General features: G+C 69.7%; 44 protein-coding genes. 21 read left to right on the top strand and 23 right to left on the bottom strand.

Annotated elements, in window-relative coordinates; translation table 11 throughout:
* Positions 1–270: 270 nt before the first annotated feature.
* The 3 genes from rsmD (at position 271) to ABD927_RS22750 (ending at position 1967) form a co-directional block, all read left to right on the top strand.
* The gene (rsmD, locus tag ABD927_RS22740; protein ID WP_345252175.1) at positions 271–867 is read left to right on the top strand and encodes a 16S rRNA (guanine(966)-N(2))-methyltransferase RsmD; all 597 of its coding nucleotides are present in this window, start codon (positions 271–273) and stop codon (positions 865–867) included.
* A 160-nt stretch (positions 868–1027) separates the two neighbouring features.
* On the top strand, positions 1028–1525 hold the full coding sequence (coaD, locus tag ABD927_RS22745; protein ID WP_345252176.1) for a pantetheine-phosphate adenylyltransferase: 498 nt from the start codon (positions 1028–1030) through the stop codon (positions 1523–1525).
* A gap of 175 nt (positions 1526–1700) precedes the next feature.
* Positions 1701–1967, top strand: a complete 267-nt coding sequence (locus ABD927_RS22750) for a YfhL family 4Fe-4S dicluster ferredoxin (protein ID WP_345252177.1) — start codon at positions 1701–1703, stop codon at positions 1965–1967.
* Between the two features lie 20 nt (positions 1968–1987).
* Here ABD927_RS22750 and ABD927_RS22755 read toward each other — a convergent pair whose 3' ends face one another.
* Together ABD927_RS22755 and ABD927_RS22760 are read right to left on the bottom strand one after the other, a co-directional pair.
* A complete protein-coding gene (locus ABD927_RS22755; protein ID WP_345252178.1) occupies positions 1988–2866 on the bottom strand; it encodes an MOSC domain-containing protein in 879 nt (292 codons plus the stop codon).
* A 70-nt stretch (positions 2867–2936) separates the two neighbouring features.
* Positions 2937–5360: an AsmA family protein gene (locus ABD927_RS22760; protein ID WP_345252179.1), complete on the bottom strand. Its 2424-nt coding sequence runs from the start codon at positions 5358–5360 to the stop codon at positions 2937–2939.
* A gap of 109 nt (positions 5361–5469) precedes the next feature.
* On the opposite strand from ABD927_RS22760, the gene ABD927_RS22765 reads away from it, so the two are divergent.
* From ABD927_RS22765 to ABD927_RS22780, 4 genes are all read left to right on the top strand, one after another.
* Positions 5470–6357, top strand: a complete 888-nt coding sequence (locus ABD927_RS22765) for a pirin family protein (protein ID WP_345252180.1) — start codon at positions 5470–5472, stop codon at positions 6355–6357.
* Positions 6358–6568: 211 nt separating this feature from the next.
* Positions 6569–7771: an ammonium transporter gene (locus ABD927_RS22770; RefSeq protein WP_345252181.1), complete on the top strand. Its 1203-nt coding sequence runs from the start codon at positions 6569–6571 to the stop codon at positions 7769–7771.
* A gap of 120 nt (positions 7772–7891) precedes the next feature.
* Positions 7892–9061, top strand: a complete 1170-nt coding sequence (locus ABD927_RS22775) for a zinc-dependent alcohol dehydrogenase (protein ID WP_345252182.1) — start codon at positions 7892–7894, stop codon at positions 9059–9061.
* Between the two features lie 145 nt (positions 9062–9206).
* Positions 9207–10217 carry a zinc-binding alcohol dehydrogenase family protein gene (locus ABD927_RS22780; protein WP_345252183.1) on the top strand — a complete coding sequence of 337 codons (1011 nt, stop codon included), beginning with the start codon at positions 9207–9209 and terminating at the stop codon, positions 10215–10217.
* Here the strand turns inward: ABD927_RS22780 and ABD927_RS22785 are convergent.
* The 4 genes from ABD927_RS22785 to ABD927_RS22800 form a co-directional block, all read right to left on the bottom strand.
* A complete protein-coding gene (locus ABD927_RS22785) occupies positions 10214–11173 on the bottom strand; it encodes a LysR family transcriptional regulator (protein ID WP_345252217.1) in 960 nt (319 codons plus the stop codon). The genes ABD927_RS22780 and ABD927_RS22785 overlap by 4 nt on opposite strands.
* Positions 11174–11178: 5 nt before the next feature.
* Positions 11179–12102, bottom strand: coding sequence for a sigma-70 family RNA polymerase sigma factor (locus ABD927_RS22790; RefSeq protein WP_345252184.1), 924 nt, complete (start codon positions 12100–12102; stop codon positions 11179–11181).
* Positions 12103–12110: 8 nt separating this feature from the next.
* The gene (locus ABD927_RS22795) at positions 12111–12554 is read right to left on the bottom strand and encodes a carboxymuconolactone decarboxylase family protein (protein ID WP_345252185.1); all 444 of its coding nucleotides are present in this window, start codon (positions 12552–12554) and stop codon (positions 12111–12113) included.
* A 117-nt stretch (positions 12555–12671) separates the two neighbouring features.
* Positions 12672–13676 carry a 5'-nucleotidase gene (locus tag ABD927_RS22800; RefSeq protein WP_345252186.1) on the bottom strand — a complete coding sequence of 335 codons (1005 nt, stop codon included), beginning with the start codon at positions 13674–13676 and terminating at the stop codon, positions 12672–12674.
* A gap of 101 nt (positions 13677–13777) precedes the next feature.
* Between ABD927_RS22800 and ABD927_RS22805 the strand changes: the two genes are divergently transcribed.
* The gene (locus tag ABD927_RS22805; protein ID WP_345252187.1) at positions 13778–14788 is read left to right on the top strand and encodes a Bug family tripartite tricarboxylate transporter substrate binding protein; all 1011 of its coding nucleotides are present in this window, start codon (positions 13778–13780) and stop codon (positions 14786–14788) included.
* Between the two features lie 49 nt (positions 14789–14837).
* Here ABD927_RS22805 and ABD927_RS22810 read toward each other — a convergent pair whose 3' ends face one another.
* The 3 genes from ABD927_RS22810 to ABD927_RS22820 all read right to left on the bottom strand — a co-directional run bounded on the left by ABD927_RS22810 (position 14838) and on the right by ABD927_RS22820 (position 17334).
* The gene (locus ABD927_RS22810; protein ID WP_345252188.1) at positions 14838–15251 is read right to left on the bottom strand and encodes an RcnB family protein; all 414 of its coding nucleotides are present in this window, start codon (positions 15249–15251) and stop codon (positions 14838–14840) included.
* 219 nt (positions 15252–15470) lie between these two features.
* On the bottom strand, positions 15471–16940 hold the full coding sequence (locus ABD927_RS22815) for an MDR family MFS transporter (RefSeq protein WP_345252189.1): 1470 nt from the start codon (positions 16938–16940) through the stop codon (positions 15471–15473).
* A gap of 73 nt (positions 16941–17013) precedes the next feature.
* A complete protein-coding gene (locus tag ABD927_RS22820; RefSeq protein WP_345252190.1) occupies positions 17014–17334 on the bottom strand; it encodes an antibiotic biosynthesis monooxygenase in 321 nt (106 codons plus the stop codon).
* 321 nt (positions 17335–17655) lie between these two features.
* Here ABD927_RS22820 and ABD927_RS22825 point away from each other — a divergent pair, with 321 nt between their 5' ends.
* From ABD927_RS22825 to ABD927_RS22865, 9 genes are all read left to right on the top strand, one after another.
* Positions 17656–19299: a thiamine pyrophosphate-binding protein gene (locus ABD927_RS22825; protein ID WP_345252191.1), complete on the top strand. Its 1644-nt coding sequence runs from the start codon at positions 17656–17658 to the stop codon at positions 19297–19299.
* A gap of 14 nt (positions 19300–19313) precedes the next feature.
* Positions 19314–20150 carry an SDR family NAD(P)-dependent oxidoreductase gene (locus ABD927_RS22830; protein ID WP_345252192.1) on the top strand — a complete coding sequence of 279 codons (837 nt, stop codon included), beginning with the start codon at positions 19314–19316 and terminating at the stop codon, positions 20148–20150.
* Positions 20151–20275: 125 nt separating this feature from the next.
* Positions 20276–21883: an MDR family MFS transporter gene (locus tag ABD927_RS22835; protein ID WP_345252193.1), complete on the top strand. Its 1608-nt coding sequence runs from the start codon at positions 20276–20278 to the stop codon at positions 21881–21883.
* Positions 21884–21887: 4 nt separating this feature from the next.
* Positions 21888–22391 (top strand): MarR family winged helix-turn-helix transcriptional regulator, encoded by a 504-nt coding sequence (locus tag ABD927_RS22840; RefSeq protein WP_345252194.1) that lies wholly within the window; start codon positions 21888–21890, stop codon positions 22389–22391.
* A gap of 160 nt (positions 22392–22551) precedes the next feature.
* Complete coding sequence (locus ABD927_RS22845; RefSeq protein ID WP_345252195.1) at positions 22552–23028, top strand: MarR family winged helix-turn-helix transcriptional regulator; 477 nt, start codon at positions 22552–22554, stop codon at positions 23026–23028.
* Positions 23025–25073, top strand: a complete 2049-nt coding sequence (locus ABD927_RS22850) for an FUSC family protein (protein WP_345252196.1) — start codon at positions 23025–23027, stop codon at positions 25071–25073. The genes ABD927_RS22845 and ABD927_RS22850 overlap by 4 nt, the downstream gene beginning before the upstream one ends.
* On the top strand, positions 25070–25276 hold the full coding sequence (locus tag ABD927_RS22855) for a DUF1656 domain-containing protein (protein WP_345252197.1): 207 nt from the start codon (positions 25070–25072) through the stop codon (positions 25274–25276). The genes ABD927_RS22850 and ABD927_RS22855 overlap by 4 nt, the downstream gene beginning before the upstream one ends.
* Positions 25277–25291: 15 nt before the next feature.
* A complete protein-coding gene (locus ABD927_RS22860; RefSeq protein ID WP_345252198.1) occupies positions 25292–26389 on the top strand; it encodes an HlyD family secretion protein in 1098 nt (365 codons plus the stop codon).
* Positions 26386–27819 (top strand): efflux transporter outer membrane subunit, encoded by a 1434-nt coding sequence (locus ABD927_RS22865; protein WP_345252199.1) that lies wholly within the window; start codon positions 26386–26388, stop codon positions 27817–27819. Before ABD927_RS22860 ends, ABD927_RS22865 begins: the two co-directional genes overlap by 4 nt.
* Positions 27820–27948: 129 nt before the next feature.
* Here the strand turns inward: ABD927_RS22865 and ABD927_RS22870 are convergent, their stop codons facing one another.
* The 3 genes from ABD927_RS22870 to ABD927_RS22880 are packed head-to-tail and all read right to left on the bottom strand — an operon-like array spanning position 27949 to position 30792.
* Positions 27949–28926: a Bug family tripartite tricarboxylate transporter substrate binding protein gene (locus ABD927_RS22870; protein ID WP_345252200.1), complete on the bottom strand. Its 978-nt coding sequence runs from the start codon at positions 28924–28926 to the stop codon at positions 27949–27951.
* Positions 28927–28944: 18 nt separating this feature from the next.
* A complete protein-coding gene (locus ABD927_RS22875) occupies positions 28945–29970 on the bottom strand; it encodes a D-2-hydroxyacid dehydrogenase (RefSeq protein WP_345252201.1) in 1026 nt (341 codons plus the stop codon).
* A gap of 9 nt (positions 29971–29979) precedes the next feature.
* Complete coding sequence (locus ABD927_RS22880; RefSeq protein WP_345252202.1) at positions 29980–30792, bottom strand: class II aldolase/adducin family protein; 813 nt, start codon at positions 30790–30792, stop codon at positions 29980–29982.
* 216 nt (positions 30793–31008) lie between these two features.
* Here ABD927_RS22880 and ABD927_RS22885 point away from each other — a divergent pair, with 216 nt between their 5' ends.
* The gene (locus ABD927_RS22885; protein ID WP_345252203.1) at positions 31009–31899 is read left to right on the top strand and encodes an NAD(P)-dependent oxidoreductase; all 891 of its coding nucleotides are present in this window, start codon (positions 31009–31011) and stop codon (positions 31897–31899) included.
* Positions 31900–31936: 37 nt separating this feature from the next.
* Here ABD927_RS22885 and ABD927_RS22890 read toward each other — a convergent pair whose 3' ends face one another.
* Genes ABD927_RS22890 through ABD927_RS22905 form a run of 4 tightly spaced genes read right to left on the bottom strand, consistent with a single transcriptional unit; the run spans position 31937 to position 35571 of the window.
* Positions 31937–32854: an SMP-30/gluconolactonase/LRE family protein gene (locus tag ABD927_RS22890; protein ID WP_345252204.1), complete on the bottom strand. Its 918-nt coding sequence runs from the start codon at positions 32852–32854 to the stop codon at positions 31937–31939.
* A 2-nt stretch (positions 32855–32856) separates the two neighbouring features.
* Positions 32857–33834 carry a Bug family tripartite tricarboxylate transporter substrate binding protein gene (locus tag ABD927_RS22895; RefSeq protein WP_345252205.1) on the bottom strand — a complete coding sequence of 326 codons (978 nt, stop codon included), beginning with the start codon at positions 33832–33834 and terminating at the stop codon, positions 32857–32859.
* A gap of 40 nt (positions 33835–33874) precedes the next feature.
* The gene (locus ABD927_RS22900) at positions 33875–35272 is read right to left on the bottom strand and encodes an acyclic terpene utilization AtuA family protein (protein ID WP_345252206.1); all 1398 of its coding nucleotides are present in this window, start codon (positions 35270–35272) and stop codon (positions 33875–33877) included.
* Positions 35269–35571, bottom strand: coding sequence for a DUF4387 family protein (locus tag ABD927_RS22905; protein WP_345252207.1), 303 nt, complete (start codon positions 35569–35571; stop codon positions 35269–35271). The genes ABD927_RS22900 and ABD927_RS22905 overlap by 4 nt, the downstream gene beginning before the upstream one ends.
* A 123-nt stretch (positions 35572–35694) precedes the next feature.
* Here ABD927_RS22905 and ABD927_RS22910 point away from each other — a divergent pair, with 123 nt between their 5' ends.
* Positions 35695–36669: a LysR family transcriptional regulator gene (locus ABD927_RS22910; protein WP_345252208.1), complete on the top strand. Its 975-nt coding sequence runs from the start codon at positions 35695–35697 to the stop codon at positions 36667–36669.
* Here the strand turns inward: ABD927_RS22910 and ABD927_RS22915 are convergent.
* From ABD927_RS22915 to acnA, 5 genes are read right to left on the bottom strand one after another with little or no spacing between them, the layout of a single operon-like run.
* Positions 36638–38047 carry an MmgE/PrpD family protein gene (locus tag ABD927_RS22915; RefSeq protein WP_345252209.1) on the bottom strand — a complete coding sequence of 470 codons (1410 nt, stop codon included), beginning with the start codon at positions 38045–38047 and terminating at the stop codon, positions 36638–36640. The genes ABD927_RS22910 and ABD927_RS22915 overlap by 32 nt on opposite strands.
* Before the next feature lies 1 nt (position 38048).
* A complete protein-coding gene (locus tag ABD927_RS22920) occupies positions 38049–39461 on the bottom strand; it encodes an MmgE/PrpD family protein (protein ID WP_345252210.1) in 1413 nt (470 codons plus the stop codon).
* Positions 39462–39505: 44 nt separating this feature from the next.
* A complete protein-coding gene (locus ABD927_RS22925; RefSeq protein WP_345252211.1) occupies positions 39506–40564 on the bottom strand; it encodes a CapA family protein in 1059 nt (352 codons plus the stop codon).
* Positions 40565–40594: 30 nt separating this feature from the next.
* Entirely contained in the window at positions 40595–41638 is a 1044-nt protein-coding gene (locus ABD927_RS22930) for a tripartite tricarboxylate transporter substrate binding protein (protein WP_345252212.1), read from the bottom strand.
* A gap of 25 nt (positions 41639–41663) precedes the next feature.
* A complete protein-coding gene (gene acnA / locus ABD927_RS22935; RefSeq protein WP_345252213.1) occupies positions 41664–44354 on the bottom strand; it encodes an aconitate hydratase AcnA in 2691 nt (896 codons plus the stop codon).
* A gap of 256 nt (positions 44355–44610) precedes the next feature.
* On the opposite strand from acnA, the gene ABD927_RS22940 reads away from it, so the two are divergent.
* Both ABD927_RS22940 and ABD927_RS22945 read left to right on the top strand, forming a co-directional pair.
* Positions 44611–45252: a GntR family transcriptional regulator gene (locus ABD927_RS22940; protein ID WP_425570350.1), complete on the top strand. Its 642-nt coding sequence runs from the start codon at positions 44611–44613 to the stop codon at positions 45250–45252.
* A 28-nt stretch (positions 45253–45280) separates the two neighbouring features.
* Entirely contained in the window at positions 45281–46174 is an 894-nt protein-coding gene (locus tag ABD927_RS22945) for an isocitrate lyase/PEP mutase family protein (RefSeq protein WP_345252215.1), read from the top strand.
* A gap of 84 nt (positions 46175–46258) precedes the next feature.
* Here ABD927_RS22945 and ABD927_RS22950 read toward each other — a convergent pair whose 3' ends face one another.
* Positions 46259–46606: a DUF977 family protein gene (locus tag ABD927_RS22950; protein WP_345252216.1), complete on the bottom strand. Its 348-nt coding sequence runs from the start codon at positions 46604–46606 to the stop codon at positions 46259–46261.
* Positions 46607–46757: 151 nt separating this feature from the next.
* On the bottom strand, positions 46758–47198 hold a 441-nt coding region (locus ABD927_RS22955; RefSeq protein WP_486357923.1), incomplete at its 5' end, for a Fic family protein.

Consider the following 47198-nt stretch of genomic DNA (forward strand, 5'->3'; position numbering starts at 1 on the left):
CTGCGCCAGGGAGGCGGCGGCCTCGGCGTCGCGCGCCGCCTCCGGACCCGCGCGGCCCGGCGCCGCGCCGGCCGCGGCGGCCGGCGCGGCCGGTTCGGGTTGCGCCTCGGGCTGGGATTTTTTCCGGAAGAAACTGAACATGGGCGAATCTCGCAAAATGCAGCGGCCGCCGCGCCGGCGCCGGGGCCGCTGCGGCGCCCCCGGCCGCGGGCGTCCATGCAGGATCGGCGCGCGCGACATAGAATCCCTCGATTCTACCGGTGCCAAACGATGTCTTTATCGCGCAAGCCCGCCGCGCGGCCCCCGGCCGCGCCGCCGCACAAAATCCGCATCATCGGCGGCCGCTTCAAGCGCACGCCGATACCGGTGCTCGACCTGCCCGGACTGCGTCCCACGCCCGACCGCGTGCGCGAGACCCTGTTCAACTGGCTGAACCACTTCTGGGACGGCGATTTCGCCGGCCGCCGCGTGCTGGACGCCTTCGCCGGCAGCGGCGCGCTGGGGCTGGAGGCGGCTTCGCGCGGCGCCGGCGAAGTGGTGATGATCGAGCACGACCGCCGCGCGGCGGCCGCGCTGCAGGCGCTTTGCGACCGCCTGGGGGCGTCCGGCGTGCGGATCGTGGCCGGCGACGCGCTGCGGGCGGTGCCCGCGCTGGGCGGCCGCTTCGACCTGGCGCTGCTCGATCCCCCGTTCGGCCACGACTGGCTGGCCAGGATCCTGCCGGCATTGCAGCCGGCACTCGCGGCCGATGCGCTGGTCTATATCGAGGCCGAGCATGCCGTCGAACCGCCGCCATGGCTGACGCTGCTGCGGCAGGAACGGGCCGGGGCGGTGTACGCTCACTTATTCCGATCGGCCGCGATCTGACCGGGCCTGGCCCCGGGAACGATTCGCGCCGGGGCCCTCGCCGGCGCCCGGTTTGCTGCGCCGCGCAAATGGCGAAATAATCTCGTAAAAACCGCCACACCGCCGAGGAGACGCCGGCGGCCGCAACAAGAGGCGTATGCCCAACCCTACGGAGCCCCGCATGATTATTGCTGTTTACCCTGGCACTTTCGATCCCATGACGCGCGGGCACGAGGACCTGGTCCGCCGGGCGGCGAGCCTGTTCGACCGCGTGGTGGTCGGCGTGGCGGTCAGCCGCAACAAGAAGCCCTTCTTCACCGTGAGCGAACGGGTAGAGATCGCCCGCGAGATCCTCGGCCACTATCCCAACGTCACGGTGGCCAGCTTCGCCGGGCTGCTTAAGGATTTCGTGCGCGAGCAGAATGCCCGCGTGATCGTGCGCGGGCTGCGCGCCGTGTCCGACTTCGAATACGAATTCCAGATGGCGGGCATGAACCGTTACCTGCTGCCCGATGTCGAAACCATGTTCCTGACGCCGTCGGACCAGTACCAGTTCATTTCGGGTACGATCGTGCGCGAAATCGCCCAGCTGGGCGGCGACGTCAGCAAATTCGTGTTCCCGTCGGTCGAACGCTGGCTGCAGGCCAAGGTGACACAGCTGGGCGGCGACCGGGGTTGAAAGCCCACCCCTACGCGCTTCGCGCGCCCTGTAGAGGGCTCCCCCCTCGCGCTTCGCGCGCCCCTCAAGGGGCGACGCTGGCGGACCGGCGGAGCCGGATCCGCGGCGTCCGGGATAGGCACGGAAGTGCGCAGTACCATAGATATAAGCCCACCACCAGAAAGAAGCCGCTTCGATGGCCCTGCTGATCACCGACGAATGCATCAATTGCGATGTTTGCGAGCCTGAATGCCCGAATGGCGCCATCGCCATGGGCGAGTCGATCTACGAGATCGACCCGGCGCGCTGCACCGAATGCGTCGGCCATCACGACGAGCCGCAGTGCAAGGTCGTCTGTCCGGTGGAGTGCATCGAGTTCAACCCGGCCTGGCGCGAAGACCAGGACCAGCTGATGGACAAATACCGCCTGCTCACGGGGCTGTTGTCGAAGTCGGCGGCCTGAGGCCCGGCGCCGGGTCGTTCCTACTCCTGGAAATCCAGCCTCACCTCCGCCCGGTCGCCCACTTTCACCACCGCGCCGGGCGGGGCCTGCACGATGGCGTTCATGCCGAAGGTCACGCCGCCGCCCGGCTGGCTGCGGAACCCGGCCAGCGTGGCCATCGGCTCCACGCCGCGCGCGCCGGTGCGCTGGTCGGTGTTGGGAATCTCGCAGCGCACGCAGGGCTTGACCAGCGCCAGCCGCACCGCGCCGATCGCGATCTCCACCGTGTAGTCCTCGTCGAAGGCGCCGAACTCGTCCAGCACCACGTTGGGCCGGAACCGCTCCATGCCCACCGGCGCCGCGCCGGCGGCGGCCAGCCTTTCGTTCAGCTCGCGCAGCGAAGCCTCGTTGGCCACCAGCACCGGATAGCCGTCGGCGAACGCGGTCACGTGCTCGGCGGCGAATCCGCGCACGTCCGGATGGCTGGCCAGCCAGGCCGCCACCCGCGCGGGCCCGACGGCGCGCCGCGCCTGCGGATGGACCCGCACCAGCCGGCACGGCGCGCCGACCACCTGGGCGAACCACTGCGCCGCCAGCTCGCCTTCGTCGATCGCGTCGACCACGTCGCCCCAGACGCGCACGCTGCATCGCACGCTGTCGTCGTCTTCGATCACGTCGATGGGAATGTCCAGCCGCGGCAGGCCCGGCGCCAGCGCGACCAGGTAGCCGTCGTGCAGCGCCGTGGCCACGCGCGCCAGGGCCGGATGGCTGCGCTGGGTGATGAAATCGCCGTCCGGAGACACCACCATCCAGCGCCGGTCGTTGTACAGCCCGGCCGCGCCGATGCCGGACTCGGCCAGCGCGATGCCGGCGCACGATTTGATGGGATAGACGTAAAGGCCTGAAATGCCGATGGACATGGCTGGGGTTCCCTAAAACACGGGCCCGTGGAGGCCGCCGGAAGGCGCCGGCCGCGCGCGGGCGACGGCATCAACGTTCGAACAGTTTCTTCAGCCGGTCGCGCACCGCATCCAGGGGCTTGTCGGCCGGCTTGCCGGGGGTGCCGGGCTGTTTGCCGATTCCTTTCCTGATCGCGTTTTCCAGCAGGCTGGCGCCCACCCGGCTCCACAGCACCTCGTAGCGCGGCGCGTCGAACGGCCCGCTCAGGCGCACGGGAATGGTGGCGCCGTGCAATTGGGCCAGTTCCTTGCCGTCCTGGCCGGTGGAGGTATTGACCACCGTGACGTTGGCCACCAGGTCGAGCCGCGACGCCGCCACGTCGATCCGGGCCGGATCGCCGCCCGCGATGCGCAGCAGCGGCGCCTTGACGTTCAGGCTGCGCACGGTGCCGACGCCGTTGGCGAACACCAGTTGCGCCTGCATTTCGGAAAAATCGGTCTGCCGGGCGCCGTCGGCATCGGCGGCGGCGTCCTTGCCGAGCGCCAGCATCGACTTGAACTCGCGCAGCGAACGCGCCAGGTCGATCCCCTTGATCGCGCCGTCGCGCAGCGACAGCTGCCCGGTGCCGTTGAGCGAGGCGCGCAGCGCCTGCGCCGTCTGCCCGGTGGCCGTCAGGTTCAGCGCGACGTTGCCGCGGCCCGACAGCACGTCCTTGCCCGCCGCGTCGGCCAGCAGGGGCTGCAGCAAGACGTTGCTCAGCGACGGCGCCAGCCCCAGCCGGTGGGTATTGGCGTCGGCGAACAGGCTGCCGGACAGGCTGCCGCCGTACAGCGAGGCCTTCAGGCCGGAAACGTCGGCCCGCCCGTTGGCCACGCGCACCGTGGCGGCCGCGTCGTCGGCATGCACGCCGCGCGCCACCAGCTGGCCGATGCGGACGGTGCCGTGCGCGGTGAAGCCCTGCAGCGGCGACAGGTCGATGGCCGCATCGGGCGCCGGGCCGCCGCCCGCCGCGCCATCGGCGCCGCCGGCCGGCGGGCGCGGCGGGAACAGGCGGTCGAGGTCGAGCTTCTCGGCATTGAGCGAGAAATTCACCCGCGGGGTATCGAACTGCGCCAGGTCGGCGTTGGCCGCCAGCCGGCCGCCGTCGATCGTCGCGCCCAGCCGCAGCGCCAGCGCTTCTTTGGCGAAATCGGCGCGCACGCTGCCGCTGGCCGGAATCGCCATGTTGCCGCCCGGCAGGCCTGGATCGTCGATCCGCAGCTGGGCGTCGATGCGCGACAGCGACAGCGTGCGCTGCCGCACGCTGGCTTCCAGCGGCGAGGCGCCGGTCAGCATCACCGTCCGCGCGCCCCGCCTGAGCGTGGCCGACACGTCCAAGCGCGCCGCCGCCAGCTTGTCGGCGCTGCCCGATACGCCCGACAGCGTGAAGCGCGCATCGGCGGCCGCCTCGCCCGACAGGCGCAGGCGGCCGGTCAGGTCGTCGCCCTCGGCGCTGCGGTCGGTCACCTGCAGGCGCGGCGCGGCCAGGTTCAGCTCGAACGGATCGGCGCCGGCGCGCCCCTGCGCCGACAGCGAAAGCTTGTCGACGCGGATGCGGCCTTCGTCGATCCCGATGCCGAAGGCGGGGACATCGGCGCGGGCGTCGATGCCGGTCAGCGGCGTATCGCCGGCGACGTCGCCCTGGAAGGTCACCGACACGCCGGAGGCGTCGAGCGCGCGCTTCTGGCCGTCGAACTCGACGCTGCCGCGGGCGGCGAAAGCGTTGGCGCGCACCGAGGGCAGTACGCCGCTGGCCTTGAACTCGACGTCGCGCGCCGCGAAGCGCCGCAGCGCCGGGTCGAACTCGATGCGCCCGCTGCCCTGCACGCTGGCATCGACCCGCGGCGCCTGGCCCAGCACGCGGGCCGATACGTCGAAGGCGAACGGCTGGCGGGCGACGATGCGGCCGGCGCTGGCCGACAGCCGCTCCAGGCGCAGCGCGCGGCCGGAGGCCTGGTCGCGCAGGGCCAGCTCGCCGTTGGTGAACTCGATGCCGGCCACGTCGAACTGCAGCGGCGCGCCGCCGCCGGACGGCGCCCCGGCGGCCGGTCCGGCCGGCGCCGCGCCGCGCGCCTGGCCGCCTTCCAGCAAGTCGTCGAAATTGAAGCGGCCGCGCGCGTCGCGCACCACGTTGGCCTTCAGGCCGTCGACCCGCAGATGGTCGATCACCACCCGCCTCGACAACAGCGGCCAGACGGCCACCGCCACGCGCGCCGAATCCACCGCGGCGAAGATCTGGGCCGAGCGCGGCTCCGACAGCGAGGCCCGGCCCATTTCCAGCCCCAGCCGCGGGAAAAACGCCAGCTTCAGGCCGCCGTCGATGCGCAGCGTGCGGCCGTAGCGCTGGCTGACGGCGCCGGCGATCTGTGTCTTGTACTGGGCGGGGTCCACCAGCAATGCCAGCGCGCCGACGCAAACGACGGCGACCGCGACGAGCGCGGCCAGGCCGATTGCGATGCGCTTGAACCAACGCATGGAGGTCTCCGAAAATTCATGGCGCCACGGGCGGCGGTGGCGGCAAAAAGCCTGGCGCTATCATACCGACCTGGATTGCCGCGTTGCGACCCGTCTCCGGAGGTACCGCATGCCTACGCCCACGCCCGCTCCCGTCGAACGCATCGCGGCCCGCCGCGCCGAGATCGGCGGCGAAGTCGCCGTCGACCGCGTGCTGCCCGTGCGCCACCGGCGCACCATCGGCGCCTGGTGCTTCCTCGACCACGCCGGCCCGGCCCGCTTCGAACCGGGCCGCGGCATGCACGTGGGCGCCCATCCCCACATCGGGCTGCAAACCTTTACCTGGATGATCGAAGGCGAGGTGCTGCACCGGGACAGCCTGGGCAACGTCCAGCCCATCCGCCCCGGCGAGGTCAATCTGATGACGGCCGGCAACGGCATCAGCCATACGGAAGACTCGCAGCCCGACCAGCGGGTGCTGCACGCCGCCCAGCTGTGGATCGCGCTGCCGCCGGGCCACGATACCATCGCGCCGGCCTTCGATCATTATCCGGAGCTGCCGCGCTGGCGCGACGGCGGCGTCGATTTCACGCTGCTGGCCGGTTCGCTGGCGGGGCGCAAGGCGCCCTGCCGGGTGTACTCGCCGCTGGTCGGCGTCGACCTCTCCTGTGGCGGCGCCGCGCGGCCGTCGATTCCGCTCGACCCCGCCTTCGAACACGGATTGCTGGTGCTGGAAGGCGGCGCCACGGTGGAAGGCGGGCACTTCGATGCCAACGAACTGGCCTACCTGCCGCCCGGGCGCCACGCGCTGGAGCCGGCGCTGGCCGCCGGCTCGCGGGCGCTGCTGATCGGCGGCGTCCCGATCGACCATCCGATCGTGATCTGGTGGAATTTCGTGGCCACCGACAAGACGCGCATCACGCAGGCCCAGCGCGACTGGGAGGCGGGGCATGCGCGCTTCGGCACGGTGGCGGGGCGCGAGGACAGCCGGCTGGCCGCGCCGCCGCTGCCCTGGTAACGCGGCCGGAATATCCCGATCGTGGTGCCATCGGCACCATGATATGGCGGAAATATTCCTATTTTGGTGCAACCGGACACGGCGTGCGCCGCACCGGAACCTGCCGGGCACGGATATGGCGCCTTCCCCGCCCGCATTCGTGCGCCGACGCCCCATCTTGGCACACATCCTGCTTTGCCGTGCGTCTTCCCATCCGGATGGCGTGCTAGGCATGAACGAGTTGAAAACCAGCCAGGACACCCTGTTCCTGCTGATCGGCGCGGTAATGGTGTTCGCGATGCACGCCGGCTTCGCCTTCCTGGAGCTCGGCACCGTCCGCGGCAAGAACCAGGTCAATGCGCTGGTCAAGATCCTGGTCGATTTCTCGGTCTCGACGATCGCCTATTTCTTCATCGGCTACACCATCGCCTACGGCGTCGATTTCTTCGCCGGCGCCGGCACGCTGGCGCGGGCCGACGGCTACGCGCTGGTCCGGTTCTTCTTTCTTTCCACCTTCGCCGCCGCCATCCCGGCCATCGTGTCGGGCGGCATCGCCGAACGCTCCAAGTTCAATCCGCAGCTGGCCGCGACCTTCGTGCTGGTCGGCTTCCTGTATCCGCTGTTCGAGGGCATGGCCTGGAACGACCGCTTCGGCCTGCAGGATGCGCTGGCCGCGTGGACCGGCGCGCCCTTCCACGACTTCGCCGGCTCGGTGGTGGTGCATGCCTTCGGCGGCTGGATCGCGCTGCCGGCCGTCATGCTGCTCGGGCCGCGCCGCGGCCGCTACGGCAAGGACGGCCGCATCGCCGCCCATCCGCCGTCCAACATCCCTTTCCTGGCGCTGGGCGCCTGGGTGCTGGCGGCCGGCTGGTTCGGCTTCAACGTGATGAGCGCGCAGACGCTGGACCACATCAGCGGCCTGGTCGCGCTGAATTCGCTGATGGCCATGGTGGGCGGCACGCTGGCCGCCTGGCTGCTGGGCCGCAACGACCCGGGCTTCACCTACAACGGCCCGCTGGCGGGGCTGGTGGCGGTATGCGCCGGCTCCGACTTGATGCACCCGCTGGGCGCGCTGGCCACCGGCGCCATCGCCGGCGTGCTGTTCGTGTCGATGTTCACCCGCGTGCAGAACCGCTGGCGCATCGACGACGTGCTGGGCGTATGGCCGCTGCACGGCATGTGCGGCGCCTGGGGCGGCATCGCGGCCGGCATCTTCGGCCAGCGCGCGCTGGGCGGCATGGGCGGCGTGTCGTTCGCGGCGCAGCTGGCCGGCACGCTGCTGGGCGTGGCGCTGGCCGCGGCGGGCGGCGCGCTGGTCTACGGCGTGCTCAAGCGCTGCGTGGGCCTGCGCCTGGGCCACGAAGAGGAATACAACGGCGCCGACCTGGCCATCCACCGGATCTCGGCCACGTCGGAACGCGACACCAGCTGGTAGGCCGCCGCGCCGTGCGAGCCGCGCAGTGCGAGCCGCGCAGGCCGGGACCGCCCGGAAGCACGGCACGCCGCTTGCTGAGCCGGGCGACCCCTTCGCGCCCGCCCTCGACAGGAGAACGGCATGAAAGCACTGTGCTGGCACGGCAAGCACGACATACGCTGCGACACGGTTCCCGACCCGGCCATCGAGCACCCGCGCGACGCCATCGTCAAGATATCGGCCTGCGCCATCTGCGGCTCCGACCTGCATCTGTTCGACGGCTTCATCCCGGGCATGAAGCACGGCGACATCATGGGCCACGAATTCATGGGCGAGGTGATGGAGGTCGGCAAGGACAACCACGCGCTCAAGCCGGGCGACCGCGTGGTGGTGCCGTTCACGATCTTCTGCGGCGAGTGCGACCAGTGCAGGCGCGGCAATTTCTCGGTATGCGAGCGCACCAACCGCAACAAGGAGACCGCAGACAAGGTGTTCGGCCACACCACCGCCGGCCTGTTCGGCTATAGCCACCTGACCGGCGGCTACCCCGGCGGGCAGGCGGAATACGTGCGCGTACCGTTCGCCGACAAGACCCACATCAAGGTGCCGGAAGGCCTTACGGACGAGCAGGTCTTGTTCCTGGGCGACATTCTTCCCACCGGCTGGCAGGCCGCCGTGCAGTGCGAAATCGAGCCGACCGACACGGTGGCCATCTGGGGCGCCGGCCCGGTCGGGCAGATGGCCATCCGCAGCGCCGTGCTGCTGGGCGCGCGCCAGGTGATCTGCATCGACCACGTGCCCGAGCGGCTGGCGATGGCGCGCGAGGGCGGCGCGGTGATCATCGATTTCGAGAACGAGAGCGTGGTCGAGCGGCTGGGCGAGCTGACCGGCGGCAAAGGGCCGGAGAAATGCATCGACGCGGTCGGGCTCGAAGCGCACGTCATGCGTTCCTTCGACTCCTTCTACGACCGCGCCAAGCAGGCGGTGATGGCCGAATCCGACCGCCCCCACGTGCTGCGCGAAATGATGTACGTATGCCGCCCCGCCGGCATCCTCTCGGTGCCCGGCGTCTACGGCGGCCTGGTCGACAAGATCCCCTTCGGCATGGCGATGAACAAAGGCCTGACCATCCGCACGGGCCAGACCCACGTCAACCGCTGGACCGACGACCTGCTGCGCCGCATCCAGGACGGCCAGATCGACCCGTCGTTCGTCATTACCCATACCGTGCCGCTGGAGAAAGGGCCCGGCATGTACAAGACCTTCCGCGACAAGGAGGACGGCTGCATCAAGGTGGTGCTCAAGCCCTGACATCACGCGGACGGCAAGCGCACTGTCATGTGTCCCGAGGCGCATTTTCAACCGCTGTTTGAAACAGAAACCGGCCGCGAGGCGCTGGTCCGGCTGGCTGGCCCGTAGCACACTGGCGCCATTCCATAGCCATGAGGAAAGCGCCATGAAAGCCGTTGCCTACTACCGTTGCCTGCCCATCGCCGACGAGCAGTCGCTGATGAACGTCGAGTTGCCCGCGCCGGTGCCGGGCGAGCGCGATCTGCTGGTGGAGGTCCGGGCCGTTTCGGTCAACCCGGTGGACACCAAGGTGCGCGCCAGCCGCCAGCCCAAGGGCGGCGAGCCGGTGGTGCTGGGGTGGGACGCCGCCGGCGTGGTGCGCGCCGTGGGCGCGGGCGTCACGCTGTTCAGGCCGGGCGACCGGGTCTGGTATGCCGGCACCATCGGCCGGCCGGGCACCAATAGCGAACTGCACGCGGTGGACGAGCGCATCGTCGGCCGCATGCCCGATACGCTGGAATTCGCCGCCGCGGCGGCGTTGCCGCTGACCTCGATCACGGCGTGGGAGCTGCTGTTCGACCGGCTCGGCGTGCCGCAAGGCGGCGGCCACGGCGACGCGCTGCTGGTGGTCGGCGCCGCCGGCGGGGTCGGCTCGATCCTGGTCCAGCTGGCGCGCAAGCTGACCGGCATTACGGTGATCGGCACCGCATCGCGCCCGGAAACGCGGGCCTGGCTGCAGGAGCTGGGCGCCCACCACGTCATCGACCATCGGCAGCCGCTGGCCGACGGGCTGCGCGCGGCCGGGGTGCCGGAGGTGCGCTACATCGCCTCGCTGACCCACACCGGGCAGCATTACCCGCAGCTGGTCGAAGCCGTCGCCCCGCAAGGCCGCATCGGCGTGATCGACGATCCCGAGGCGTTCGACGTGCGCCTGCTCAAGGGCAAGAGCGTGTCGCTGCACTGGGAATCGATGTTCACCCGGTCGGTGTACGGCACGGCCGACCAGATCCGCCAGCACGAACTGCTCGACCGTGTCGCCCAGCTGGTGGACGACGGCACGCTGCGCAGCACGGCCAGCGAGCATTTCGGCACGATTTCCGCAGCCAACCTGAAGCGCGCCCATGCCCTGCTCGAAAGCGGCAAGGCCCGCGGCAAGATCGTGCTGGAGGGCTTCTAGGCGTCCTGCCCGGCCGCTGCCGCGGGAGGCGGCACGGCCGTGGCGCCGGCGGATTCGCCGTCCAGGTATTCGGCGATGCGCGCCTGCAGCAGCTCGCGCAGGGCGTGGACGGTGGGCGACAGCATGCCGCGGTCCGGGCATACCAGCCGCAGCGGCACCGGCTCGCCGGCATAGTCGGCCAGCGCGGCCTCCAGCGTGCCGGCCCGCAGGTCGCGCAACACGTCGAGCCGCGATTTGTATGCCAGCCCGTGGCCGGCCAACGCCCAGCGCCGCACCAGCTCGCCGTCGTCGCTGACGCGGTCGCCGTCCACGGCGACCGTCTCGACCCGGCCGTCCCGCTCGAAGCGCCATTGCCGCTGCACCCCGTCGCTCAATGCAAAGCGCAGACAGTTGTGGCGCGCCAGGTCGGCCGGCGACCGCGGCCGGCCATGGCGCGCGAAATAGGCCGGCGCGCCGCACAGCACGCGCCGGTTGGCGTCGTCCAGCGGCAGCGTCACCAGCGTGGAATCCTCGAACGGCCCATAGCGCACGGCCAGATCGACCGGATGGCGGAACAGGTCGGCCACCCGGTCGCTGATGTGCAGGTTCAGCCTGACCCGCGGATGCATGGACTGGAACTCATCCAGCCAGCCGGCCAGCACGCTGCGGCCGAGGTCGGAAGGCAGGGCCAGCGTCACCTCGCCGCCGATCGATTGCCGGCCGCGTTCCAGCGCGTGGCTGCCGGCCTCGATCTCGGCCAGCGCGCTGCGCGCGTGCGCCAGGTAGCGTTCGCCGTCCGGCGTCAGGCGCAGGCTGCGGGTGGAGCGGGCCAGCAGGCGCGCGTCCAGCAGGCGTTCCAGCCGCTTGACCGCGGCGCTGGCCGCGGCCGGCGTCATATTGAGCTGGCGTGCGGCGGCCGACAGGCTGCCGCCGTCGGCCGCGCGCACGAACACCAGCAGGTCTTCCAGCCGCACCATCGCCGTCAACTCTGCGCCGCGCCGCCGGCGGCCGGACCGAACCGCCCCAGGTGCCCCAGTTTGTCGGGATTGCGCACGATGTAGACCGCCGCCACCCTGCCGTCGCGGATGTCGACCAGCGTGGCCCGCAGGCTGCCGTCGCCCTCGCTTTCGACCACGCCGGGCATGCCGTTGAGCCCGGCCGGAACGGCCCACAGCATGCCGGGCGGATATTTGCGCGCGATGCCGGCGAAAAAGCGCGCGATCCGGTCGCGCCCGCGCACCGGCCGCATCGCGGCCCGCCGCTTGCCGCCGCCGTCGCTGTGCAGCACGGCGTCTTCGGCCAGCAGGCGCTGCAGGGCTTCCAGGTCGCCGCGCCGCGACGCCTCGATAAAGGCGGCGGCGATCCGCATGCTTTCCTGCTCGGTCACGCGCACCCGCGGCCGCGCCTCGCGCACGTGCACCCGGGCGCGCGCCGCCAGCTGGCGGCAGGCGGCCTCGCCGCGGCCCAGGGTCCGCGCGATTTCCGGGAAAGGCACGTCGAACACATCGTGCAGCAGGAAGGCCGCGCGCTCGAGCGGCGACAGCCGTTCCAGCGCCAGCATCAGCGCCATCGACAGGTCGCCGGCGTATTCGCCCGGGGCGTTGGCGGCATAGGCTTCGGCATCGGGCAGCGGTTCCGGCAGCCACGGTCCGACGTACTGCTCGCGCCGCATGCGGGCCGATTTCAGGTGGTCCAGGCACAACCGGGTGACGATGCGCGACAGGAAGGCGCGCGGCGCATCGATCCGCGCCGGATCCACCTCGCGCCAGCGCAGCCAGGCCTCCTGCACCATGTCCTCGGCATCGGACCACGACCCCAGCATGCGATAGGCCAGGCCGTACAGGTGGCGGCGATGCGGCTCGAAGCCGGCCGCGGCGTGTGTGTCGGCGGGGATGTCGGCGGCCATGCGGGTACTCAATCGGCGGGGTGGGGGCGGCGGAAACCCACGGCGATGCGGTTCCAGGCGTTGATGGTAACGATGGCGATCGTCAGCTCGACCTGCTCGGCTTCCGAGAAATGACGGGCCAGCTCATCATAATCCTCGTCCGGCGCGTGCGTCTGCGCGATCAGGGTCAGCGCCTCGGTCCACGCCAGCGCGGCGCGCTCCCGTGGCGTGTAGAGGGTCGATTCGCGCCAGGCGTCGAGCAGGTACAGGCGAGTCTCGCTCTCGCCGGCGGCGCGCGCGTCGCGCGCATGCATGTGCAGGCAGAACGCGCAGCCGTTGATCTGCGAGGCGCGCGTCTTGACCAGTTCCAGCAGGCTGCGCTCCAGGCCGCTTTTCTCGGCATGGGCGGACAGCGCCATCATGGCGCGGATGGCGGCGGGCGCGGCGGCATAGGGATCGATGCGGGCTTGCATGGCGGTTTCTCCGTTTTCGTCCTAGAAGAAGAGGCGGCGGCATGCCGCCCTGCATTCAAGACGAGACAGAAAAGCCAGATGTGACATCGAATAGACGATCCCGCAACTACCCCGGCATCATCCAGGGCACGGCGGATCCGGCTCCGTCGGTCCGCCAGTGCCGCCCCTCGAGGGGCGCGCGAAGCGCGTAGGGGTGGGATTCTTGATCCCGAACGGCACGTGCCCGGTCGACACATGTTGCGCCGCCGACTGGCAGTGCCGGGCCTGGTCGTCGAAGAAGATATCCGCCCCGAACGCGGCCAGGAAGCGCCCTTTGTCGCGCCCGCCCAGGAACAGCGACTCGTCGACCCGCACGCCCCACGACCGCAGCGTCTTGACCACGCGCTCGTGCGACGGCGCGCCGCGCGCGGTGACCAGCGCGGTGCGCACCAGCGGCTGGCCGGGCGGCGCCGCCGCCTGGATGGCGTGCAGCGCGCGCAGAAAAGGCGCGAACGGGCCCGGCGCCAGCGGCGTATCGGCCGCCTCGCGCTCGTTGCGGATGAAGGCTTCCAGCCCCTGATCCTGGAAGATGCGCTCCGATTCGTCGGAGAACAGCACCGAATCGCCGTCGAAGGCGATGCGTAGCTCGTGGCCGGCCGAACCGGCGCCGGCCGCCGCCGACGGCAGGATGGTGGCCGCGGCCATGCCGGCTTCGAGCGCCTCGCGCACGTCCGTCGGATCGGCCGACAGGAACAGGCAGGCGCCGAAGGCCTCGGCATAGCGGAACGGGTTCAGGCCGCGCGTGAAGGCGGCGCGCTGGATGTCGAGGCCGTGGTCGCGGATCGAATTGAATACCCGCAGGCCGGTGTCGGCGCTGTTCTTCGACAGCAGCACGATCTCCACCCTGGGCGCGTCGGGATCGTCGTTCAGCGCCAGCAGCTTGCGCGCCAGGTTGAAGGCGACGCCGGGGGCCAGCGTCTGGTTCTCGCGCTCTACCTGGTAGCGGCGGTAAGCCTCCTCGTCGCCGGACTGCTCCCACACCGCGTGCGCCTCCGACAGGTCGAACAGCGCGCGCGAACTCATCGCCACGATCAGCGGCGCCAGCCCGGCCCCGGCCGGCGCGGCGGAGGATGTCGGCGTCATCGCGCCTCCCGTCGAATCATGGCCGCCAGTGTATCGGCATCGCCGCCGATTTGCCTACGGCCGCCACTTTGAGGCAAAGTGCGGCGATCCGCCGAATCGCAATGCCAGCAAGTCCACGCCGGACGGCGGCCCGGCCCCAGGAGACTCTCTTGACCCGCACCCTTTCCCTTTTCGCGGCGCTCGCGCTGTCGGCCTCGGTCGCCCATGCGCAGCCCTATCCCAGCAAGCCCATCCACCTCATCGTGCCCTTCCCGCCCGGCGGCGGCACCGACATCCTGTCGCGCCTGGTCGCCACCCGGCTGGCCGAGGCCAACAAATGGACGGTGGTGCCCGAGAACCGCGCCGGCGCCGGCGGCACCATCGGCATCGCGGCGGCCGTGCGCGCCGCGCCCACCGGCTACGAGGTGGTGATGGGACAAAAAGACAACCTGGTGGTCGCGCCCTGGCTGTACAAGAGCGTGAGCTACGACCCGACCAAGGACCTGGCCGCGGTCGCGCACGTGGCCTACACGCCGATCGTCATCGTCACCAACGCCGAATCGCGCTTGAAGACGCTGGCCGACGTGGTGGAGGCCTCGCGCGCGGCGCCGGGCTCGCTCACCTATGGATCGCCCGGCAGCGGCACCACCATCCACCTGGCCGGCGAGATCTTCAAGGAAGCCGCACACATCGACATCCGCCATATCCCGTACAAGGGCTCGAACGCGGCGCTGGCCGACGTGCTGGCCGGCAACGTGGACCTGCTGGTGTCGTCGGTGCCGTCGGCCATCGCCCAGATCAAGGCCGGCAAGCTGCGGCCGCTGGCCGTCACCTCGGCGCGCCGCAGCACTTCGCTGCCCGACGTGCCCACCGTGGCCGAGCTGGGCTACAAGGGCTTCGACGTCAGCACCTGGTACGGCCTGTTCGTGCCGGCCGCCACGCCCAAGGCCGTGATCGCCGAGCTCAACACCCAGGTCAACAAGCTGTTGGCGCAGCCCGACATGCAGGCGGCCATCCACGAGCAGGGCGCGGAAACGCAGATCATGACGCCGGCGCAGCTTTCGTCGCTGCTGGACACCGAGTATCACCAGTGGAAGGGGATCGTCGAAGCCTCGGGCGCCAAGGTGGAATGAGGAAACCGGGCGGCGCGCGGCGGCGCCGCCCGGCGGCCTGTGCGGCGCTTCAGTTGCCGAACACGCTCTGCAGCACGATGCCGGTCGCCACGCCGACCAGGAAGTAGTCGGCGCCGACGCCGATCCACTGGTAGCCGCGCGGCGGCGCCGACAGGCGGTACGAACGCCAGTCTTCGATCACGTACTGCCGGCTGCGGTACACCACCGGCACGCGCTCGCCCTTGGCCCAGCGGTGCGGCGGGTTCCAGGCCGCGGGACCGCGGCCGGGGCCCGGAGGCACCGGACGGGCATGGGGCGGCGGGCCGTTGTGGCCGGGGCCCGGCCCGCGGTCCATGTGTTGGCCACCGCGTCCCGGCGGGCCGGACGGCCCGTTGCGGCCGTGGCCGTGGCCTTGGGCGAAGGCGGCCTGGCCAACCAGGCTGGCGCCCACGAGAAGTGCGGAAACGAAACGTTGGTATTTCATGGCAGCCCTTTTATCGGCTTGAACGAGCCGGATAATCGATTGCAGCGCCCGACGGGCGCGGCCGCCAATATTGCACCGGCGCGCCGAACGAGTGCCGAACTTTGCTCGACCTTTCGGCGACAAGCGTGAGCATCTGTGACAACCCGGACGCGCCGGCCCTGTCGGGCGGCAGCGGGCGGCCGCCCGGCGCGGCGATGCCTCGGCGCGCCCGGCCGGCGTTCAGGAAACCTCGGCCGAGCTCGCCGGCCGGGCTCCCAGCCGCAGCTTCACCGGCGGCACCAGCAGCGTGGCCAGCACGACCAGCACCGCGATCGCCAGCATGCCGCAGAAGGCCAGATGCAGCGCGTGATCGACGGCCTGGCCGATGCCGGCGGCGGCGTCCGGGTCTTCCAGCACCCGCCGCAACTGCGCCGAATCGATCGCGACGCCGCCCGAATTGGCCAGGCCGTAGTTGAACGCGGCGCCCAGCACCGTGGCGCCGACCGTGCTGCCCAGGTTGCGCGCGAACACGTTCGACGCGGTGGCGCTGCCGCGCTGCGAGGCGTCGACGATTTCCTGGATCAGCACCAGCGCGCTGACGCTGGTCAACCCCATGCCCAGTCCCATCACCATCGAGCCGACGGCGGCCGTGACCGGCGAGCTGCCGGGCGTGAGCAGGACGAAGACCGCGCTGCCGGCCGGAATCAGCACGCTGCCGGCCAGCATGATCGGCCGCATCCCGAAGTGCCGGAACAGGCGCACCGCCACCGTGGCGCCCACCGGCCAGCCCAGCATCACCATGGTCAGCGCCAGCCCCGCCACCACCGGCGAGCGATGCAGCACGCCCTGCACGTACATCGGCAGGAAGGTGGTCAGCCCGATCAGCGCCATATTGGCCAGCATGGCCGAGATGTTGGCGGCGGCGATCGGCCGCCGGCTCCACAGCGCGAACGAAATCATCGGGTGGGCGGCGCGCCGCTCCTGCAGCGCGAACAGCGCCCCGAACACGATGAAGGCGGCGATGGCGATCCACAGATGGGTGCGGTCGGCGTCGCCGGTATCGGTCAGCGCGACCATCAGCGCCGCGATGGCCGCCGTGAACAGCGCGGCGCCCGCGACGTCGACCGCAGCCCGCTCGCGCCGCCGCTCTTCGTGCAGATAGGTACAGAAGCCGGCGATGGCCGCCAGCCCGATCGGCACGTTGAGCCAGAAGATCCAGGCCCACGACACGTGGCGGATGATGAGGCCGCCGATCAGCGGCCCGACCACCGCGGCGACCGCCCACACGCTGGCCAGGTAGCCCTGCACCTTGCCGCGCTCGTGCGCCGGGTACAGGTCGGCCACGATGGTCATCGCCACCGGCTGGACGGCGCCGGCGCCGATGCCCTGGATCAGCCTGAACGCGATCATCGACGGCATCGACCATGCGAAGCCCGCCAGCACCGAGCCCAGCAGGAAGATGCCGATGCCGGCCAGCATCATCGGCTTGCGGCCGTACAGGTCGGCCAGCTTGCCGAACACCACCGTCATCGCGGTCTGCGTCAGCAGGAACGAAGAGAACACCCAGCTGTAGAGATTCAGGCCGCCGAGCTGGCCGGCGATCTGCGGCATGGCGGTGGCGACAATGGTCGCCTCGACGGCGACCATCGACATGGACGCCATCACGGCGGCGATGACCAGGTGGCGGACGGTTCGGGGATGGGCAGGCATGGGAGGAAAAACGGATGGGCAAGGACGAAATATACGCCCATGCCGCGACACGCCCGTGGCCGGCTCCCGGCGTTCAGACTACCGACAGGATCGCGCGCTGGCGCGGCAGCGCCTCGAACTCGTCCTGGTCCGACGTGCTGGCCGACGGCACATAGGCGCGGAACTGGTCGACCGAGGCCCAGCGCTCGACGATCACGTAGGTGACGCAGTCGGGGTTGCCGGCGATGTGCATGCTGTTCAGTCCGGGCGGCAGGCCGAGGGCGTCGAGCCGGGTCAGCGTCTTGCCCAGGAAGCCGGGGGCCGTGACGGCCGGCAGGCCCAGGAACTTGGCCTCGAATTCCTTCGCGCGCTCGGGCTTGATGAAGCGCCGGACCAGCACCACGCATTCGCTCATTGACAGTCTCCTTGCTTGTGGACGTCCGGACGGCGGGCGCCGCCGGAACCGGGCCGCGACGACGACACCGGAGACTGGTATGATAGCGCTATCAGACAGCCCTGTGCAGACCCCTGTTGAGGCCTGCCAAGGAACGGCCGCGCGGCCCGCGGCCCGTGGCGTATATTGACAGCGAACGGCTCCCGGGACTAGCATCGTGGCCTTTACGTTAGCGTTAACATTTCCACTGTGACGCGGCACGGTCCGGCCGGCCCCAGGCACCTGCGGTCGCGGGCCTCACGATAATCAACCACGCTTCCATCCATCCACCAGGACGAAGACATGACCACCTCCACTCAAGCAGGCGCTCCCGCGCGCCTTACGGGCGCACAGGCCCTCGTCAGGCAATTCGCGGCGCGCGGCGTCAAGCATATCTACGGCGTGCCCGGCGGCGATTGCAGCATCGACATCATCGCCGCCGCGCACGAGATCGGCATCGAATTCGTGCTGACCCGCGGCGAGAACTCGGCCGCGATGGCCGCGGCCGCCGCCTACCAGGTGGACGGCAGCCTGGGCGTGGTGCTGACCACGCGCGGCCCGGGGCTGGCCAACGGCGCCAACGGCGTGGCCTGCGCGATGCTCGACCGCTGCGGCATCGTCATCATCAGCGACGGCTACGAGAACGAACAATCCTTCGTCAGCCACCAGCGCTTCGACCAGGAACGCATGCTCGAGCCCGTGACCAAGGGCGCGCTGCGCGTGGATTCGCCGGCGGTGCTGCCGGCCGTCGGCCCGCTGCTCGACCTGGCGATGGCCCGGCCCGCCGGCCCGGTCTACCTGGAGGTGACCGGCCAGGGCATGCGCGGCAACGCGCCCGAGCTCTCGCTGCCGGTGCGGCCCGCCGCGCTGGCGCCGCTGCCGGCGGTCGACGCCAGCGCCATCGAGGCCGCCCGCGCGCTGCTGGCCAAGGCGCAGCGGCCCATCATCATCGCCGGCCTGCAAACGCGCGAGCCGGGCGCCGCCGAGGCCCTGCAGACGCTGGCGCGCAAGTGGAACGTGCCGGTCTTCTCCACCTACATGGGCAAGGGCGCGCTGCCCGACGCCGACCCGCTGGCCATGGGCCATTTCATGGCCGGCGGCGCCGAAGACGAAACGATGAAGTCGACCGACCTCATCCTGACCTTCGGCCTGGATCCGATCGAACTGCTGCCCAAGCCCTGGCGCTACGAGGCCCCGGTGATCGACCTCGCCACCTACGCCTTCCCGCGCAACCACTACCTGCCGGCGGTCGCCCTGATCGGCGACCTGGGCGACGCCGCCCGCCGCCTGGCCGAGGGCCTGGCGCGCAGCCCGTGGGACACGGCCGAGTTCGCCCGCATCAAGGCCCACATGCTCAAGCGCGGCGACTTCGACACCGACGGCGGCCCGATCACCCCCACCCTGCTGGCCAAGACCGGCTGCGAACTGCTGCCGCCGAATGCCCGCGTCACGGTCGACGCCGGCGCCCACATGCTGCCGGTGATGGTGTTCAACCAGGCCAGCCGCCCCTACGACACGCTGGTCTCGCGCGGCCTGGCCACCATGGCCTATGCGCTGCCGAGCGCGATCGGCGCGGCCATGGCCGATCCCGGCCGCCCGGTGGTCGCCTTCACCGGCGACGGCGGCCTGATGATGTGCGCGGCCGAGCTGGCCACCGCGGTCCAGGCCGGCGCCAACCTCACGGTGGTGGTGTTCAACGACTCGGCCATCGCGATGATCGGCGCCAAGCAGCACCAGCGCGGTTTCGAACGCGTCGGCATGGACTATTCCGCCACCGACTTCGCCACCGTGGCCAAGGGCTTCGGCGCCCAGGGCGTGCGCGTCACTTCGCGCGAGGAACTGCCCGGCGCGCTGAAGGCCGCCTACGCGAGCGCCGGCGTCACCGTGGTCGACGTCATCGTCGATCCGTCGTCGTACCAGCAACAACTCCGCTCGCTGCGCGGTTGAGGGGCCCGCCCCAGATGACCGACTCGCAACCGATATCCCGGCCGGCGGGCGCCGCCGGCGTGGCCGTGGTCACCGGCGGTGGCCGCGGCATCGGCGCCGCCGCCGCGCGCCATTTCGCCAAGGCCGGCCTGGCCGTGGCCCTGCTCGACGTCGACCGCGCCCGCGGCCGGGCGCTGGCCGATGAACTCGCGGCCGGCGGCGGCCAGGCCCGCTTCTACGACTGCGACGTGTCCGACGCCGCCGTCGTCGACGCCGTGGCCGCCCGCGTGGCGGCCGATCTCGGCGCGGCCACAGTGCTGGTCACCTCGGCCGCGCTGATCCCCAACACCGAGTCCATCATGGAGATGGACCTGGCCGCGCACGACCGCATGTGGCGCGTCAACTACCACGGCACGCTGCACGCCTGCCGCAGCTTCGGCCGGCAGATGATCGCCGCCGGACAGGGCGGCAACATCGTCACGGTGGGATCGATCAACAGCCTGCTGCCGCTGCCGCTGCCGGCCTACAACCCCGGCAAGGCGGCGCTGGCGCGGCTCACCCAGCTGCTGGCCGACGAACTCGGCCGGCACGGCATCCGCGTCAACAGCGTGGCGCCCACCTATGTGATGACGCCGGAGCTGCAGGCCCGCATCGACGCCGGCCAGCGCGACCTCGGCAAGATCATGGGCGTGCACGCGCTGCCCACGCTGCCGGAGCCGTCCGACGTGGCCGACGCGATCGGCTTCCTGTGCTCGCCGGCGGCCCGCACGATCACCGGCATCCTGCTGCCGGTCGATTCGGGCTGGACGGCCGGCGTCAGCTACATGACCTACGCGGGCGGCGTGCCCTGGGGGCGCGGCGCGGCGGGCTGATGGCGGCGCGGCGCCCCGGGCGCCGCGCGTGGCCGGCAAGGACGTCTGCGGACGTCCCGATTCGCCCCGCCTCCCGCAAGGACTACAATCATTGATTCATCAATGATTTCCTGCAAGTCTCCGCGATGTCCACTCCCTCCCTGAGCCGACCCCATTCACAAGGCCAGGTGCTCCCCTTCCGACAATCCCTGATGGCCGTGCTCGGCATGTGCTTCGTGATGGTCACGGTCGCGATCGACCAGACCGTCGTGGGCACCGCGCTGCCGACCATCGTGGCCGAACTGCAGGGCTTCGACCTGTACGCATGGGTCGCCACCTCCTACCTGCTGACCTCGGTGATCACGGTGCCGATCTTCGGCCGGCTGGGCGACTACTACGGCCGCAAGCCGTTCGTGATCGCGGCCATCATCCTGTTCACGCTGGCCTCGGTGCTGTGCGGCGCCGCCGACAGCATGCCCGGCCTGGTGCTGGCGCGCGCGCTGCAGGGCATCGGCGGCGGCATGCTGGTGGGCACCGCCTTCGCCTGCATTCCCGATCTCTTTCCGGAACCGCGCGTGCGACTGAAATGGCAGGTGATCGTCAGCTCCGCCTTCGGCATCGCCAACGCCATCGGGCCGTCGCTGGGCGGCGCGCTGACCGAGAACTACGGCTGGCGTTCGGTGTTCTACGTGAACCTGCCGGTGGGCCTGATCGGCGCCCTGTTCGTCTGGCGCCACCTGCCCTTCATGCGCCAGATGACGCAGGCCAAGATCCGCCTCGACTGGCCGGGCGCCCTGCTGATCGCGGCGGCGCTGGGCAGCCTGCAGCTGCTGGTCGAACTGCTGCCCACCCACGGCTTCAGCCTGGGCATGATGGGGCTGGCCGCCGGCAGCGCGGCCTCGTTCGCGGGGCTGATCCTGTGGGAAAAGCACTGCAGCTATCCGCTGCTGCCGCTCGACATGTTCCGCAACCGCTCGCTGGCGGCGCTGTTCGCGCTGGCGCTGCTGGTGGGCGTGATCCTGTATTCGCTGCTGTTCTATTCGCCGCTGCTGCTGCAGGGCGGCTTCGGCTTCTCGCCGCAGCAGGCGGGGCTGCTGATCACGCCGATGGTCGTGTTCACCACCGTCGGCAGCATCCTGAACGGCCGCATCGTCACGCGCATCCCGCGGCCCAACGTCATGCTGTATGCCGGCTTCATCGTGATGGGCATCGCCTGCCTGGGCATCGTCACCATGCACCGCGGCACCCCGCACTCATGGATCGTCGCCTACATGCTGGCCGGCGGGCTGGGGCTGGGCTTCATCATGCCGAACCTGACGGTGTTCGCGCAGCACACGGCCGACCGCACCCACCTGGGCATCGCCACCGCGATGCTGCAATCGTTGCGGATGGTGGGCGGCATGCTGGGCACGGCCCTGGTCGGCACCATCGTCACCCACGACTACCTGGGCCGCGTGACCGACGCGCTGGCCGCCAGCAATGCCTCCGAATGGCTGCCCCAGCTGCACAACCCGCAGATCCTGGTCGATCTCGACATGCAATCGCGCCTGCTGGCGCAGATCGCGCAGCACCACGACTACGGCGCCGCGCTGATCGAAAGCGCGCGCCAGGCGCTGGTGGGCGCCATCCACGCCGGCCAGCTGATCACGCTGGTGATCGCCGCGCTGGCGCTGTGGGTGGTCAGCCGCGTGCCCACCGTGCACCTGACGAAGAAGTCCAAGGCGGAGACCGATCCGCCGCCGCCGTCGGAGTAGCGCCGTGCCGACCCAGCAGCAAGGTCTGGAGACCATCCATCGCCTGGGCCGGGCTTACCGCGCCATGCAGGCCGCCTTCAGCAGCCGCGTCGGCCATGCGCTGCCGCGCTGGCGCATCCTGCTGTCGCTGTGGGAAAGCGGCCCGCGTTCGCAGAAGCAGCTGGCCGAGCGCAGCCAGCTCGACCCGGCCTCGCTCACGCGCCAATTGCATGCGCTGCAGGAGCTGGGCTGGATCGAACGACGGGTAGACCCGCAGGACAACCGCCTGACCAACGTCAGCCTCACCGCCGCCGGCCGCGGCGTGGTCGACGCCGCCATGCCGCGCCGCGCGGCCTTCTTCGAAGAAGCGATGAAAGGGCTGACGGCGGCGCAGATCGAAGCGCTGAACGAGGCACTCGGACTGCTGGAGCGAAATTTCAGGTTAGGCCTCCCCCTGGGCGCTTCGCGCGTTCCCCCGGAGGGCGGCACTGGCGGACCGGCAAAGCCGGATCCGCGGTGCCCTGGATAGCGCAACGCGGGTTCGCCTGCCGTGGATACGCAACATCGCGAATAGCCAAGCTGGCCCTCGGGGCTGGACTTCGCTACAATAGTTGCATTCCTAATTAATTTCTTCCTAAATAGTGGCTTCCTATCCGGTTTACGGCCGGCGCAAGGGGGGAGAACCCATCTTGAAAACACCTTCCGACGCCCTGCTGATGGAAATGACCACCACGCTCACGCGCATGGCGCGCGTGTACCGCGGCGTGGCCGACCAGATGCTGGCCGACCTCGGCCTGTCGCAGGCCACCGCCTGGCCCATCGTGCTGATCGGCCGGCTCGGCGACGGCGTGCGCCAGCGCCCGCTGGCCGAAGAGCTGGGCATCGAGGCCTCCTCGCTGGTGCGGCTGCTCGACCAGCTCGAAGCCAGCGGCTACGTGCAGCGCAAGGACGACAGCACCGACCGCCGCGCCAAGACCCTGCACCTGACCGAAGCCGGCAAGGCGCTCACCGCGCGCGTCGAGTCGCTGCTGGTCGACGTGCGCCGCCAGCTGTTCGACGGCGTGAGCGAGGCCGACGCGCAGGCCTTCCTGCGCGTCTTCGCGCAACTGAAAACGCATTGCGAGGCGGCGCGCCGGGAGCCGGCGGAGCCCGCGGGACCGCAATGAAGCCGATCACCGCCGAAGAGGCACTGTTCTCGGCCAAGACCTTCGCGGGCGCGATGCTGGCGCTGTACATTTCCTACGGCATCGGCCTGCCGCGCCCGTTCTGGGCCATGATGACCGCCTACGTCGTCGTCACCCAGCCCTGGGCCGGCGCGATCCGCTCGAAGGCCGCCTACCGGCTGGCCGGCACCGCGCTCGGCTCCACCGCCACCGTGTACATGGTGCCGCGGCTGGCCTCCTACCCGGTGCTGATGACCGGCGCGATCGCGCTGTGGGTCGGCGCCTGCCTGTTCGTCGCGCTGCTCGACCGCACGCCCCGCTCCTACGTGTTCATGCTGGCCGGCTATACCGCGGCGCTGATCGGCTTTCCCTCGGTCAGCACGCCCGACGCCATTTTCGACACCGCGCTGGCGCGGGTGGAAGAAATCGGCCTGGGCATCGTCTGCGCGTCGCTGGTGCACAGCATCGTGCTGCCGCGCGGCGTGGCGCCGGTGGTCATGGGCCGGCTCGACGCCGTGATGCGCGACGCGCGCATCTGGCTGTCCGACATCCTGCAAGGCACCGGCAACGCGCCCCGGCGCGACCGCGAACGCCGCCAGCTGGCCAACGACATCACGCAGCTGCGGCTCCTGTCCACTCATATTCCGTACGACGTCGGCAACATCCGCTGGACCGCCGAAGCGGTGCGCGCCATGCAGGATCGCATCGCCGCGCTGACGCCGCTGGCCTCGGCGGTGGAAGACCGCCTGCGCGCGCTGGACGCCGCCGGCGAGCCGGTGCCCGCGCCGATGCGCGGCGCGCTGGCCGCCGTGCGCGCCTGGCTCGAAACCGGCCGCCGGGCGGAGCCGGACGAGGCGCTCGCGCTGCGCACGGCCGTCGTGCAGTCCACGCCCGCGGTCGGCGCCGATTCGCCGTGGCGCGACCTGCTGCTGGCCAGCCTGGGCACGCGGCTGCGCGAACTGGTCGACGCCTACCGCGACTGCCTGCTGCTGCGGCGGCAGATCGAGGCCGGGCTGCATGGCGCCCCGCAGCGGCCCATGCGGCGCCGCCCCGGGCCGGCCCTGCACCGCGACTACGGCGTGGCGCTGCTGTCGGCCGTGGCGGCGGCCGTGGCCATCTGCCTGTGCTGCGCCTTCTGGATCCTGACCGCGTGGACCAACGGCTCGGCCGCCGCGATGATGGCGGCGGTGTTTTGCAGCTTCTTCGCCACCATGGACAACCCGGTGCCGGCGATCCGCACCTTCCTGGTCTACACCGTGGCGTCGATCCCCATCTCGGCGGTGTACCTGCTGGCCATCCTGCCGGCGGTGCATTCGTTCGAGATGCTGGCGCTGACGATCTTTCCCGTCGCCTTCGTGCTGGGCGCCCTCGCCAGCCGGCCGGCGCTCGCGATCAAGGCCATGGCCACGCTGTTCGGCGTGCTGACCGCGCTGTCGCTGCAGGACACGCACACCTCCGACCTGGTGTCCTTCATCGACGGCATGCTCGGCCAGCTCGGCGGCATCGCCACCGCGGCGCTGGTGACGGCCCTGCTGCGCACCATCAGCGCCGAACGCGCGGCGCAGCGCATCCAGGCGGCCAACTGGCGCGAGCTGACGGAACTGGCCGGCGCCGCGCGCCCGCCCGCCGACGGCCAGGGCCATACGGCCCGCATGCTGGACCGCATCGGCCTGCTGCAACAACGCCTGGCGCTGACCCGCCAGGGCCAGGCGCCCATCGCCGACGACGCGCTGCAAGACCTGCGCGTGGGCACCGACATCGTCGCCTTGCAGCACGCGCGCGGCCGGCTGCCGCAGGCCGGCGAGGCGATCCAGGCCGCGCTGCGCGAACTGGCGCAGTGGTACCGCGCCCGCCAGGCCGGCCGCGCGCCGGCCGCCGCATCCTGCCTGGCGCGCATCGACGGCGCGCTGGCGCATGTGACCGCGCTGGAGGGCCCGGCGCGCGCCGCGCGCGACCAGGCCATCGTCGCGCTGATCGGCATCCGCCGCGGCCTGTTTCCCGAGGCCGGCGCGCCGGCCGCCGTTGCCGCAGGAGCGCCCCAGCCATGACCGGCGAAATCAGCCTCTACGGCATCTATGTCCCCTGGCTGCTGGTGCTGGCCTTCGCCGCGCTGGGCGCGACCTGGCTGCTGCGGCGCACGCTGGCCGGCGTCGGCTTCTACCGGCTGGTATGGCACGCCGCGCTGTTCGATCTCGCCCTGTTCGTGGTGGTGCTGTATGCGCTGTCGCGCCTGTTTCCCTATCTGACCTGAATCCCGGAACGCGTCATGAACATCCCTTCCGCCCTGCGGCCGGCCAATATCGGCCGCGTTGCCGTCACGGCGCTCGTCGTCGCCGCCGCGCTCTACGCCGGCCGGCGCCTGTGGAATTTCTACGAAGTCGAACCCTGGACCCGCGACGGCCGCGTGCGCGCCTACGTGGTCCAGGTCGCGCCCGACGTCTCGGGGCTGGTCACGTCCGTGCCGGTGCACGACAACCAGGACGTGAAGGCGGGCGACGTGCTGTTCGAAATCGACCCCAGCCGCTTCGAGCTGGCGCTGCGGCAGGCGCAGACGGCAGTCGAGCAGGCCCAGGCCGCCGTGGTGCAGGCGCGGGCCGCCGAACGCGCGCAGGCGGTGGCGCGCGACCAGGCGCGGCGCGACCTGGCGCGCAGCCGCAGCCTGGGCGACCTGGTGGCCGCCGAGCAGGTCGAGCAGACCGCCGCCCGCGTGGAGCAGAGCGAGGCCGCGCTGGCCGAGGCCCGGGCGGCCCTGGCCCGCGGCGAAGCGGCCGTCGCGCAGGCGCGAGTGCAGTTCGACACCGCCCGGCTCAATCTCGCCCGCTGCCGCGTAGTGGCCGCCGCCGACGGCCGCGTCACCAACCTCGACCTGCGGGTCGGCGCCTACGCGGCTGCCGGCCATCCGGTGCTGGCGGTGGTCGACGCCGGCTCGTTCTACGTGGAAGGCTATTTCGAAGAGACCAAGCTGCCGCGCATCCATGAAGGTTCGCCGGCCCGGGTCACGCTGATGGGCGACAGGCGGGTGCTGGACGGCCACGTGGACAGCATCGCGCTGGGCATCGCCGACCGCGACCGCGGCACCGGCGCCAATCTGCTGCCCAACGTGAACCCGACCTTCAACTGGGTGCGGCTGGCGCAGCGGATTCCGGTGCGCGTCAAGCTCGACCGCGTGCCGGAAGGCGTGCGGCTGGTGGCCGGACAGACGGCGACGGTGGTGGTCGGCGACGGCGCCTCGGCGCCGGCGCGCACGTCAGCGGCGGATCCGGGCCCTGCCGGCGCCGACGCCCGCGCCGAGAATCGCCCGGCGGCGGCCCGGTCCGCCGCCGCGCTGCGCCCCGCGGCCCATCCAGTGCAGGCACGATCATGATCAAGCTTGCGCCACTGTTCTACACGCTGCCCATCGCGCTCGCGCTGGCCGCCTGCGGCACGGTCGGCCCCGACTACCGCGTGCCGCCGCAGGCCGCGGTGCAGCGTCCGGCCGCGCAGCAGTCGTTCGCCGAGGCCGCGGCCGGTCCCTACGCTCAGGACGAGGCGCCGGCCCACTGGTGGCGCTTGTACAGCGATCCGGTGCTCGACGGCCTGGTCGAACAGGCCTTCGCCGCCAACACCGATCTGCGCGTCGCCCAGGCCAACCTCGCGCGCGCCGAGGCCGTGGCCGAAGAAGTCGGCGCGCAGCAGCGCCCCAGCGCATCGGTGGGCGCCTCGCCCACCTTCGGCCACGCCTCCGGCGTGCAGGCCCTGGCGCCCGCCGCGCGGCCGCGCGATCGCTGGTCGTACGGCGCCACGGCCGCCGTGTCCTATCAGGTCGACCTGTTCGGCCAGATCGCCCGCGCGATCGAAAGCGCGCGCGCCGACGCCGACAGCGCCCGCGCCGCCTACGACGCCACCCGCGTCACCGTGGCCGCGGCCACCGCGCGGGCCTATGCCGGCCTGTGCACGGCCGGCATGGAACTCGGCTCGGCCCGCCACTCGATGGAGGTACAGCAGGAATCGCTGGATGCCGTCGAACGGCTGCTCGCGGCCGGGCGCGGCACGCGGCTGGACGCCACCCGCGCCCGCGCCCAGCTCGAACAGCTGCGGGCCGCGCTGCCGCCGCGCGCGGCCCGGCGCCGCGCGGCGCTGTACCAGCTCGCCGCGCTGACCGGCCGCGCGCCCGCCGAACTGCCCACCGGCCTGGCCGACTGCGCGACGCCGCCCACGCTGACGCAGCCCATCCCCGTCGGCGACGGCGCCGCGCTGCTGCGCCGCCGCCCCGACATCCGCCAGGCCGAACGCGCGCTGGCCGCCGCCACCGCCCGCATCGGCGTGGCCACGGGCGACCTCTACCCCAAGATCACCCTGGGCCTGAACGCCGGCTCGGCCGGACCGGCGGCGATCTTCGGCGAACGCGGCACCTACAGCTGGAGCCTAGGGCCACTGATCAGCTGGACGATTCCCGACACCGGCGCGGTCCAGGCCCGCATCGCGCAGGCCGAGGCCGGCAGCCAGGCGGCGCTGGCGCGCTTCGACGCCAGCGTGCTCGATGCGCTGAGGGAAACGGAAACCGCGCTGTCCGCCTACGCCCGGCAGCTCGACCGCGAGGCGGCGCTGGAGGCGGCGCGCGCGCAAAGCGCGGAAGCCGCCGCGCAGGCGGAACGCATGTACCGGGCGGGGCGGTCGGACTACCTGTCGGTGCTCGACGCGCAGCGGACGCTGGCCGGGGCGGAACAGGCACTGGCGGCCTCGCGGGCGGAATTGGCCGACGACCAGATCGCCGTATTCCTGGCGCTAGGCGGCGGCTGGGAACGGGACCAATAAATCTCGCCGCCCCGCCCCAGGACGCCGCGGATCCGGCTCCGCCGGTCCGCAAGGCGTCGCCCCTTGAGTGGCGCGCGAAGCACGTAGGGGTGGACCTCTCCCCGCGCGCGAAGCACGCAGGGTGGACCTCTAATCCTTCCTGACCGCGTCGGCCGCCAGCAGCGGCTCCAGCCGCGCCTGTTCGCTGTTCATCAGCGCGGCCAGCGCCTGCGAACCCTCGCCGCGGGCTTCGGTGCCCTGGCCGCGCAGCTTGTCGATCACGGCCGGGTCCTTGGTCGCCTTGACGATGGCGTCGGCCAGCAGCGCGACGCGCTCCGGCGGCGTGCCGGCCTTCACGACCAGCCCGTTCCAGTGGAAGCTTTCGTAGTCCTTGAGCGTTTCACTGACCGACGGCACGTCGGGTATCGCGGCGGCGCGTTCCTTGGTGCTGACGGCCAGCGACTTCACCCGGCCGCTCTTGATATGCCCGATGACTTCGACCAGCGGCGTGAAAGTGAAGTCGATGCGGCCGCCGATGATGTCGGTCACCACCTCGGCGCCGCCCTTGTACGGAACGTGGGTCGCGTCGATCTTGGCCTCGGTCGCGAACAGGCTCGCGCTCACGTGCTGGATGGTGCCCACGCCCGCCGTCCCGTAGGTAAGCGGCACGGAAGACTTGTGGCCCCGCTCGATCAACGCAGCCACGCTTTGCGCCGGATAGTCGGAGCGCACCACCAACGCGGTTGGCAGCCGGGTGATCTGCGACAGCGGCACGAAATCCTTGCGGATGTCGTACTTCAGGTCGGGCTGCAGGATCTTGTTGACCAGGTGCGAACTGGAAGTGATCAGCAGCGTGTAGCCGTCGGCCGGGGCGTTGACCGCGGCCATGGTGCCGATCGTGCCGCCGGCGCCGGGCCGGTTCTCGACGATGACGGTGTGCTTGAGCTGGCGCGACATGCCGTCGGCCAGCACCCGCGCGGCCACGTCGGTGCTGCCGCCGGCGCTGTAGGGGACGATGATGCGGATCGGTTGCTGCGGGAAATCGCTCGCCGCGCCGGCCGCGCCGGCGGCCAGGGCAAGCGCGCCGGCGGCGGCCGCGCTGCGGACTGCGTTCCTGAAGTTCTTCATGGGGTCTCCTGTACGTTGTTATTGAACCGAGGCGGGCGAGGCCACGTTCCTGAGGGATTCGCCGCGCGCCAGCCGGCGCGCGTTGGCGAGGAAAAACCGGACCAGCCTGTCCGCCCGGCCGCGCGAATCGCCGGCCGCGTGCGGCGTGACGATGACGTTGGGCAGACTCCAGAAAGGCGAGTCGGCAGGCAGCGGTTCGGTCTCGAACACGTCGAGATAGGCGCCGGCCAGGCGCCCGTCCTGCAGGGCGGCCAGCAGCGCGGCGCCGTCGGCCACGCCGCCGCGCGAGACGTCGACGATGCGGGCGCCGCGCGGCAGCCCCGCCAGTTGCCGGCCGCCGACCAGGTGACGGGTTGCAGGCGTAAGCGGGCAGCACAGGATCAGCCAGTCCGCGGCCGGCAGATGCGCGTCGAGCGCGCCGATCCGGTGCACTTCGTCGCACACTTGGACCGGGCTGCCCGAACGGCTGAAGCCGACGACGCGCATGCCGAGCGTGCGGCACAGGCGCGCCACTTCGCCGCCGATAGCGCCCAGTCCCACCACCAGCGCGGTCTGGCCGTCCAGGTCCTGCGGCGCGTCGGCGCCGCGCGCGGGCGCCCACCGCCGCTCGCGCTGCAATGCCGCCCATCTGGGCAATTCGCGCGCCAGCGCCAGCACGCCGGCGATGGCCGAGTGGGCCACCGTGGTCGAGGCGATGCCGCCGGCATGGGTCAGCGTGACGCCGCGCCGCATCAGGGCCTGGTACTGGGGCCGGTCGACCCCGGCCGACGAAACCTGCACCCATGACAGCGCAGGGGCGCGCAACAGCAGGTCGCAGAACGTGGCCATCAAGGGTGTCAGGCGATCCTTGCTGGATTCGCCCAGCACGTCGACCGAGACGAAACCGGCGCAAACGTCGCGCAGGCGCGCGTCGCCGAACGAGGCGCCGGCGTCGACGGGCAGCAATTCACAGCTGCCGTCCGGCGCGGAGAACGCCTCGACGATGGCGGAACCGTAATGATCGTGAACCTCGCGCGAAACGAGGATGGCGCGGCGGGACTGCATGGCCGCGCGTCAGGTACGGTAGGAAGGATCGATGCTATCGAGCCAGCGCAGCAGGCCTGGCCACTCCAGCACGCCGTAGGGCTTGTGGTCGCCGGGTTTGCCCGCGCTCGGCTGCAGGGAGAGCTGCTGGTTGGTCCGGCGCACCACCTCGGGCTTGGGCCGGACGAGCGGCGAGCCGGCCGACATGGCCAGCAGCTGCGTATGGCAAGAGCGCTCCAGCCGGTAGATGTTGTTGAAGGCCTGCTCCACGCTCGCGCCGACGGCCAGCAGGCCGTGGTTGCGCAGAATCATCACCTCGGCATCGCCCAGGTTGGCGATCAGGCGGCCCTGTTCTTCCAGGTCCAGCACCACGCCTTCGTAGTCGTGGTAGGCCACCTTGCCGAAACGCATGGCGGTTTGCGTGAGCGGCAGCAGCCCGCATTCCAGCGACGATACCGCCATTCCGTGCGGCGTGTGGGTGTGGATGATGCACTCCACGGCAGGCAGCGCACGGTGGATGGCGCTGTGGATGACGTAGCCGGCATTGTTGATGCCGTAGCTGCGCCACGGGTTGTAGATCTCGCGCCCATCGATGTCCACCTTGAGCAGCGACGAGGCGGTGATCTCGGCATAGCGCAGCCCGAACGGATTGATCAGGAAATGATGATCCGGCCCCGGCACGCGAGCGGACGCGTGGTTGTAGATCATGTCCGTCATGCCGTACAGATCGATCAGCCGATAGCAGGCAGCGAGCTTGACCCGCAATTCCCACTCCTCGTCGCTGAAACGGGGCGGCGCGGCCCCGGGATCTTTCAGTTGCGCCTGCAAAGAATATGGTTCCATCTCCGCCACCATTCCGTCTAAGAGAATAATTATTCTTTTCTAGCCTAAGGACTAGCGGACCGGCTGTCAACCGATGCCTATGCTACGCGGGTCTCCCCCTGTCGACCGGAACGCTGGCATGGCTTGACAGGCGGCTCGCCATTCAATAGCTTAAAAAAAGAACACATGTTCTTTTAAACAGAACTATATTCGGTGACGTAAGCACTGGAGGAGGCCATGACCGTGCAAGCAAACCCTGAACAACTGGGATTCATCGGCGTCGGCGTAATGGGCGAACCCATGTGCCGCCATCTCGCCACCAAGACCGGGCTGCCGGTGCTGGTCTCGGATACCAACCCCGAACCGGTGCGCCGGCTGGCCGCCGAGGGCGCCATCGAAGCCGCGCCCGACCGGCTCGGCGCCGAAGCCGACGTGATCTTTCTTTCGCTGCCCTCGCGCGAGGCGCTGGAAGCCGTGCTGTTCGGCGAACGCGGGCTGTACCGGCACCTGAAGGCCGGCCAGACGGTGGTCGACCTGAGCACCACGCCCTATGCCTACACGCTGGACATGGCCAGGCGGCTCCAGGAACTGGGCATCGTGTTCGCCGACGCGCCGGTCATGCGCACCCGGGCGGCCGCCCAGGCCGGCAAGCTGTCGGTACCGGTCGGCGCCTCGGCCGAGGCCTACGCGCGCATACGGCCACTGATCGCCACCTTCGCGTCCGACATCGTCCATGCAGGCGGCATAGGCGCGGGACAGGTGGCCAAGCTGCTGAACAACATGGTGCTGTACGAAACCGTGCTGGCGCTGGGCGAGGCTTATGCGATCGGACGCAAGGTGGGGGTCGACACGCAGCGGCTGTTCGACATTCTTTCCACCGGCTCGGCCGACAGCTTCGCGTTGCGCAACCACGGCATGAAGGCCATCGTGCCGCAGGCATTTCCGGAAAAGGCCTTTCCGGTCACGTATGCGCGCAAGGACATCCTCTATGCGCTGGAACTGGCCGAACACGCGGGCGTGAGGGCCAGCGGGGCGCGCAATCTGCTGGAGACCTTCGACGCCGCGATCGAACAGGGCTATGGCGGAGAATACGCGCCGGCGATCAGCAAATTGTTCCTGGAAGGCTAGGGGGCCGGGCCGGGGGCCCGGGACCTGGTTCCCCTCTTCAGGTGTGCGAATACATGACCTTCCCGGCCACGGGAAGATCGGCGGCCAGTACGCAGCCGGCCAGCGAGTCGGTGATGTACAGCGTCTTGCGATCCGGCCCGCCGTAAGCGCAATTGGTGACCAGATCGCTGCGCGGCGACTGGACGCGGAAGGCCGGCTCGCCGCGATGGCTGAAGATCCACGCCGCCCCCATGTCGGGCTGGACCACCGCCAGTCCGTCGTGCTCGTCGATCGCCATCCCGTCGGGACCGCGCCCGCCGGACAGCTGGATGAAATGGCCGGCGCGCACCACGCCCCCGTCCGGCGGCATGATAGGCAGCCGCCAGACCGCATTGGCGCGCGTCACCGCGACGAACAACGCGTTCTCCTTCGCATTGAGCACCAGCCCGTTGGGACTGGGAATGTAGTCGGCCAGCAGCTCCAGATGGCCGCCGGCCCGCAGCCGGTAGACGCGCCCGCTCGGGTCGTTCAGCCCCGTCTGCCCCTGGTCGGTGAAATACAGATCGCCGTTGCTGGCGAACACCAGATCGTTGAGGCCCTTGAAATGCTCGCCCTTGTAGTCCGAGGCGATCGCTTCCATGCGCCCGGTGGCCAGGTCCAGCGCCATCAGCCCATTGCGGTAGTCGGCGATGAAGGCCCGGCCGTCGCGATGGATCTTCAGCCCATTGGGCTCGCCGGCGTATTCGACCACCAGTTCCCATTGCCCGGCGGGCGAAATGCGGAACACCCGGCCGAACGGAATGTCGGTCACGTACAGATTGCCCTGCCGATCGAACGACGGCCCTTCCAGGAAGCAGCCATTGACCGGCACGCTGCGCCCCGAGGCAAGGCGCTCGGGCGGAATCTCGCGCCGACGGAATTGCTCGGGCATCTCGGCGAACACGCGCGCCTGTATCAATTGAGGAGGAGCGAACATACTCAATCCACTTTCGCGCCGGAGATTCGGACGGCATCGCCCCAGGCCTTCATTTCGGACCGGATGTAGGCGTCGAACTCCTTCGGCGTGTTGCCCGCCGGGAACCCGCCCAGCGCCTTCAGGTTGCTGGCGAACTCCGGCGTCTGCAGGATCTTGCGCGATTCGCTCGACAGCCGTTCCACGATGGCCGCCGGCGTGCCGGCCGGCGCCACCAGCCCCACCCAAGCGATCGCCTCGAAACCGGGATAGCCCGACTCGGCGATGGTCGGCAGATCCGGCATCACGTTGGAGCGCTCCATGCTGCTGACGGCCAGGGCGCGCAGCTTGCCCGCCTTGATGAACTCCAGCGAGCCGGGCCCGGTTTCGAACATCGCGTTGATGCGGCCCGCCATCAGGTCGGTGACCGCCGCCGGCCCGCCCTTGTAGGGCACGTGGACCAGATCGATCTTGGCGCGCGACTTGAACATCTCCATGGCCAGATGGTTGGTCAGCCCATTGCCGGCCGAACCGAAGTTCATCTTGCCCGGATGCGCCTTGGCGTAGTCGACGAAATCGGCCAGCGTCCTGAACGGCGAGTCGGCATTGACGATGAGATAGAGCGGCAGCTTGGCCACCAGCGTCACCGGGGCGAAATCCCTGAGCGGATCGTAGGGCAGCTTGGGATAGAGCGACGGATTGATCGCCAGCGTGGTGCTCGACGACATCATCAGCGTATAGCCGTCGGGCGAGCTCTTGGCCGTGACCTGCATGCCGATGATGCCGGCGGCGCCGGCGCGGTTGTCGACGATCACCGTAGTGTTGCCGAGAGCCGGCCCCAGCTTGGCCGCCAGCGCACGGGCGATCAGGTCGGCCGACTGGCCCGGCGGGAAGCCGACGATGATCTTGACGGGATTTTCCGGATAGGCCGCGGCCGCCGGCGCGGCGGGCGCCAAACCGAGCAGGGCCGCCATGGCCATGGCGGCCAGGTGCAGTGTCTTCATGTCTTCTCCTAGAGTTATTGGAATGCCGTCTGCCGCGGGCTCAGAGGTTCTCGACGGTCAACGGGAACAGCCGGCCGACGTCCGGCGCGTTCATGATGTGATAGATGTTGAAGCGATAAGCGGTACCCACCGTGATCTCGGGCGGAGTGAAGGCGAAGGCCAGGTTGCCGCCGGTGGACTGCCGGCCGGGATAGCCGAAGTGCAGCAGGTATTGCTTCATCGTCCGCGCCACTTCCAGCGCCCGTTCGGGCGTGGGCGCGATGCATTCGATCAGCATGAACACTTCATGCGGCGCCGGCGCGTCGACCTTGGCGTCGCTGACGCCGTTCTTGCCGTAGACCCGCCAATACAGCTCGTAATCTTTCTCGCCGCCCTCGCACACCAGATCCTGCACCACCACCGAAACGTCCTGCAGGATCTGCTCGTGGCCGGCGATGAAGAAGGGATCGGACGCCGCGCACAGCAGCACGGCGCGTTCGCCCACCCGGCGCGAGCCCTCGATCTTGATCGTCTGCGCCGTGGCGGGCACCCAGCGCGCGCCCGACACCCGGGTCCGCCGCTCGTCGATTTGCTCGTAGCGCGCGTCGTGCAGCTCGGCGCGGCCCTCGGGTTCGATGATGAGAAAGGGATCGCTCTGCTCGTACAGGCTGTGCGCCGCGACCGATACCGGCGTCGCCCGCCGCTGCGGCGCCATGCTCTCCAGCACGAAGCCGTCGTCGTCGAGCGTGGCCAGGATGGTGTCGCGCCCGCCCGGCAGGCAGCACAGCGACGCGCACTCGATGATCTTGGCCATGTGCACCGCCAGGCCGGCCGGAAAGCCCAGCATCACGGGCAGCGCCGAAAAGATCGCCGTATCGCAGGCGCGGCCGGCGATCAGCACGTCGATGTCGGCGGCGAAGGCCTGCTGGAACGTCGACATGCCCATCTGGCCGACGATGTGGGACGCGGCACCCACCTCTTCGATGGTGAGGTCGGGCATCTGGTCGATGCCGGTCACGCCGCCGGCGCGCACCGCATCGGCCAGGATCCCGCGGTCGATGTCGCCCGGCAGCACCGCCATCCTAAAGCGCAGCCCTTCTTCCTGCGCGATCCCGCGCACCAGCGCCAGCGTCTGTTCCAGATGCGGCCGGGCGCCGGCCGAGCCAGCCGAGCCGATCACCAGCGGGATGTCGAGCTTGCGCGCGCCCAGCAGCACCTTGCGCAGATCGCGCCTGGTCTGCGCCGGCGCCGTCGCCATTTTGCCGGCGCCCAGGTAGTACGGCCCGATATCGATCGACCCCATGTCGCAGCCGATCAGGTCCGGGCCGCGCTCCAGCCCCGCGTTGAACGCAGGCGTGGGAATGCCGTAGCCCAGCTGGCCGGATGCGCCCAGCAGCTTCAGGGGCCGGCGCGTTCCGGCCTTTGCGAATTCCTCGAGAAGGCGGCCGGTCGCGCTCACAGTTCCACCTCGAACAGCCGGGCGTGCTGCTGCGCGCCGTAGACATCGGCATCGCCGGGATCGCCCGCGGTGATCTTGCGCGGCAGCGCGATCTTGATCGCGCGGCACAGCGGATATTCGATGACCCGCACCTGCTCGGCGGGCGTGTCGTACAGCGCGCCGATCGCCGCCGCGTTGATCGCGCCCGAGCGGCGCGCCAATTCGTAGTGGCCATCGTCGGCGAACATGATGTCGAGCGTCAGCGTGCGCGGCCCGGCGTTCTTGCTGCGGACGATCTGCGAGATCTCTTTCAGCTTCATTCGCTCGTGTGTCCCTGATCGTGTAAAAGTGCGAAAAGTATAGGGACCGGATCCGGCATGTTGCGGCCGCCACGCCTCAAGACATTTGTTCCGCCGGGTTGAAAATCAGGGAGGCAAGCGCGCATGGACAGCGCCAGCGAAATCGCGTTTTTCATGCAGATCGCCAAGCACGGCAGCCTGACCATGGCCGCGCGGGCCATGGGCATCACGCCGGCCGCGCTGAGCAAGCGCCTGGCGCAGCTGGAAAGACGGCTCAACGTCAGGCTCATCAATCGCAACACGCGCTCGCTGAGCCTGACGGGCGAAGGCCGGCTGTATCTGGAAAGGGGTTCGGCCGTGCTGGCCGAGCTGGAAGAACTGGAACGCGCCCTATCCACCATCCGGGAAGAACCGGTGGGGCAGCTGCGCATCAATGCCTCGCTCAACTTCGGCCGCGTCCGGCTGGCGCCGGTCATCTCCGCCTTCATGCGGGAATATCCGCGGCTGGAGGTCGCCCTCGACCTGTCGGACCACCCCAAGGACCTGGTCGAGGGCGGCTTCGATCTGGCCATCCGTCTGGGCGCGCAACCCGACTCCGGACTGCGCGCGCGCCGCCTGGCCACCAACAGCCGCTATCTGTGCGCCTCGCCCACCTACCTCGAACGCCACGGCACGCCCACCACGCTGGCCGACCTGGCGCGCCACGAATGCATCGTGGTGGACCGCCAGGACACCCCCTACGGCGTCTGGACTTTCGTGCTGGGCAACACCATGGAAACCGTCAAGGTCCACGGCCGCATGGCCTGCAACGACGGCGAGGTGGCGCTGAACTGGGCGCTCGACCACCACGGCATCATGATGCGCTCCGGCTGGGACATCGCCCGCCTGGTGCGGGCCAACCGCCTGCGCGTGGTGCTGCCCCAGTACCGTCTGCCGGCGCGCGACGTGTTCGTGGTATTCCACGACAGCAGCCGGCAGGCGCCCAAGGTGAGGGTATTCATCGACTTCGTCGCGCGCATGCTGACCGAGCTGGACAATATGGATGCGCGGGAGATCGCGGGGCAGGGCGACGGGCCGGCCTTGCTGGTCAAGACCGCTCCGGCGCCCCGCCCTCCTTGACCGCGGCCAGCCATTTCGCCCGCCCCTTCGCCGGGAAGGCAGGCACGGGAAAGGCCGGCTGGACTTGCAACTGCGCCAGCGCCTCGTACCAGGCCCGCGCCGCGTCCTCGCCCAGGGCCTGGCCGGTCATCAGCAGAAAACGCCGGCGCAGATCCTCGCCGCCGAACGGATCCTGCGGCATGCCGCGGAAGGAACTGGCGAGCGTCTGCAACGTGCGGCCATCGCGCAGGACCACCTCGATGCGCGCGCTCCACGACGAAGGCAGATCCTGCGCCGCCGCCAGACGGATCAGCCCGCATAAACGCAGTATGTCCGGGTCGGACAACGCCTCTTCGTCGAACGAATTCGGATCCTCCGGGTCGCGGCACAGCGCCAGCGCGACAGAGAACGGCAAGCTGTATTGCGCGCTCATGACGTCACCCGGCGCCCGGATGTCGTGGTGGCTGGCCACTTTGTCGGGCACTTCCAGCGACAATTGCGCGACATCGCGCCCGGTAAAGCCATGCTCGCCCATCAATTGGCGCAGCGCCTGAATGGCCGGCTGTGCCGTCACGTGGCAGGGATAGCGCTTCATGCATACTCTGCGCGTTTCCCAATCCCGGCCCAGCCCGGCGGTCAGCAGTTCCGGATCGCCGTCGCGGCAATAGACATCCAGGAAGCCGAAGCGGCCTTCCAGAATGGTTTCCGGGCCGGTGTAGCCGTCGGCGGCCAGGCGCGCGGCCAGAATGCCCGCCTCGCACGCGCGCCCCATGTGCAGGCGCTTGACCATGGCGCCCTGCCGGGCCTTGGTGAAGGCCAGCAGCCCGGACGACAAGGAACCCGCAATGCCCAGCGCAGACGCCAGGCGATCGGCGTCCAGTCCGTAGACCACGCCGGCGGCGACCGTTGCGCCATACGGGCCGAGCAGGCCCGGCGCGTGGAACCCCAGCTTCTCGCTCGTATGGTGCCCGGCGGCGCCGATGCGGAACATCACTTCGCAGGCGGCCACGAAAGCGCGCAGGGCCGTGGCGCCGTCGGCGCCGGCATCCTGGCAGGCCGCCACGACGGCCGGCACCAGCGTTGCGCCGGGATGCACGCCCGCGCCGGGCGAACGCAGGCTGTCCTGTTCGAAGGCGTGCGCGGCAGCGCCATTGGCCAGCGCCGCGGCGGGCGCCATCACAGCCGTGTCCGGCACGCCGAACACCGTGCAGGGCCCGGCGGCGCCATAGCGGCGGGCATAGGCCGCCGTGGCCGCGCTCCAGGGAAAGCGCGCCCCGAACGTGATGCACGCCAGCGTGTCGATGATGCAGGCTCGCGCCCGCTCGCGCACGTCTTCCGGCAGGTCCTGCCATTGCAATCCGGCGGCATAGGCAGCCAGGGTCTGCGATGCTGTTCCCATTTCAGTTTCCATCACGCTTTTTTGCCAACAGGCGCGCAAGTTCGGCCGCGTCGGCCTTCGTATCGATGCCCAGCACCCAATCGCGGATCCGCTCGACCTGGCCGCGCTCCAGCACGTGCAGCGCCAGCTTGTCGAACTTCTCGACGATGTCGGACTCGCTGGCGAAGTTGCGCTCGTTGCCGCGGCCGGCCTCGACGGTGCGCTCCAGCCTCGTGCCGTCTTTCAGGAACACTTCCACGCGCACCATGTGGCGGAACTTCGAACCCCTGGCGGTGATCCCGGCGTCGTGCCGGACCTGCACCTTGCCGGCCACGCGCATGCGCTCGGGATCGGCGACCTTGTCCTCGGTGAACTGGTCGACGAAACAATCGCCGTCGAGCAGCCAGGTCGCCACGCAATAGGGCAGGTTCAATTGCGCCGAGGTCAGGCCCTGCGGCTCGTACTTCCAGCCCACGTGATCCATGGTGACCTGCGAGCCATGCACCACGATCCTGTCGACGTCGGCCTCGCCGAAGGGACGCCCGGCCTGCATCGCGCGGATGGCGTCCAGCGTGCTGTGGTTGCTGCCCACGCAGGAATAGAACTTCAGCGCGACGCCCATGGTCTGCCAGACGCTGCCCAGCCCCGCGGTCAGCTCGTCGAGCTTGAAGCGATCGGTCGAGCGCGAGAAGGTCGTGCAGAAGCCGCCGTACTCGCTTTCGAGCACGTTGACGATGCCGGTGAAACCGCGCTCGGCGAACAGCGCGCCATACAGCCCGCTCTGCGACGAGCGGCCCGCATGCATGCGCTTGACCATGGCGCCGTACTGCGCGGCCATGAGGCCGGCCGCCTGCGTGCCGGCGATGCCCAGCGCGTGCACGGTGCGCGCGGCATCCAGGCCCAGGCCGCGGGCCGCGCCGGCCGCCGCGGAGAACACACCCAGCGTGGCGCCCGAATGCCAGCCCTGGGCGATGTGCTCGGGCCCCATGCAGATGCCCACGCGCGGGCCGATCTCGTAGCCGGCCACGGCGGCGGTCAGGAATTCCCGCCCGCTCATGCCCGGGCGCATTTCGGCGATGGCGATCAGCGCCGGCAGCACCACCGCGCCCACATGCAGCACGCCCTGGCGGTGCACATCGTCCAATTCGAAACCCTGCACCTGGGTGCCATTGACCAGCGCCGCATGCGGCGCCGACAGTTTCAGGCCCGTGCCCCAGACCGAGCAGGACTGGGTCGTATCCAGTCCGGTCAGGGTGGTCTGCAGGATGCGGCTCCATTCCAGGTCCGCGCCGTAGATGGCGCAGCCCAGCGAATCGAGCATCAGCAGCTTGATGCGCGCCGTCACCTCGGGCGGAATGGCCTCGTAGCGCAGGCCGGACACGAAGTCGGCGATGCCCCGGGTGTAGCGATTGTCGGAAAGAGCGTGTTCAGACACGGGGAGTTCCATTGATTCGGATGATCGAAAATGGGCGCGTGCTTCTACCGCCGCGCGCCCGACCCGAGGTCCACGCAGACCTCATCGCCGTTCTCGGTCAGGCGCGTGCCGAACGGCGCCGAGCGCCGCCTGATCTTCTCCAGCGTGGCCTGTTCCCCGGCCAGCGGGCACAGCACGGTTTCGTTCTCGTCGTTATGGCGCACGAACTGGAACGAGGCCTGCTCCACCCCGTTCTTGCCGATGCCGGCCCGCACCATCATGCCCACCCAGTCGCCGTGTTTCTTGCCGTTGTGCCCAGTGTGGAAAGAAAAGCTGCCCAGCCCGTAGAAAATCGGCTTGCCCTGGTAGACCTCCACCGGCAGCGAATAATGCGGGCCATGGCCGATCACCATGTCGGCGCCGGCATCGATGGCCGCATGGCCGATCTCGGTCATGTAGTCGAGCACGTCTTCCTTCAGCCCCCAGTGGCACGAGGCCACGACGAAATCCGCCTGCTCGCGCAGCGCCGCGATGTCTTCCTGGAAAGATTTCAGGTACGAAGGCTCGGCCCAGGTCAGGATGACCGGCGGCAGGCCCGGCCGATTCATCGGCGGGATTTCCGGCCGCATCTTGTGCATGGGCAGCTGGTAGGCCGTATTGCCCCGGATCACCGCGACCCCCGCGCTCTCGGCGCGCGCCTCGTGATGCGTGGGCCAGTAGACCGACGTGCGCTGCAGAAACCCTGCCCGCACGCCGCCGCAATCGACGATGGCGGGCCGCCGGGCCGCCTGCAGGTCGGCCCCGGCGCCGGTATGCGCGATGCCCGCCTGGTCCAGCCGCGACACCGAGTTCATGATGGCGGCCTCGCCATAGTTCACGTTGTTGGCCAGGCCGACGGCGCGGATGCCGGCCTGCGTCAGGGCTGCCTGGGCGACCGATGGCGCCACGTAGAAACCTTCGTTGTCCACCGAGTGGCCGTTCGGCGGTTCGTACAGGCAGCACTCCAGATTGCTGAAGACCAGATCGGCCGCTTGAAATGCCGGGCGCACGCGCCGGAACGGCACTTCCGGATCGGAGACGTTCATCAGATTGACGTCGCCGGTCAGGATCAATTTTGCTGTCATCGGATTCCTCTTCGATGTATCGATTGCCGCTTACTCCGGCTTGACGCCCACCTCGCGGGCCACGCGGCCCCACAGATCCAAGCCCTCGGCTATGGTCCGGCCGAACTGTTCGGGCGTATCCGGGGCCGCCGTATAGCCGGCGTTTTCCAGGACCTTGACCGCGTCGGGCCGGGCCAGGGCGCGGCCGATTTCCTCGTTCAGGCGCCGCACCACCGGGGCCGGCATGCCCTTGGGCCCGATCAGCCCGTTCCACAGGCTGACCTCGAACCCGCCCAATCCGGCCTCGGCGGCGGTGGGCACGTCCGGCAGCATGTTGTTGCGCGTGCTGGTGGTGACGGCCAGGGCGCGCAGCTTGCCCGCCTTGACATGCGGCAGGGCCTCCGGGATGCTGCTGATGAACAATTGCGTGCGGCCCGTCAGCGTGTCGCTCAGGGCCGGCCCGCCGCCCTTGTAGGGCACGTGCACCATGTCTATGCCGGCGAGGCTCGCGAAGTGGGCGGTGGCCAGATGGATGATGCTGCCGGCGCCGGAGGTCGCGTAGTTTATTTTTCCCGGCTCGGCCTTTGCCATCGCGACGAACTCCTGCAGCGTGCGGGCCTTGAGCGAGGCCGGAACCACCATCACCAGCGCGCCGTCGGATACTTTCCCGATGGGCGTGATGTCTTTGACCGGATCGAAAGACAGCTTGTACAGGCTGGGGTTGACGGCGTAGCTGAGCCCGATCAGCGTCAGCGTATAGCCATCGGCTGGCGCCTTGGCCCCCTCTTCGACGCCGATCACCCCGCCCGCGCCGGCCCGGTTGTCGACCACGGCCGGCTGGCCCAGGCCGCGCCCGAGCTGCTGGGCGATGAAACGGCCGATGAAGTCGTTGCCGCCGCCAGGCGCGAACGGGACGATGACGCGTATCGGATGGTCGGGATAAGCGGCGGCGGCAACCTTTCCCCACGGCGCCATGCCGGCGGCGGCCAGCGCCGGAGCCATTTGCAGCAGTTGGCGCCGGCGGCTGTTCGACGGAAAGATGTCGCCGGCGTCGCCCTGGGGCGGGCAGCGCCGCGAAATGGTATGTGCTGACATCACGTGTCTCCTTTTGAATTGCACTTCAGGGTCGGGGCTGCGTTTCCCCGTTGAAATCCGGGACGGTGCCGGAGGCGTGCAGGCAGGCGCGCAGGACGCTGGCCGGAATGCCCCCTTCCCGCATCAGCTGGCGTTCGGCCTGGGTCAGGACTTGCGCCTGCACCTGGAAGCGGATGACGCCGCTCGGGCCCGTGGCTTCCACCGTAATGGGGGCGCCCTCCATGACGCCGTCGACCAGCCCCAGGAAGGCGAAGCTCTCGGCGCCGTCCAGGCCCAGTTGGCGCCACCCCTGTCCCGGCAGGAAAGCCAGGGGCAGCACGCCCATGCCGACCAGATTGGCGCGATGGATGCGTTCGAAGGATTCGGCCAGCACAGCCTTCACGCCGAGCAGCGCGGAGCCCTTGGCGGCCCAATCGCGGCTGCTGCCCGTGCCGTATTCCTTTCCGGCCAGGATCACGGTGGCGATGCCGGCATCGCGGTAGGCGCCGGCGGCCTCGAAGATGGTGCAGGGCGTGCGGTCCGGGAAGTGGACCGTGACGCCGCCCTCGGTGCCGGGCACGAGCAGGTTCTTGATGCGAATGTTGGCGAAGGTGGCGCGCGCCATGACTTCATGGTTGCCGCGCCGTGCCACGTAGCTGTTGAAATCGTTGGGCGCAACGCCGGCGTCGATCAGATAGCGGCCGGCCGGCGTGTCGGCGGGAATCTCGCCGCCAGGGGAAATGTGGTCGGTGGTGACCGAGTCGCCGAACGCAGCCAGCACGCGGGCGCCTTGCAGCTCGCGCTCCAGGCGCTCCAGTCCGCCTGCCGCGTCGGCGTGGCGGAAGAAGGGCGGCTCGACCAGATAGTGGGACTGCCTGTCCCAGGGAAAAAGCGGGCCGGTCGGGGCTTCCAGCGTATCCCATAGCGAGCTGCCGGCGGCGCTGGTCCGGTAGGTGTCGACGAAGATTTCGCGGCGCGTGGCGGCCGGCATGGCCTGCGCGATTTCTTCGGGCGTCGGCCATAGATCATGGAAGAAGACAGGCGCGCCGGCGGGGTCGATGGCGATGGGATCATGCGCCAGGTCGATGTCGATGCGGCCGGCCAGCGCATACAGCACCACCAGCGGCGGTGCGCCGATGTAGTTCGCGCGGATCAGCTTGTGGATGCGGCCTTCGAAATTGCGGTTGCCCGACAGCACGGCCGCCGCGACCAGCCCGCGCTGCTCGATCTCGCGCGCGGCCTCGGGAAGGAGCGGACCGGATTTGCCGCCGCAGGTCGTGCAGCCGTAGCCGATCAGGTCGAAGCCCAGCGCGGCCAGCGGCGCCAGCAGTCCGGCCTCTTCCAGATAGCGCGTGACGGTGCGCGATCCGGGCGCGAGCGAACGCTTGATCCAGGCCGGCGGCTGGAGCCCGCGCGCGACCGCCTTGCGGGCGACGATGCCGGCGGCCAGCATGACCGCCGGGTTGGAGGTGTTGGTGCATGAGGTGATGGCGGCCAGCGCGATGCTGCCGTGGTCCATCGCCCCGGTTCCGGGCGCCTGCGCGGCGGCGAAGCCGCCGTCGTCCAGCGGACGCGGTAGGCGGGACCGGAAGTCTTCCGCGATCCGGGCCAGCGGCATGCGGTCCTGCGGCCGCCGCGGTCCCGCCATGCTGGGCAGCACGGCGTCCAGATCGATTTCGACGATCTCGCTGTAGGACGGCGTGGGGTCTGCGGCGTCGCGGTACAGATGGTTGGCGCGGCCATAGGCCTCGACCAGCGCGACGTGCTCGTCGGAGCGGCCCGTGGCGCGCAGGTAGGCCAGGGTCTGGCCGTCGATGGGGAAGTAGCCGCAGGTGGCGCCGTACTCGGGCGCCATATTGGCGATGGTTGCGCGCTCCTGCACGGTAAGCGAGGCGATCGCCGGGCCGAAGAATTCCACCGCGCAGGAGGTGACGCCGGCGCGGCGCAGCGTGTCGGTGATGAGCAGCGCCGCGTCGGTGGTCAGCGCCGGCGGGCGGATACGGCCGGTCAGGCGCACGCCCACCACCCGCGGAATCGGAAAAGAGTAGGCCTGGCCGAGCAAGGCGGCTTCCGCGTCGATGCCGCCCACGCCCCAGCCCAGCACGCCCAGCGCGTTGACCATGGGGGTGTGGGAGTCGCCGCCGATGACGAAATCCGGATGGGCCCAGACGCCGTCGGGACGCTCGACGCGGCAGATCACCGGAGCGATGTATTCCAGGTTGACCTGGTGGATGATGCCCGTGCCGGGCGGGAAAAGCCGCAGGCCGGCATAGGCCTGCTGGGCCCATTTCAGGAAACGGTAGCGTTCGGCGTTGCGCTCGAATTCACGCGCGAGGTTGCGCTCGGCGGCGTCGGCGGCGCCCCAGTAATCGACCTGCAGGGAATGGTCGACGATCAGGTCCACCGGCACCCGCGTATCGACCGCCGCGACATCTCCGCCGCGCGCCGCGACCGCGTCGCGCAGCGCGGCCAGGTCCTGCAACACGGGCAAGCCGCTGGAGTCGGGCAGGATCACGCGGGTCACGTACAGGGGCAGGTCGGCGCCGATGTGCGCCTGCCAATCGAGCAGCCCGCGGATGTCCGCCTCGGTTACCGGACGGCCCCAGGCGCGGTTGCGGCAAAGGTTTTCCAGAAGTACGCGTACGACATAGGGATAGTCGGACACGGCCCGGCCCGCCGCTTGCGAGATGTCCGCAATGTGGTGCGGTCCGGAAGGAAGGGACAGGGTGCGGATCATGAATGGAGCCTGCTGCCTGAGTTTTTCTTGGCGGTGGGTCGTCGTGGTCGGATGTTAGGAGCCCGCCCTGTCAAATGTCAACACTTTATTAGGCAGGCTTACGGCAGGCTTAGCGAATACGGCACTCGTCCGGGAAAAGAGTTGACACTTCAGCGGCCTGCTTTGCTAAACTGTTGACACTATGGATGAATCAGTCGAGACCTTCTTCAACACGGAAGATGCGCAAGGCCCATTGGCCGAGGCCGTGTTCCAGCAAATGCTGGAGGCGATCTACCAAGGCCGCCTGGCGCCGGGGGGCGTCATCAACGAGGTATCGCTGGCGCAGGAATTCGGCGTTAGCCGCGGGCCGGTGCGCGAGGCCATCCGCCGCCTGCAAGGGATTCAACTGGTCACCCGCGAGCCCTATCAGAAGGCCCGGGTCGTCTCGCTATCGGCCGAGTCCGCCCTTGAACTGTTCCAGATGCGGATGGCGCTGGAAGGCGTGGCCTGCAATCTCGCCACCCACCGCATGAGCGATGAAGAAATCTCCCAGGTGCTGTCCGAACTGGAGCAAGACCGCAGGAACAGATTGATCGGCGGCGGCAATGGGCAAGGCAGGTCCGCGCCGCGCGCCTTCGATTTCCATGAGCGCATCGTCCGCGCCTGCGGCAACCAGCGGATCATCCATGCGCTGTGCGGCGACCTGTACCACCTGCTGCGCATCTATCGCCGCCATTCCGGCACCGTGCTCGAACGCAAGCACGACGCCTATGACGAACACTGGCAGATACTGCGGGCAATCAAGGCGCGCGACGCCGGACTGGCCGAGTCGCTGATGCGCTCGCACATCGAGCGCGCGGCCAGGCATCTCTCGGAACACCTGCCCTACCCCGAGGCCACGACGAGCCGCGGCGGCTGAAAGCGTGGGATTTTTTAGGAGTCATCGCATGAAGAGTGCCCGCAAATTCCGGGAACTGCTCGAGAACGAAGCCTTCATCGTCTCCCCCGGGGTGTACGACGGCTACAGCATCCGCCTGGTCGAGGCCGCCGGCTTCAAGACCGCCTGCACCAGCGGCGCCGCGATCTCGAACGCGCTGCTCGGCATTGCCGACATCGGCGTCATGGGGCTGACCGAAAACGTCGGCCATTGCCGCAACCTGGCGCGCTCGGTGTCCATCCCGCTCACCGCGGATGCCGACAACGGCTACGGCAATCCGGTCAATGTGTTCCACACCGTGCGCATGTTCGAGGAAGCCGGCGTGGCCGGCATCAATATCGAGGACCAGGTCAGCCCGAAACGCTGCGGGCACATGCCCGGCAAAGACGTCGTCAGCCAGGCCGAGATGGTAAAGAAGATCGAGGCCGCCTGCCTGGCCCGCCGGGACGACGATTTCGTCATCATCGCCCGTACCGACGCGCTGGCCATCGAAGGCGTCGAAGGCACGATGCGCCGTGCCAAGGCCTATGCGGCGGCGGGCGCGGACATGCTGTTTCCCGACGCGGTTCGCACCGAGGACGACATCAAGCGCATCGTCGATGCCGCCGGCATTCCCGTCAGCGTGAACATGGGCTTCGGCATCCGCAAACGGCCCACCACCCCGCTGATCCCGCTGCCGCGCCTGAAGGCCTTGGGCGTCAAGCGCATCAGCCTGCCGCGCATGCTGCCGGCGGCGGCGATTCACGCCATGCAGCAGGCGCTGCAGGTGATGAGGGGCGTGATGGAAAGCGGCGAACCGGCCGATCGGCCGGATCTGCTGGTGGGGATCGAAGACATCATGAAGCTGATGGGGTACGAGCAGATGCGGGAGATGGAGAAGCGGCTGACTACGATCGATGGATGACATGGGGCGTTGTCGGGAAGGATGCGACGCGGCACGGCGTTGGAAGTATCGCTTCAAGGCGCATCATGGCTTGCTTGAGCCTCGCTATCGCATTTCATACCAAGCCCCACGCCCGCTTCCATGCCGGCTAAGGTGTCCCTGTTCCACCAGTACACGAAAATGCTGCTTGAGTGTGTTGCGGCTGCCGCCGGTCAGGCGGATCGCTTCTCCCATTGTGATACGGCCATGCTCCCGCGCGAACTCGACAATTTGCAGCGACAGTTGGGATAGGGCGGCAAGCACCAACTTTTCGCGCTCGACCTTGCGGTTGAGCCGGCGCACTTGCTCTGCTAACGCGCGTAAGAAGAAGATCAGCCAGGGCTGCCAGTCCGGTGTTTCGGTCCGGATCGAGCCCTGGGTTTGCCGCAGCGCGAGGTAGTAGGCTTGCGGCATGCGAAGAGGGCTGCATCGACCTGATGCGGATTGAGATCAACCTGCGAGTCGACCAGCGTTGATGCCAGCGACTCCACGGAGTCGCCTGCCGCGCGGCGTGTCAGAAGCCATGCGTAATACTGGCTTTGATACTGCGTCAGGGGCTGTTGCATCAGTTTTCCCCCTCTACCTTGACTTGTTTCCACTTCGCTCCTCGCCCCTTGCCCGTGGACTCGATCAATCCCTCTGACTTCATCGCCCGCAGTACCAGCCGCACCATATCTCGGCTCACGCCCGGGCAGGCTTCTTCGATTTCGGAAATCGAAAACGGCAGAGTGCGTCCCAGGACTTCCGCACGCACCCGGTCGCCTTTACTGCCACGGCCACGTTCGATGGTGCCGACACGCTCCTCGAACTCACGGTAGGCCCGCAACAAGGCGCCCCAGAAGTAGTCGAGCCAGGGCTTAACGTCGTGCTGCCCCTGGTGCCATCCCTGCGAACTGGCTTCCAGGGTCTCGTAATAGCCTTCCTTGGTGTCCTCGAAGATGCGTTCCAAGCTGAAGGCGTTTCTGGCGCCGTTGAAGGTTCGTCCCGCCGAGCCTGTGGTGCGGTT

It is taken from the genome of Pigmentiphaga soli, assembly GCF_039541095.1.
In the GTDB taxonomy this organism is placed as follows: domain Bacteria; phylum Pseudomonadota; class Gammaproteobacteria; order Burkholderiales; family Burkholderiaceae_B; genus Pigmentiphaga; species Pigmentiphaga soli.

Excerpts from the sequence above, each read along its gene's own strand:
- ABD927_RS22885 (WP_345252203.1), top strand. The coding sequence starts at position 31,009 with ATGACCGTGCAAGCAAACCCTGAACAACTGGGATTCATCGGCGTCGGC.
- ABD927_RS22890 (WP_345252204.1), bottom strand. The coding sequence starts at position 32,854 with ATGTTCGCTCCTCCTCAATTGATACAGGCGCGCGTGTTCGCCGAGATG.
- ABD927_RS22895 (WP_345252205.1), bottom strand. The coding sequence starts at position 33,834 with ATGAAGACACTGCACCTGGCCGCCATGGCCATGGCGGCCCTGCTCGGT.
- rsmD (WP_345252175.1), top strand. The coding sequence starts at position 271 with ATGTCTTTATCGCGCAAGCCCGCCGCGCGGCCCCCGGCCGCGCCGCCG.
- ABD927_RS22865 (WP_345252199.1), top strand. The coding sequence starts at position 26,386 with ATGATCAAGCTTGCGCCACTGTTCTACACGCTGCCCATCGCGCTCGCG.
- ABD927_RS22925 (WP_345252211.1), bottom strand. The coding sequence starts at position 40,564 with ATGACAGCAAAATTGATCCTGACCGGCGACGTCAATCTGATGAACGTC.
- ABD927_RS22830 (WP_345252192.1), top strand. The coding sequence starts at position 19,314 with ATGACCGACTCGCAACCGATATCCCGGCCGGCGGGCGCCGCCGGCGTG.
- ABD927_RS22820 (WP_345252190.1), bottom strand. The coding sequence starts at position 17,334 with ATGAGCGAATGCGTGGTGCTGGTCCGGCGCTTCATCAAGCCCGAGCGC.
- acnA (WP_345252213.1), bottom strand. The coding sequence starts at position 44,354 with ATGATCCGCACCCTGTCCCTTCCTTCCGGACCGCACCACATTGCGGAC.
- ABD927_RS22940 (WP_425570350.1), top strand. The coding sequence starts at position 44,611 with ATGCTGGAGGCGATCTACCAAGGCCGCCTGGCGCCGGGGGGCGTCATC.
- ABD927_RS22815 (WP_345252189.1), bottom strand. The coding sequence starts at position 16,940 with ATGCCTGCCCATCCCCGAACCGTCCGCCACCTGGTCATCGCCGCCGTG.
- ABD927_RS22835 (WP_345252193.1), top strand. The coding sequence starts at position 20,276 with ATGTCCACTCCCTCCCTGAGCCGACCCCATTCACAAGGCCAGGTGCTC.
- ABD927_RS22875 (WP_345252201.1), bottom strand. The coding sequence starts at position 29,970 with ATGCAGTCCCGCCGCGCCATCCTCGTTTCGCGCGAGGTTCACGATCAT.
- ABD927_RS22765 (WP_345252180.1), top strand. The coding sequence starts at position 5,470 with ATGCCTACGCCCACGCCCGCTCCCGTCGAACGCATCGCGGCCCGCCGC.
- ABD927_RS22810 (WP_345252188.1), bottom strand. The coding sequence starts at position 15,251 with ATGAAATACCAACGTTTCGTTTCCGCACTTCTCGTGGGCGCCAGCCTG.
- ABD927_RS22870 (WP_345252200.1), bottom strand. The coding sequence starts at position 28,926 with ATGAAGAACTTCAGGAACGCAGTCCGCAGCGCGGCCGCCGCCGGCGCG.
- ABD927_RS22880 (WP_345252202.1), bottom strand. The coding sequence starts at position 30,792 with ATGGAACCATATTCTTTGCAGGCGCAACTGAAAGATCCCGGGGCCGCG.
- ABD927_RS22770 (WP_345252181.1), top strand. The coding sequence starts at position 6,569 with ATGAACGAGTTGAAAACCAGCCAGGACACCCTGTTCCTGCTGATCGGC.
- ABD927_RS22805 (WP_345252187.1), top strand. The coding sequence starts at position 13,778 with ATGCCAGCAAGTCCACGCCGGACGGCGGCCCGGCCCCAGGAGACTCTC.
- ABD927_RS22775 (WP_345252182.1), top strand. The coding sequence starts at position 7,892 with ATGAAAGCACTGTGCTGGCACGGCAAGCACGACATACGCTGCGACACG.
- ABD927_RS22780 (WP_345252183.1), top strand. The coding sequence starts at position 9,207 with ATGAAAGCCGTTGCCTACTACCGTTGCCTGCCCATCGCCGACGAGCAG.
- ABD927_RS22785 (WP_345252217.1), bottom strand. The coding sequence starts at position 11,173 with ATGGTGCGGCTGGAAGACCTGCTGGTGTTCGTGCGCGCGGCCGACGGC.
- ABD927_RS22850 (WP_345252196.1), top strand. The coding sequence starts at position 23,025 with ATGAAGCCGATCACCGCCGAAGAGGCACTGTTCTCGGCCAAGACCTTC.
- ABD927_RS22800 (WP_345252186.1), bottom strand. The coding sequence starts at position 13,676 with ATGACGCCGACATCCTCCGCCGCGCCGGCCGGGGCCGGGCTGGCGCCG.
- ABD927_RS22915 (WP_345252209.1), bottom strand. The coding sequence starts at position 38,047 with ATGGGAACAGCATCGCAGACCCTGGCTGCCTATGCCGCCGGATTGCAA.
- ABD927_RS22910 (WP_345252208.1), top strand. The coding sequence starts at position 35,695 with ATGGACAGCGCCAGCGAAATCGCGTTTTTCATGCAGATCGCCAAGCAC.
- ABD927_RS22860 (WP_345252198.1), top strand. The coding sequence starts at position 25,292 with ATGAACATCCCTTCCGCCCTGCGGCCGGCCAATATCGGCCGCGTTGCC.
- ABD927_RS22790 (WP_345252184.1), bottom strand. The coding sequence starts at position 12,102 with ATGGCCGCCGACATCCCCGCCGACACACACGCCGCGGCCGGCTTCGAG.
- ABD927_RS22825 (WP_345252191.1), top strand. The coding sequence starts at position 17,656 with ATGACCACCTCCACTCAAGCAGGCGCTCCCGCGCGCCTTACGGGCGCA.
- ABD927_RS22930 (WP_345252212.1), bottom strand. The coding sequence starts at position 41,638 with ATGTCAGCACATACCATTTCGCGGCGCTGCCCGCCCCAGGGCGACGCC.
- ABD927_RS22855 (WP_345252197.1), top strand. The coding sequence starts at position 25,070 with ATGACCGGCGAAATCAGCCTCTACGGCATCTATGTCCCCTGGCTGCTG.
- ABD927_RS22905 (WP_345252207.1), bottom strand. The coding sequence starts at position 35,571 with ATGAAGCTGAAAGAGATCTCGCAGATCGTCCGCAGCAAGAACGCCGGG.
- ABD927_RS22945 (WP_345252215.1), top strand. The coding sequence starts at position 45,281 with ATGAAGAGTGCCCGCAAATTCCGGGAACTGCTCGAGAACGAAGCCTTC.
- ABD927_RS22950 (WP_345252216.1), bottom strand. The coding sequence starts at position 46,606 with ATGCCGCAAGCCTACTACCTCGCGCTGCGGCAAACCCAGGGCTCGATC.
- ABD927_RS22795 (WP_345252185.1), bottom strand. The coding sequence starts at position 12,554 with ATGCAAGCCCGCATCGATCCCTATGCCGCCGCGCCCGCCGCCATCCGC.
- ABD927_RS22760 (WP_345252179.1), bottom strand. The coding sequence starts at position 5,360 with ATGCGTTGGTTCAAGCGCATCGCAATCGGCCTGGCCGCGCTCGTCGCG.
- coaD (WP_345252176.1), top strand. The coding sequence starts at position 1,028 with ATGATTATTGCTGTTTACCCTGGCACTTTCGATCCCATGACGCGCGGG.
- ABD927_RS22755 (WP_345252178.1), bottom strand. The coding sequence starts at position 2,866 with ATGTCCATCGGCATTTCAGGCCTTTACGTCTATCCCATCAAATCGTGC.
- ABD927_RS22750 (WP_345252177.1), top strand. The coding sequence starts at position 1,701 with ATGGCCCTGCTGATCACCGACGAATGCATCAATTGCGATGTTTGCGAG.